Here is a 53,645-nt window from a genome sequence, read left to right as displayed (position 1 = left end):
CATGTAAAATAATGGGAACTAGGTCTACTTTAAGACCGGATTCTCTTTTTTTATCTTACATCAAGACCACAATGTAAAATTTTAACTAATAAGGGAGGGTGACCCATTGATGCAATGCCAATGGGACAGTCCCCCAACTCACTAACACTGCGTCGCGCTAAATTGGCAGCAAGGTGGGGGACTGTCCCCCCAATTTGCAAATTTAATCATAAATGGGGTCCGATTTTAATAAAATGTAAAAAACCTAGCATTCAAGCAGGGTCTGAGGTGAGCGTACTGTGGGGCTTTTCCGCTAAACATCGAAGATAACAACCGCGCTGCTTTGTATCTTTTTACATAGAATATTCCAGTCATTATTTTCTCAGCACCTATGTCTCATTTCACACCTTGGACTTACAACTCAGGGAGGCGAGTGGTGTGCATGACTACATCAAAGAGAGAACTATCAGGATTGGGAAGTACATTGTAGAAACCAGAAAGACGGTCAGAGTGATTGCAAAAGAGTTCGGGGTATCAAAAAGCACGGTCCATAAAGATTTAACGGAAAGACTGCCGGAGATCAACCCAGAGCTGGCTAATGAAGTGAAAACGATTTTGGATCACCATAAGGCTATCCGCCATCTCCGCGGTGGAGAAGCCACAAAATTAAAATACAGCGTCAGTACGACAGAAGCAGACACCCCCGCAGAACCAGTAAGCTAAATAGAAGATGCAGTAAACCCGGCTTACGCCCGCAATGGCGGAAGCCTTCTTTTTATTTCAGGTGATTTGGATAATTAATAAAAAAACTCCCCCAAAACAAAAGAGCCCTGACAAATTAATGTCTCTTCCGGTTGAAAGTCGCCCGCCTGTTACTTTTGACCTAAATGTATCCGACATATTGCCAAGTGATCAAATGCTTACTGCTGCTTCGACTTGTCAGTCTCTGTTTTACTGGTGTTCCGACTTCTTCAGCAGAATTTGGAAATTACCAAGATTTTTTTCGATTCCCGCTAACTAATTGAAAAGAATTGTGATAAAATATATCATTAGTAGCATTGTGTTCAGGGACGGATACGACGCATCAATATTACGCAGGGAGGATCAAGATTCATGTTTTCTAGGGACATTGGAATAGATCTTGGGACAGCGAACGTGTTAATCCACGTTAAAGGAAAAGGAATCGTACTAAATGAACCCTCGGTAGTTGCCATGGACCGCAACTCGGGAAAAGTGTTGGAAGTAGGAGATGCTGCGCGGCGCATGGTCGGACGAACCCCGGGCAACATTGAGGCTATTCGGCCGCTGAAGGATGGAGTCATTGCCGATTTTGATGTGACAGAAGCGATGTTGAGATACTTTATCAATAAAATAAATGCCCGCGGCTTTTTATCGAAGCCACGGATGCTGATTTGCTGCCCGACCAATATTACCAAGGTAGAGCAGAAGGCAATCAAAGAAGCTGCTGAAAAGTCCGGCGGTAAGAAAATATACTTAGAAGAAGAACCGAAAGTGGCAGCCATCGGAGCTGGTATGGATATTTTCCAGCCGAGCGGAAACATGGTTGTTGACATCGGCGGCGGAACGACGGATGTAGCTGTCCTTTCGATGGGTGATATTGTAACCGCCCAGTCGATTAAAATGGCCGGCGATAAGTTTGACCATGAAATCCTTAATTATGTGAAGAAAAAATATAAGCTGTTGATTGGTGAACGCACAGCGGAAGATATCAAAATCAATGTAGCCACAGTATTCCCCGGTGCCCGTGATGAAAGCATCGATATCCGCGGACGCGACATGGTGTCTGGACTTCCACGCACGATCACCATTCATTCAGCGGAAATTGAAGAGGCGCTGCGTGAATCAGTCTCTTTGATTGTACAGGCGGCCAAAACGGTGTTAGAACACACCCCGCCTGAGCTTTCGGCAGACATTATTGATCGCGGAGTCATCCTCACCGGAGGAGGCGCTTTGCTGCACGGATTCGATCAATTGCTTGCTGACCAGTTGAAAGTTCCTGTATTGCTGGCGGATGAACCGATGAACTGTGTGGCGAGAGGGACAGGTATCATGCTGGAAAACATCGACAAGGTCGATAAGAAAAGCATCGTGTAATGACCGTTTCCTACTGACGATGGTGCGAAAAATGTCTGGAAAAACAGATTTACGTATGATTTTGATACCCACTTTGAAAGTGGCATAACGAATAACATGCAGGCAGCGGCCAGCTGTTTGCTGAAAAAGGGGCAGGGATTTTGTTAAGAGGATATTATACCGCAGCTTCCGGAATGCTGGCACAACAGCGAAGGCAGGAAGCGTTGTCCAACAATATTGCCAATGCACAGACGCCTGGTTACAAGCAGGACCAGGCCACGTTGAAAGCATTTCCTGAGTTGTTGTTGCAGCGGATGGAAGAGCAGAACGTGCCGACAAGTCGTAACTTGAGCAGAGCGATGCCGACGACGATCGGGTCTATCAATTCAGGTGTCTATATACAGGAAACCATTCCGGATTTTAGCCAGGGTGATCTGCAAGAGACGGGCATCTCAACGGACATGGCGCTCGTAAATGGGAATCTGCCGGATGAAAACGGCGGCCTGTTCTTCACATTGCAAAATGGAGAAGGAGAAGAGCGATTGTCGCGGAATGGTAACTTTACCGTTGACGGGGATGGCTTTCTTGTTTCCAATCAAGGTTTTTATGTACTGGATCAAGCAGGCAATCCAATCCAGACCAACAACATGGAGTTTAATGTAACAGAGGAAGGGACCGTACAGATTGACGGGCAAAACATTCCTCTGGGAGTTGCCTATGCAGCGGATGCCAATTCTTTGATAAAGGAAGGCGAGAATGTCTTCCGGATGGATGAAGGAGCCGATCCGGCTGTCGATGCCAGAGCTGCAGCAGGTGTGACTTTTTCGGTGCAGCAGGGTGTATTGGAAGGCTCCAACGTGGATTCCTTGCGGTCGATGACGGATATGATGGAAGCTTACCGCTCGTTCGAAACCAATCAGAAGGTGTTAAAAGCATATGATTCTAGTATGGAAAAGGCCGTCAATGAAATCGGCCGAGTAAGATAAGGGGGATTGTCATGAGCAGAATCGGGATTCAGGCAGCGGTGACCATGGGACAGCTGCAAAATAAATTGGATTTGATCGGCAATAACCTGGCGAATACGAATACAAATGGTTATAAAAGCCGTCAGGCAAACTTTTCTTCCTTATTGTTTCAGCAAATCGACAACCTATCAGACCCGGCTAATGCAGAGGGTCGCTTGACGCCAGATGGATTGCGGATAGGCTCCGGAGCGAAGCTGGGTCATACCAATGCAGATTTGTCGGCCGGTTCCCTTCAGGAAACGGGAAGGGGGCTGGACGTGGCACTTCTTGATGACAATCAGCTTTTTCAAGTCCAAGTGACGGAAAATGGCGTGAGTGAAACCAGATTTACGCGTGCCGGTTCTTTTTATCTGAGTCCATTGGATAATGGGGAGGTCATGCTCACCAATCAGGATGGCAACCCGATCATGGGTGAAAACGGGCCGTTGTCTTTTGCCGATGGGTTTGAAGACATACAGATTACGGGTAATGGAATAATTGAAGTAACTCGGAACGGACAGACAGCAAGGGAAGGAAGACTTGCGGTTGTAGAAGCAGTACGGCCCCGCGTGTTAGAACCGACCGGGGATAACAGCTTCCGCCTCCCGGATTTGGACGCATTGAATTACCAGGAAGGGGAAATCATCCAGCAAGTCGGAGAAAATGATTTGCGAGTGAAAACCAGTGCCTTGGAAAATTCGAATGTCGATATATCCAAACAAATGAGTGATATGCTGTTAACGCAACGTTCTTACCAGTTCAATGCCAGGTCGATTTCCATGAGCGATCAAATGGCAGGACTGGTAAACCAACTGCGGTAATCCGATAAAATCCAGTCATCCTTTTTAGAAACCGCAGAAGATGAATAGTAAGGAGTCATCAAAGCCATGCAAACGAACAATCCTACAAAAGAAGTGAATCAGGGTCCAGCCAAGCGCAAGGAATTCAAACAGCAGACAAAGCAGCAAAGAAAGACTGCGGATCAGTCTCTGGAGAAGAAAGAAGAAGCTTCGGACCAAAAAAAAGAAAATAGAACATGGAAGCTACTAAAGGCAAGGCGCCGGATTTTTCCGATTTGGCTGCGACTGGTGGTCGTGTTTGTGCTGTGTGGGTTGGCATTGATTTGCGGATTGATGTTCGGCTATGGTGTATTAGGTGACGGAAAACCTACAGAAGCACTGGAAGTATCCACGTGGGAGCACATTATCAACATCGTGACAGGCAAACAAGAATAAAACTCGAAACCAGAGTTTGCGAATTTCGAATTGCTTACTTCCATATATAAAAAAGGTGATCACAGCTTTATAGCTTGATCACCTTTTTTTATGACACTCCGGGGACTGACCCCATACTCCCGAAAACAACGGTTACCCCCGTCTGAGGTCAGTCCCCGTTATCTAGGTTCGTCCGCGGATGAATTTTATAACTAGTACGATGACAGCGATCACCAATAGGATATGGATAATGCCGCCGACTACGTTAAAAATAAAGCCGAGCAGCCATATCGCAAGGATGATGCCCAATATGGTCCAAAGCATCTGGTTTACCTCCTCTTTAAGTTGTCCAACTGTAAAGCCTATTCCCTTCCTGCCATTTTCCTGAAACATTTGGTTTTCGCAGAAGAAATTGAATAAGACCAGCCAATCTATTCGTAGGTTTTCCGATTCAGCTGAAAAACATTCTGTTGATGCTTGGCGGAAAAGCTTGTTTTCTTTATACTTTAATAGTAGACAGGCAGGTGGCAGAAAGTCACTGTGATAACAGCAGGGTTGCTCTCTGCCGACAGATGAGAAAGGAGAAAGAGAACATTGGATATTAATGAAATCAAAGACATTATTCCGCATCGTTACCCATTCTTATTGGTGGATGAAGTAACCGAAATCGAAGAGGGAAAGCGAGTAGTCGGCAAAAAAAACGTGACCATCAATGAACCGTTTTTCCAGGGCCATTTCCCTGACTACCCTGTCATGCCAGGTGTATTGATTGTCGAAGCATTGGCGCAAGTCGGAGCAGTCGTGATCCTTAACAAGGAAGAGAACAAAGGAAAGATTGGGTTTTTGGCTGGACTTGATAAATGTCGCTTCAAACGCCAAGTAAAGCCAGGTGACCAATTACGACTCGAAGTGGAGATCATCAAGTTAAAAGGGCCGATCGGAAAAGGAAAAGCAATCGCGTCCGTAGATGGCGAAACAGCCTGCGAAGCAGAAATCATGTTCGCCATCAAATAAATACTAATACCGGGGACAGTCCCTCCTGCAGCAAGATCAAGCTTGTCGGCGCACCGGAGGGACTGTCCCCAATTTCATTATAGAGGCTGGTTTAACTTCCGGGACATGGGGATATAGTGTAACCATGAAAGAATTTAACGAATCATTGCGTCAGACCGATGCTTAAAAGTAAGACAACAAGGAGGAGTCTGAAACATGAACAGTCGTTTACTTTACAAACTGGGTGCACCCTTATTGGCGTTGTCGATTGTTTCTGCTTGCGGGAGTGGAGATGAAGAACAGCCTCCGCCGGAAGATGATCAGTCGCCCGACTCTCCCGTGGAAGAAAACAGTGACCAGCAAACCGGTGAAATCGAACAAGACAATGGTAATTCAGGCGACACTGACAGCCAGAGCGACCAAGGTACCGGTGATAATGGAACCGAAGGCGGGACAGGCGAACCGAACCGCGAAGGCAGTGATTCATCCGAAAATGAAGTAGAAAGTGAAGAAGACAGCGGTTCTAGTGATGACTCATCGATGGACGAAGATTCCACGAATGATGATTCCGATCAAGAAAATCAAGACCAATAAAACTCCCTCGAGGGACAGACCCCCAACGCTTGATAGTGGTAGCGCGATAGCGTATTACTGTGTTGGGGGTCTGTCCCCTCATTCATTTCCTTCCTTTATGCTTGTTTATTTTCCTTCCATGTATAATTTTCTATTTGGATGGCATTCTAGTGGTGAGTCTTTTTTCGGTATCTATCAGGAACAGATGCTGAATGGAAACTGGCTGCTCTCATTTGTTAAGAGGTTTCTTTAACTGACTTCCTCGTACAGTCAGGCTGCTTTCTCGTCTATAGGAAAACAAGCTTGTACATCCTTACAAAAACTTTAGAAACTTTTTTGAAAAAATGGGAAGGCTATATATGGAAGACAACATAAAGGAGGTTTTTACCTATGAAAAAACACTTGCTATTAAAGTTGGGGGCATCCATGCTGGCCTTGATGCTCATGGCTGCCTGCGGTAACGATGATAACGACAATCCACCGCCGGAAGATAATAATGATGCACCGGTGGAAGACGACGGCAATGATGAGGATGACATGAATCAAGGCGACAATAACATGGATGAGAACGACACCGATGAAGGCATCATCGATGAAGGTGATGACCAAGAGAACGGCAACCAGGATGATCAAGGGGATACAGATCAAGATTCCGGTGATCTGACCGACGAGAACAATGATGCCACCAATGAAGACACGATGAATGACGACGACAAAAATCAATAATCCATAAGCTCAGAATATCCTGTCACCACGAAACGGAGGCAGGATATTTTTCGTTCATTTAATATGCCGTGTAATTGTCACACTGGCCGATACGTGATATAGTAAAACACGACTGACTGGTCATTATGGGTATATTTTCTCGAATTTATAAAAACAATTGAAACCCAAACGGTAATCAAGCCGTATAATCACAGTGGGAAAAATTTTCAGTAACAGAACAGCCGGAGTATTCGACAAGAAGCACTTCGACTGCAAGATTTGACAAAAAAGCGTGAACTATAGAAAATATCGGCATAGTGTGCCGGAGATGGATCATACATATGGTCAGCAAATGGAGAGGAGAATGATCATGAAAAAATTCGCATTGCTGCTGCTGGCACTGATTGCCCTGGTACTGGCGGCTTGTTCTGAACAGGAATCGGATAACAGCGGGGAAGAAGAAAGCGTGACTCCCGTTGAAGTGGGGGAAGTAACAAAAGGGGATTTAACAGTGGATAAGCAATTTTATGGCAGGGTGACACCTGAGTCCACAGCACCTGTCCTTCCTCCCACAGCCGGTGAAGTAGATTCGCTGGAAGTGGAAAAAGGTGACAAGGTGGAAGAGGGTGATGTCATCGCCACCATCAAATCTGCGGAAGGGATGGGGAACGTCGACATCGAAGCGCCTGCAGACGGGGAGGTTACGTCGCTTGAAGCCAACGAAGGCGGAATGGTCTCCGGTTCCGAACCACTTGCCACGATCGTCGATTTGGACAATCTATTAGTAGAAGTGACCGTAACTGCAGAAGACCTGGAATTGTTTGAAGATAAAGACGAGGCGAAAGTGCAGTTTACCAGTTTGGACAAAGAATTGACTGCTACAATTGAATATGCCGCTTCGGTTCCAGACGATACCGGTTTGTACCCTGTCGAGTTGTCGTTCGAAAATGAAGACAATGATATCAAACCGGGTATGACTGCCGCAGTTCAATTGGCTGAAAAAGTGGTCAAGGATACGTTGCTTGTTCCAACTGCAGCTCTGGTGGATGACAGCGGGGAAGCGCTTATTTATACCGTGAAAGATGACCAGGCAACAGAAGTGCCTGTCGAAATAGTCGAAACCCAATCCGATCTGACAGCGATTGAAGCAGATGTAGCTGAAGGGGATACAGTGGTCGTCAAAGGACAGCTCACCTTAAGTGATGGCGGGCAAGTCAGCATCAAGAAGGAGGAGCAATAATCGTGAAGTTAGTAGATACTTCCGTCAAGCGTCCGGTTGGCGTGGTCATGATCGTCTTGGCTATCCTGGCGCTGGGCTTTGTTTCATTACGCAGTTTAGCAATCGATTTGTTTCCGAAAATTGACTTGCCGATTGCCGTAGTAGCGACCAGTTACCCGGATGCTGCTCCAGAGGAAGTCGAAAAGCAAGTCAGTCAGCCGCTCGAAGCTTCGCTCAGTTCGATAGAAGGGGTGGAAACAGTACAATCCCAATCCCAATCTGGTTCCTCCCTTGTTATCATCATGTTCTCGACCGGCACCAACCTGGACAACGCCCTGCTCGAAGTGCGTGAACAGGTCGATTCAGCCAAAGGAATGTTGCCGGACAGTGCGGACGATCCGTCCGTACTCCGCTTCAATCCTGATCAAATGCCGATCATGTGGGTTGGGCTGACAGGCGATAATCTGTCCCAACTGCAAAACGTGGCCGATGATCAAGTGGTCCCATACTTTGAACGGCAGGAAGGCGTAGCCTCGGTGACCGTCGAAGGCGGACAGACGAGAGAAATCCAGCTCGAACTCGATCAAGGAAAAATGGCACAATACGGCTTGAGCACGCAGGATATCTCGCAGGCACTCGGTGGGGTGAACCAATCCGGTTCAGCGGGAACCGTGCAAAAAGGCGATCAGGACCTGCAAGTACGGGTGAATGGGGACTTTGATTCGGTTGATGATATCCGGGAGACGATCATCCAGTCGCAGTCCGGCACCCAAGTACACGTAGAAGATATTGCTGAAGTAAAAGATACATTTGAAGAGTCGAACGGAACCACCATGGTCAATGGAAAGCAGGCGGCAGTCCTTTCCGTCATGAAAAAGACCGACGGTAACACCGTGGATGTTTCCGACAATGTCACGGCAGCAGTCGAGGACTTGAAAGAAGAGCTGCCGGAAGGCGTTTCGCTCGATGTCGTGATCGATACGTCGACATTCATCAAATCATCGATCAGTTCCGTGGTCCAAAATATGATTATCGGTGGGATCTTTTCCATTCTTGTCCTGTTGCTGTTCTTAAAGAGCATCCGGGCGACCATCGTCATCGGACTCTCTATTCCGATTGCGATCATCTCCACCTTTACCTTGCTTTACTTTACTGGTGAAACACTGAACGTCCTGACCATGGGCGGACTGGCGCTTGGCATCGGAATGATGGTCGACAGTTCGATCGTCATATTGGAAAATATCGTTTCCTATCGCCAGCGCGGCTTTTCGATGGTGGAAGCCGCCAAGAAGGGAGCATCGGAACTGGCTCCTGCTGTTATCGCCTCGACGACGACAACATTGGTCGTATTCTTGCCGATTGTCTTTGTTGAAGGCATTGCATCCAGCCTGTTCACGCCGTTCGCATTAACCGTTTCGTTTGCATTGATTGCATCGTTGGTTGTTTCCATCACTTTGATTCCGATGCTGTCATCCAAACTGCTGAGCAAAGCCATGCAAGACCATGGCCGGCGTTACTGGTTCGACCGCTTCCTGGATAAATTCAATAATGGCTATAAAGGCGTGCTTCGTAAAGTGCTGAAGTTCCGCAAAACGACTGTATTTGTGACCTTCCTGTGCATTGTCGGAAGCCTTGCTTTGATTCCGTTCATCGGCGCTGAATTCATGCCTGCATCCGATGAAGGACAAATCGAGATTGCACTGGAAACACCTACCGGCACTTCGACAGAAGAGACCGAAGAAATTGCAGCAGAAGTCAGTGAGAGATTGCAAAGTTATCAAGATGTACTAGATACAAGTTATTTGAGTATTGGCGGCGGCAACCAGATGATGGGCGGTGGTGGAGGAGGAAATCAAGCTTCTTATACCTTGCAGCTGGTTTCTTCTGAAGATCGCAGCCAAACGACCGATGAAGTGATCGCCGATATGCAAAAGGACATGGAAGATATCGTAGGTGCCGATATATCAGTAAATTCACTTGGCGGATCAGGGATGAGCACCGGTTCACCAATACAAATTCAGCTGACCGGACCTGAACATGAAGTACTGCGCGAACTGGCCGATCAAGTCGTTTCTGAAATCGGCGAAGTGGATGGAGTGCTGAATCCAACCTCCTCGATTTCCGATACACAGCCAGAGCTGAACGTAACGGTTGATCGGGAAGCTGCCGCTCAACAAGGCTTGACACACCAGCAAATCATGAGCCAGATTCAAATGGCCTTCACCGGTCAGGTGGTCATGAATTATCGGGAAAACGGGGACGATATGAACGTACGTCTGACCTTCCCGGAAGATCAACGCGGCACGATTGCCGACTTGCAAAATTTGAAGATTCAATCACCGCAAGGAACGATGATACCGTTGGATTCGGTAGCCGATTTTGAACAAATTCAAAGTCCTGCTACGTTGTCCAGGGAAAATCAGCAGCCGCAGGTCAACGTCTCCAGTGACATCTCGGGCCGGGATTTGGCCAGCGTCAGTGGCGATGTGGAAACGAAACTCGACCAGTTAAACTTCCCGGATGAATATTCCTATTCCATGGGTGGTGAAGTAGAGGATATGGCCGAGGCGTTTTCCGATTTGGCAGTGGCGCTTGTATTCTCGATTTTCCTTGTTTACGCCGTAATGGCAGTTCAGTTCGAGAACTTCCTGACACCGCTGGTTATCATGTTCTCGCTTCCGGCAACAGTCGTCGGTATCCTGCTCGGACTGTTCCTGACAGGCAAACCGTTGAGCATCACGGCGTTCATCGGAATCATCATGTTAGCAGGTATTGTCGTCAACAATGCCATCGTGCTGGTCGACTATATCAATATTCTTCGAGGACGGGGCATGTCCCGTTTCGATGCCATCCTCGAAGCAGGCGCCAGTAGAATGCGGCCGATTTTGATGACAACCTTGACGACGATTCTCGGAATGGTGCCATTGGCGCTCGGTTTAGGCGAAGGAGCTGAATCGCAGCAGCCGCTGGCCATCACGATCATTTTCGGTCTGGGAATCTCCAGCATTTTCACCCTGCTGCTGATCCCGGTTGTTTACACCTACTTTGACGGATTGTCGGGACGAATCGTCCGCTTGTTCCGTCGTGATAAAAAGCGGGAACAAAACGCTTAGCAAGTAAAAGACGTATGTGCCCACCCGGGTGCATGCGTTTTTTGCCTGCTTTTATATGTTTGGGCTGGTGCGTCTCGGTGAATAATTGAAATAGAGTGTAGTAAAATTGTAATATTATCGAACGTTTGATTCATATTAAAGATGAGAGAAATCAATTAAAGTAGGGATTCTATGGTTAACCTGACAGAGCTTGTCATTGCCTTTCTGATTTCACTGCTGGCTACTGCCTTGCTCGTTGTTCCTGTGAAAAAGCTCGCAGTCAAAATCGGAGCGATGGATAAGCCGGAGGCCAGAAAAATTCATAAAGTCGCGATTCCAAGACTGGGCGGCCTGGCCATTTTTTTAGGCACGGTTCTCGGCTTGCTGTATTTGCAGCCGGTTCACCGCCATATGTTCGAAATCGGTCTCGGGGCGATCATCGTCGTCATTCTCGGAATTCTTGATGATAAATTTCAGCTGGGCCCATTGTATAAATTGATCGGGCAAATCTCAGCTGCCGGCGTGTTGATATACGGCGGCCTGATCATCGAGCGGATCAATGTACCGCTTTTTGGATTAGTGGAACTTGGTAATTGGAGTTTTATCGTCACGTTGTTATGGATTGTGGGCATAACCAATGCCATCAACCTAATCGACGGGTTGGATGGACTGGCTTCCGGCGTGTCGGCAATTGCTTTGATCAGCGTGCTGATTATGGCGCTTGGTGATTACCGCGTGGTCGTTGTGTATTTTTGCGTCGTATTGATTGCCAGCAATATCGGTTTTCTCTATCATAATTTCTATCCGGCAAAAATCTATATGGGCGATACCGGATCGATGTTTCTCGGGTATTCCGTAGCCGTCATTTCCTTGCTTGGATTGTTCAAAAATGTGACATTGTTCAGTTTTATCATCCCGGTGATCGTTTTGGCGGTACCCATATTCGATACGTTGTTCGCCATAGTGCGAAGGTTGTACAACCATGAAAACATCATGCTTCCCGATAAAAAGCATATTCATTATCAATTGCTTGCCTCGGGATTCAGCCACCGGGCAACCGTGCTGATCATTTACGGTTTCAGCGCCGTATTCGGCATCCTCGGCATCATGTTCTCGAATGCATCGCTCACTTTTTCACTGGTCATTTCTTTCATTATTTTGCTGCTGCTTACTTTGATAGCGGAAATCGGCGCAGTGGAGAAAAGGAAAAAACCGTTGATCAACAGCATGCACAAGCTGGTAAAACGCACCAATGACCGTGGCTGAATATGAAGCAAAATTAACAAAAACCTAACAAACACGATTTTACAGAAAGAAAATAAAAGGCGTCCTTTTTTCAAACGAGAAAGGACGCCTTTTATTGTGGTTTTGTTGTTTGTAAACATTGTAAACGCGCGGGAAACCGCATGTTCAGGGGGATTGTGGCGATTCTATCGACGGGGTAGGATGAAGTCAACGGTCATGCATGGATTCGCATGCTGCCCAATATAAATAGAAGTAACCCCTGACAAAGGAGAGCGATCTGATGAATATGAATGAACAAGCGTCCCGAACTGCGGCATTACCTGGCAGCAAAAGAAAGAAGCAATTGGAGCATCCGTTGGTTGACTTCCTCTCCATTGGATACGGAAAGAAGCAAAAGGCGGTGAAACTGCCATGAATATAGCGGTCATTGGTACGGGTTACGTCGGTTTGGTCACAGGTGTTTGTTTAGCAGAAATCGGCCACTCGGTTACTTGTTTGGATATCGATGAAGAAAAAGTCAGTCTGTTGAACCACGGCAGGTCCCCGATTTTTGAAGAAGGGCTGGAAGATTTACTCGGAAAAAATCTCCGACGCGGCAGGCTGGAGTTTACTACCGATTATGAAGAAGGGCTGGCCGGGAAAGAGGTTGTCTACTTGGCTGTCGGAACACCGGAAACGGCTGACGGCTCAGCTGATTTGACTTTTATTGAAGCGGCTAGCAGAGCGATTGCCGGCCATTTGAAGCAGAATGCGGTGATTGTGACGAAAAGCACTGTTCCCGTGGGAACCAATCAATCTATCAAAAGAATGATAGAGGCAGAATTGGCCGAACCGGTTCAAATACGCATCGTTTCCAACCCGGAATTCCTCCGTCAAGGTACGGCAGTACAGGATACGTTTCACGGGGAGCGCATTGTGATAGGGTCTGATGATCCAATTGCACTGGAACTGCTGGAGGAAATCAACCGGCCGTTCCAGCTGCCAATCGTCAAAACGGATTTACGCAGCGCCGAAATGATCAAATATGCCTCCAATGCATTTTTGGCGGCTAAAATAAGCTTTATTAACGAAATGGCTCATTTGTGCGCCCATGTAGGAGCCAATGTCGATAACGTGGCAGAAGGAATGGGAATGGATTCGCGTATCGGCAGTAAGTTTCTCCAAGCGGGGCTCGGCTATGGCGGCTCTTGTTTTCCAAAGGACACCAATGCATTGATCGCGATGGGAAGAAGTCATGATTACCCGATGCCATTGCTTGGCAGTGTCCAGCATGTCAATGAGAATCAGCGGGAGTGGCTGGTGGAAATGATTCAAGCCCGTTTAGGAAGTCTTGAAGGCAAAACCATCGCTTTGCTTGGTCTGACATTCAAACCGAATACAGACGATATGCGGGAATCACCCGCCATACGGGTCGCAGAGAAACTGCAGGCTGCAGGCGCTATGCTTCGCGGGTATGACCCGGTTGCTGTCTCTCGAGCCAGACAACTGATGCCTGCCGAAATCATGTTGACCGACAATCTGCAGGAGGCTGTCCAAGCTGCAGACTGTGCCGTGATCGTCACCGATTGGAAGCAGATCAAGGATCTTCCGTTAACGGAATATGCCCGCCTGCTGGCCAGTCCGCTTCTGTTTGACGGCCGTAACTGCTTCGCCTTGAAAGATGCAGAAGCAAGTGAAATCGAGTACCATTCGATTGGACGGCCGACTGTCAACTCGTCTAGGGCGGTTACCTCTTTGGCAAGTCACTAGACCGTAGGATGACCGAAAAAAGGTATTCCATGCTAAACTGGAAATAACAATCATATGGAGGTGGAGCATGGACGGGGACGCTGTGTTTTGGGTTACAACTATCGGTGGATTATTGTCATTGGGCGCATGGGCTTGGTATTATGCAACACTTGGAAAAAGCGTTTCACAAGAAGAAAAAGAAGCCGGACGAGACCTAACGTACGAAATCAATCCATTCACCGGCTCTGCAAAACCATATAAGAAAAAGAAGCATTCCCAAGAATAAAGAGCCCAACCCGGCTCCTTTTTTTATCTTGCATATAGGCCATATTACCTACGGGGTCAGTCCCCATCTATCGCCGGGGACTGACCCCACAACCTGACCCCACACCTTAATAAATCTTCAACAAAACTTTACAGTAAACGTTTGATTACTTTGTTTAGTTTTCTTGAAATTTTGGTTAACTATCTAAAACGGCACAAGCGTGTCCCCCAACAGAGGGTAAGATGCGCACGATTCATCCTGAACGTTAAGGGAACCAGATTGGTTTACAATTATCAAAGCCGCGTTGACAAAGCCTCTATCTCCGTTTTTTATAAGATTCATAGAGTTAAAAAAAGGGGAGAGGGTGTTCGATTTTGTCGAAATACTTTGGAGACAAAACAAGCATAAAGAAAGCAGGCGGCTTTGTCCTGAGTTTGCTGTTTTTGTTTATGGCGGCCAGTCATTTGACTGCTGCCGAGGAAAACGGAATACCGGGAGGGGAAACCCAACTGGAATTTGAAGGAGGATTGACCGCTGAAGTAAACAACAACCAAACAACATCATCGATTAAAGTGGTGAGAAATGCCAAAGTGTTGTATAGCAACAAAGCCACTCTGGCGGCTATCGCCGATATTCAATTACTAACGGAGAATACCGATCACTACCTGATTATCGAATATCGATTGGATGGTACTGGCCAAGAGGTATATTTTGAAGTGCTCTCTGGTGGTCAAGAGTATCAAAAAGTTTTCACTTCTCCTACCTATCAACGGGCAGCCTTAGAGATGGAAGGTCAGGAGATAACGGTGAGCTACCCAGTATTCGAAAACAATGACATCATGACAGAGCCGACTGATATTCTCGACGATGTGTTTAAACTAGAACAAGGTAAAGTCAAAAAGCAAGCTAATGAGCAGCCTTCCGCTATGTCCAAAATCACAAGTCGATTTGCTATCCTGGCTTCCGTTGAGGAAAAATACAGTAACCCCTCCTACAGTGAAATCTCCCGCATCCTCACTGAAGAAGCGGTCAACGCCGGCATTCCTCCGGAGATCGTCAAAGCAACCGCCTACCAGGAAAGCGGTTGGCAACAGTATTGGCCAAAGGGTAATACGCCGGAATCCCATTATAGAAAAAACTGCCCGAATTGGGATGGCACCAATGTCAAACTGGGCTACGACTGCATCGGCATCGGAATCATGCAAGTATCAGACTATCGATTCATAGAAGATCCCGAAGAAAAGCAGCGCGAAATCAACAAGCTTTCTACCGATATCCGTTACAACATTCGAGAAGGGTTGAAAATTTTACAGCAGAAATGGAACTATGCCAATGCAGGATTAATACCGAAGATAAATGACCATGATAAATCAAAGCTGGAAAACTGGTATTTTGCCATTCTTGCGTATAATGGTTTGTCCTCGCGGAATGATCCGCTCACAAATCCGGCATCTGCTTATCAGGAAAAAATCTATCGACACATCAACGACTATGGTCTCTTAGAAGACTTGCCGCCATTTCCCACCTATTTATTGAACCCTAGGATTGATGGGATTCTGCGTTTCGGCGGGGAAACAATCCGTTATAAAGCGAGCCAGGTGACGACCAGGCAAAACTATTCGGTCAATCAACCAGTTTATGTTACGGCTGACAGGCTGACGTTGAGGGACAGTCCCTCCGGTTCGCAGATCGGTTCACTAAAGCGAGGAGAAAGGGTGACCATTACTGGTTCATTTCAATCTTCCAACAGTAACACCTCCCAGTTTGTCTGGTACCCGGTAAGGACAAGCAGCGGAAAAACCGGTTTTGCTGCGAGCAGTTACTTAAGCAGTTCGCCAAACACCCTTACCTATGCTTTGGAAGGAAGCCGGCGGTATGAAACGAGCGTCAGCATCGCCAACTTCGGCTGGCACTGGAACAATAGCCAAGGCGTTATACTGGGAAGGGGGGACTTGCCAATCGATGCATTGACTGGGAGCGTGTTGGCGGCAAAGTTTGCGTCCCCGTTATTGCTGACCACTCCAGGTACGCTGCAAGAGGTTACCTTGAAGGAAATCGACCGGCTTAATCCGGACCATTATGTTTCAGGATCCAGGCCCTACAAAATTTATTTACTTGGAGGTACTGCGGCAGTTTCTTTGAAAATAGAAAACAAATTGAAATCCCGCTATGGAAATGCCGAGATCATCCGGTTATCCGGAGCGACCCGATATGAAACAGCTGCCAATATTGCCGAAGTGACTGCCCGATCGAACACTGCCGATGAAATCTATCTCACGACAGGTGACGAAAAGTCTTCTGACGCACTATCCATTGCTTCTTATGCAGCAGAAAATCAAATTCCGATTCTGCTGACGGAAAAAAGCCGATTAAACAAACAAGTTTCTCAATTTATACAAGATAACAATATACGCAAAGCAACTATCATCGGTGGTACAAACGCTGTTTCTGCAGCCGTCGAGAAAACATTGCGGCAAAAGGTCAGTATAGTCGAACGGGTATCAGGCAAAACTAGATTTGAAACAAGTGTGGCAATCGCCGAAAAATATTATCCAAAACAGGCACTATCCAACGTTTTTTTTGCAAGGGGCTATGGCATGGCGGATTCCCTGTCCGGAACTGCCTTGGCTGCCCGGCAAAAGTCACCGCTGCTGTTGACGAACGAGAAGGAAGTGCCCGAAGTGCTTTCCGAATGGCTGAAAGGACTGCCCGGCGAACCGGTTTATTACTATTTGGGCGGAAACAGTGCGATTTCCCCCTCTGTCAGAAACAAGCTGGAAGGTCTGTTCCATTAACAAAGATTCACAGAATACTAAGTTAATATGAAGTACGTAAAGAGTGCGTTAAGAATCATGAATTTTCCTTTTTCTTTTGTTTAGGTTTGGTATATTTGAGGTGAATTACAGGCAGCACCGCCTCTGGCGGACTGTCCAAACACAAAACAGGAAGCAAACTGCGGGGTAATGAGGATGAAGTCGAAACTGGGAGCGGCCGGATTGTTGTTTTTGCTGATGACATTGCTATTGAAAATTTCAGGCCTGGTCCGCGACATGGTGATTGCCTATTACTTCGGAGACAGTTATCAGGCGGATGCATTCTTGGCTGCATTCATCATTCCGAACATGCTGTACCTGTTCATGACCAACGGAATGAAGAATACATTCGTCCCAAGCTATCTCGAGGCAGCTGCCAGTGGCAGGGAAAACAGCCACTTGTCCCATGTGTTCAAAGCAACAGCTATTGGAGGGACAGTCGCAGCGGTTCTCGGTATGCTGCTTTCCCCGTATTTGATTCCGTTTCTTTATGCCGAATTCAGCGGACAGGCGACAAGGGTTGCGGTCGGGGTATCCATTTGGCTTATGGGTGCCTTGGTGTTTGTTGGATTAAACGCTGTATTGGAGGCTTATCTGGATGCAAGACAGCGATTTTCCACATCAGCTGCCTCGCAAATCATCGTGATAGCCGCCATGATAACCAGCGCTTTTCTATTTGCGGAATCTGCCGGACCTAACGCACTGGCGGCCGGCTATTTTGCAGGTACGATTGTTTCTTTATTGTTCAAGCTGATTTTGGCTGTTCCCAAACAAGCAATCCGATGGAAAGAAAAAATCAATCCGGCGGAAATCAAACAATTTTATCAGTTGTTCCTGCCTGTGGCCTTGACCGTTATGGTGGGCCAAATCAACCTGGCAGTCGACAATATATTTGCCGGCTACTTTCCCGAAGGAACCGTGACCTATATCAACTATGCCAAAAACCTGGTCCATTTTCCGCAGGCGATTTTCGGAGTCACGATTGCGACCCTGGTTTTTCCGGCACTTGCTCAAGCACAGGCTGCAGGCAATCAGAAGCAATTCAAACAAACGATGACGCAGGGACTTAACCTGATGTACTTGCTCGTCCTTCCGGCGATCAGCGGGATGATGATCCTCATGCCGCAAATCATCGAGCTATTGTATGAGCGCGGTGCGTTTACGCATCAGGCTACCCTGGAGACAAGCCAGGCGGCCTACTACTATTTTGGTTCGGTACTTTTTTTCAGTTTGAATACGATGGTCAACAAAGGATTTTATTCGATAAAACAAGGCAAATTAATCATGAAAATCGGCGCCGTTTCCGTGGTGTTGAATCTATTATTCAATTATTTATTCACGAACATGCTGGGATTTATCGGTATCCCGCTCGCATCCTCGGTAGTCGGTTTGCTTTATGCGACCACAGGATTTGTTCTCTTCCTGAAGCATGTCAAGGGGCTTCCGTCAGGCATGTTGGCTGGAGAGTTTATCAAAATCACTGTCGCTACAGGAATCATGGCAGCTGTCATCATCCCGCTCAGCCGGTTGGTCACAGGTTGGCCCGTGTTGTTGCATATCATAATGGTTGCGGCTATCGGTGCGGGAATATTCCTAGGGGCCGCAGGGGTCCTGAAGACGCACTCCTTGCACTACCTAGCCGGAAGTCTGCGAAGTAAAACGAAGCAAAAGGAGACGTAACAGCGATGATGAAAGATACATTGTTAAAATCAGCGGAGCCGGTAGTCGTTCCGGTTACCAGGCTTTTAATGAAAAAACATTATCAAAACAGTCAAAAAACCGCAAGCGTGGTGCCGAATCAACACATCCTGGTATTAGCTCCTCATATGGACGATGAAACGATCGGACTCGGAGGGACGATACGTCGTCATGCCGATACCGGATCACAGGTTACCTGTTTGTTTATCACAGATGGAGGACGAAGTGTCAGCCGGCTTCCGGGAAAAGAACTGGCTGTCCTGCGGAAGGCGGAAATCAGCCAGGTTCAGCCGATTCTCGGAATCGATCAGGTTGTCTACTGTGATTTGCCGGATGGGCATGTCGGGAATCGGCCGGATTTGAGCGGCACGATTGCCGAACACATCAAACGTCTCCAGCCGGATATCATTTATTCCACGACGTTTGTCGATGCCCATCCGGACCATGTCGCGACAGCGGAAGCGTTGGCTGGTGCTCTCGAACAAGTAGACAGCATCGATCCGCTCATTCGTTTATATGAAATCAATTGCCCCTTTCCACCGGCAGCCATCAATTGTTTGATCGATATTTCGGAGACACTGCCGGCAAAACGCCGGGCGATCGGTGTATTTCAATCGCAAGCAATCGCGTTCGACGGCTTTCTGGAACTTAACAGGATGAAAGCCCACCTTGCCGAGAATGCTATTGATGCAGCCGAAGGATTCCTGCAGCTTTCCAGCAAGGAATTTCAGGAAATCATGCAGGCGATAAAAAACGAAAACTATGATTATCCCAAGCTGTTCAAACAGGCAAACCGCACGGTGACGCTGTTGTGGGCAATATATAAAAATCATCGGTTGAAGAAAAGGATTTACCAGCAACATTGGCCGTCACATCCCGGCACCCATCGATAGGAGAGGAGAATGTACCATGAACATCAGCATCAAACAAATCGGATTCGTACCGGCCGCCTTGCTTATTCTACTGGCCGCTATGATGCTCGACAACCTCATCGTGTCACTGGCCGTCATTGCAGCCTTTGTCACCTACAGCTATTTTCAGGAAAAAAACGCCTTGATTTTGCTGTTTGTTTATTTTCCGATCCGTCCCTTTCTGGTCGAATTCAACCCGATCCTGAAGCTTGTCGGAGATGCCGTGATTTTCATCCTGTTGGTAAAAACCATCCTGAAATACCGGCACGATTGGCGTTCACTTGTGAAGTTCCAATGGTTTGAACTCGCTTTTTTCGCCTTTTGTTTTATCGGCGCCGTTTCTGCGCTCGTGTCCGGCGTTTCGATTACGGCTTTGGTGTTGCAGCTGCGATCCTTCCTGTTGTTTTACCTTGTCTACTATGTCGTCAAGCGGATGGACATCACGAAACAGGATATCGCCCGGTTCCTTTGGGCGACCGTGATTCTGGCCGTGGTAATATGCCTGCACGGACTGGTGGAAAAGCTCTCTTTGCGCGGGTGGCTCCTTCCTCCGACATGGGAAAACATGCCGCTTTCCGCTATCAATCGGATTCGGATCTATGGATTGATCGGCAATCCTAACCTGCTCGCTTACTACTTGTCTTTTGCGTTCATTTTGACACTCTTTTTACGCACTTATTTGCGGGGCAAAATGGTATGGGTGGCCAACATGGCATTGGTTCTTTACATGGGTGTCTGGTTTCTTACCTATTCGCGCGGGACCTGGCTCGCCTTTACTGTCGGCCTGTTGATTTATATCGCGTTGACCAGGAACTGGCGAATCCTGAGGACGACTTTGATCACTCTGGCAGCCGGAATCATCTTCATCGGCGTCCCTGCCAATATGCTGGCGAGCACGATTGAAGCATCCGATTTCGGGCAAACCCAACGCAGCACGCAAAAACAGTACGACGAGCGCGACGGCGGTTTCTCCGACCGTATGCGGGAGACTTTCAACGAGGATGCCGTGGAGGGGAGCAAACGTGCAGGCCGTCTGTACATCATCGAAAAGGGTTGGACCATCTTCCAGGACAATCCGGTGATCGGGACAGGTTTTGCCACGTTTGGTGATTCGGCTACATTGAATGCCGGTTCACCGATTTATGAAGATTACAATATCGATCGTGAGTTTTATTCAGACAATCAGTACATCCAAGTCATCGTGCAGACCGGGATATTCGGCGTCATCGTGTTTGCCGTGTTTTTACTGAATATGCTTTACCTGTTGTGGAACAGACGAAGCGAGCTGAAGACAGCCACGGTACTGCTTGCCGTCTTGCTTGGCTCTTATGTTGCCGGACTGGTCTACAACATCTGGGAAAATGACTCGTTCACACTGTTTTACTTTGCGATGCTTGCGTATGTCATCAACCAGACACGCCACGTCCAGTCTGCAAGGAAGCTGGCAGCGGCGGCAGAATAGGAGGGGAGCAGATGCCGTTAAAAAATGTCCTTGTCTTGAGTACCATGTTTCCAGGGAAAAACAGTCCGACCTTTGGTATATTTGTCCGCAATCAGGTCGAAGCTTTAAGAAAACGAGGGTTGGACATCGATGTCGCAGCGATTACGGAGCCGGGTATGCGAAAACACCAACTGTTGAAAAAATACTCGGCCTGGATGATACGCATCGGCCTGATCAGTCTTCGCAAGGGAAAAGGCTATCAATTGATCCATGCCCACTATATTTTCCCGAGCGGATTGTTCGGCCTCTGGTTCAAAAAGCGGTTCGGAACCAAGTTGATTGTTACCTGCCATGGCGGCGATCTGGACAAAATGGCGAAAAAGGGGAAGTTCTTTTTTCAGCAGACAAAACGGATTTTGCAGCATGCGGACCATATCGTCGCAGTAGGGGAAACACTAAAACAGGAAATGCTTGACCGCTATCAAGTGGATGCCGGAAAAGTGACTGTGTTGAATATGGGAGTCAACCGGCAGATTTTCACGCCGGTTCCTAAACCACAAGCGAAACGAATGTTGGGTCTAGAGAAAGACAGGATACAACTGCTGTATGTCGGCAACCTGATTGAAGCGAAAGGGCTGATGGAGCTGTTGAGTGCCTACCAGCAGTTAAAACAAACGTTTGATCAATTGGAACTGCATCTCATTGGAGCAGCCAAGCAGCCAGAATTCCTGGAGAGAATCGAGGAGAAAATCGACAGGGAGGATATCCCGGATGTGACCATCCATGGTCCCAAAGGACAACAGGAGGTGGCGGACTGGATGGCGGCTTCCGACATCTTCATCATTCCTTCCCATATGGAAGGGTTCGGGTTGGTGGCACTGGAAGCCATGTCGTGCCATACCCCTGTCGTCGGCAGCAATGTCGGCGGTCTTGCCCATCTGCTCAAAGGTGGGGCCGGTATACTGGTGCAGCCAAAAGACCATGAATCACTGTACGATGGATTGGAGAAACTGATAACGAGCGAAAAGCTTCGTGATCAGCTTGTCATCAAGGGAGAAGAGAAAGCCCAGGAAAACGATCAGGATAAATTGTTGGATCAGCTTATTTCAATCTACCATCGATAGGAGCGAGACAGGATGAAACAGAAAAAATTGCTTCTCATTTCATCTATAGGCGGACATCTTACCCAGCTGCTACAGTTGGAAGGCTTGTTCAAAAACTACCAATACCATCTTGTAACCGAAAAGTCGGAGATCACCGAACAGTTGATGGAAAAATACCCGGTTTCCCTGCTGATGTACGGGGCACGGAATTATCCGATCCGCTATATCTACAAATTCACCTATAATACGATCAAATCCTTGTTCATCTTTCTCAAGCACCGTCCGGATATCATCATCACAACAGGAGCACACACAGCGGTGCCGATGTGTTATCTGGCAAAATTATTCCGGCGCAAAATCATCTTCATCGAGAGCTTTGCCAAATCAACCAGCCCCACCTTGTCCGGCCGGATGGTTTATCCGATTTCCGATTTGTTCATCGTGCAATGGGAATCGATGAAGGACATTTATCCGAAGGCAGTGTACGGGGGGTCAATCTATTGATACTAGTAGTTTTAGGCACGCACGAACTTCCTTTCACCCGCCTGCTTGATGAAGTGGACCGGCTCAAACAGGAAAATGTCATCCAAGAAGAGGTCATCGTCCAACACGGCCACACACCATATAAAAGCGGACGGATGACATTGAAACCGTTTGTCAGCTATGAAGAAATGGAAGCTTTATACGATGATGCCAGCCTGGTTATCACCCATGCAGGCACCGGTTCTGTCATTACTGGATTGAGAAAGGGGAAAAAGGTGATTGCCGCTCCCCGTCTGAAAAAGTACGGCGAACATAATGATGATCACCAGCTTCAGCTGGTGGAAGCATTCACTGCCCAAGGCCACATTTTAAGTTGGAATGACGGCAATCGACTCGAGGCTGTCATCCACCAGGCCAGCCATTTCGTTCCGAAACCTTTTCAATCGGGAAAGCAACGCCTGCAGGAAATCCTGACCGATTTTATCGATCATGCATGAGCACTTCAAAAGGGGAGGATAGCATGGCCATTCGTTTTTTTCAGCCGGGGGATCGAGAGGGAATCCAACAGCTGTACACCAAAGTGTTCGGGAAAGAGCGCTCGTTAGCAGGTTGGGAATGGAAATACGTTAACCATCCCAACCCGGTTAATCCATGGATTTTGGTTTTTGAAAAAAGCGACCGTATCGCCGGCCACATTGCCTTATGGGTAAGCGAAGTATATATTAAAGGTGAACTGCATCTGGCAGGATTGCGTGTCGATACGATGGTTGATCCAGACAACAGGGGGCAAGGAATATATCAGCAGTTGAATGAAGCGATGTTCACCGAAGCCAGAAAGTCGGGAATCAAGCTGCTATATGGTTTCCCTGCGCCGAAAGCGAGAGAATTGCTCCTTACCCGCACACCAGCAAAGGAAGCGGGTCCGGTGTCACGCTTTGTTTACATACAAAATCCCTTTACATTGGCTGCGGGGATGATAAAGCTTGCCAGCCTTGCGAAACCGCTGGGCAGTATTTATAAAAAATCAATCAGCAAACAAAGGAGACAGTCTTCTGTTCCATATCGACTGGAAACCGTCACAGCATGTGACGGGCGTTTCACTGATCTGGCCGACCGCCTGTCCGCAATCAGGCCGGTTGTGATCCGCCGGAGCGATAGGTACTTGAATTGGCGTTACCACCAGCATCCGGACAACACGTATCACATGGCATCACTTAGTCAGGGAGCAGAGTTGGCAGGCTATGTGGTTGTGAAAAAGGAAGTAAAGCAACTCAAACACGGCAGCGTGACTGTCGGGACGATTGTCGACTGGCTGGCAGTTGAGGACCAAAAGGCATGGCAAGAGTTATTGCAGGGTGCACTGCGCCTATTGGAAGATTGCGATGCTATACAAAGCTGGGCCTTGCCCGAAACCGCATCCGCGAATACACTCGCATCATTTGGCTTCAAGGTAAAGGACCACCCGATCACGCTTGTAGTTCATCCTTTAGGGACTGCCACAACAGGGAGCAGGCTGGATGACTGGTTTTTGCTTCAGGGAGATGTTGATTCATTCTAAGACAAAATTTTCATTAATAGTTAGAAACAAATGTAAATTTTTCGCGGGAAATGGTGTTTTTTATCTCGTATTGTGCTATATTAACTAAAGCAAAAAAATTACGAAACTATGAAACCTTTTTTTAATGACCTACGTCTTATTAGAAGATGAAAAGACCTAGAAAGATAGATAGGCTCGATATTCAGGAGGACCGACCATGGAATTTATAGCATTGCTATTGTGCTTTATTATATCGGTGGCGATAACACCATTGGTTAAAAAACTGGCCATCCGCATCGGTGCGGTCGACCAGCCGAATTACCGTAAAATTCATAGCAAATTAATGCCGCGGTTAGGCGGTTTGGCGATATTTATCAGTTTCCTTATCGGCTTTTACTTGTTTGACCCAGTCAGTCAGTATGACTGGTCGATTCTGGTAGGTGCCATTTTGATTACCACGATCGGTTTTCTTGATGACTTGTTCGAGTTGTCAGCCAAAGTGAAGTTTTCCGTTCAGCTGATCGCTGCAGGAATCGTCGTTTTCAATGGCGTACAAATCACTTTCATAAATTTGCCTTTCGGTGAGACACTGCAATTCGGCTACATGAGCATTCCAATCACCTTGATTTGGATTGTCGGCATTACGAATGCCATCAATTTGATTGACGGTTTGGATGGACTGTCAGCCGGTGTTTCGGCCATTGCTCTGATCACGATTTCCGGCTTGGCGATATCGCTCGGTGATACGTTCGTCGCTTTGATGGGATTGATGCTGCTTGGAAGCACGCTCGGATTTTTGGTTTACAACTTTCATCCGGCCAAAATATTCATGGGCGACACTGGCGCATTGTTTTTAGGCTACATGATCGGTGTGTTCTCGGTGCTTGGCTTTAAGAACGTAACGTTGTTCTCGTTGATTGTCCCGATTATCATTTTGGGCGTGCCGATTTTAGATACTTTCTTTGCGATTGTTCGCCGCATCATCCAAAACAAGCCCCTGTCCGCCCCGGATAAGCTGCATTTGCACCATTGTCTGTTGAAACTAGGCTTTGGCCATAAACAGACCGTTATCCTGATTTATGCGATGAGCGGATTGTTCAGCATCGCGGCCATCATCTTCACCAAATCGACCGTGTGGGGATCGACGATAACCCTGTTGGCACTGACGATACTGGTAGAGATTGTAGTTGAATTGACAGGCCTTATCAGTGAAAACTATCGCCCGATTCTGCGTTTGTTGGAAGGCGCCAAGGCGAAACGATAAACATAGAAAAGAGCTGCTTCATCAGCCGTTTAAAGGCTTGTGAAGCAGCTCTTTTTGTGTTCCTGCATATTAGAGCGTGGGGGAATTGTATTACGCTTTTCATGGCCAGTGGACAGCTTGCTGTAACCCCACAAAGGACTTCTATCCCGCAAGACTCTCCTGCACTCCCTTAGCAAGTCCTCTTTTATCCCGCTTAATGTCTCCCTGATCAATCATTCTTCCAGCTGTTCCGTTGATTTACAAAAACCATCCGTCCGTACCATAGGAACGACAACTAGTTTCCATGAGAAAACCGTGATAGGAGTACACTCCTATCACGGCGATTATTGTTCCGATACACGCTGTTGTTGCTCTTCCTCTCCGTAGAGGTACTGGACCAGGTTGGCGGCCGAATTTCCTCGCGAGTATTGGTTCCATTGAGCAGAAAAGCTACGCACTTTCTCCATATCAAAACGATTTTCTTTTATGATGTCAGAAATTTCGGTTGTCGTGGAAACAACCGGTCCTGGAATGTTTTGTTTATAGTCTTCCCAAAAACCGCGTGCTGTCTGGTATTCTGCCAAATCATAGCTGAAGAATATCATCGGTTTTTCCAATAACGCGAATTCAAAAGGAATGGAAGAGTAATCAGTGATTAAATAGTGACTGACCAACAACAAGTGATTGATATTTTCATAGTCTGTAACATCTACGACAAAATCATTGTACTTGTTATCCAGATTTGCCCTGATTGCCGGATGCAGACGCAAAAACAAGACGTACTCATCACCTAAGCTCTTGTAAAGCTGTTCAATATCCAAAGCGATATCGGCGGAATGAAGTTGGTTGTCACGGAAGGTAGGTGCATATAAAATCACCTGTTTCCCTGCGATAACCGGAAACCTTTGCTTTATCTCCTGCTCGATTTGCTTAGTGTGCGATTTATCAAAAAAGAAGTCCGTTCTTGGAACACCGGTCCGCAAAATTTGCTCGTTGTTCAGGCCAAAGCTTTTTCGAAAGATACCAGCCATTTTTTCTGAACCGACCACCACATAATGAAAGCGACGGTACACTTCCTGAAACCGCTGTTTGGCACGGTTGCTGCGTGTTTCAATCGAAGGATCTTTCAATCCGAATTGCTTGATGGCGCCCGCAGCATGCCAAAGCTGTACACAGGAAACTCCCGCTTTAAAATCGGTGACAGATAAAAATCCAAAGTAATTATCAACGAAAATCACTTTGGATGTGGCTAAATGGTAGATAGATTGTAAGAATTGCAGCAGGTGGGATGGACGAAAATGCTTGATTAAGACTTGAGAATCGTCCGCAAAGTCCCGCTTGCATCCTTCTGCTTTTAATACAATGATTTGCTCTTGACCAGAACGTTTCAGTTCATCCGCTACTGTGGCGATATTGTCCCCAAAGGAAGCGACCATGACGGTTTTTTCCTTGAGCGGGAACAACTTGAAGAAGTTGAAAAGCATCCTGAAGAGAAAGAGATAGCTGGATATCACCAGTTCTCTAGCCATTGTTTACTTTAAATAAATCCTTTTTGATTTTTGTAGTGGAAATGCCGACTGTGCGGGGCAGGTAAATGACTTCGCAATAATCTTTCAAAAAGTCGAATTTGCCTTCCCAGTCGTCACCCATTACAAAGATATCGATATCATGCTTTTGTACGTCGTCTATCTTTTGCTCCCAATCTTCTTCAGGAATGACTTCGTCCACATAGCGGATGGCTTCCAAAATCATTTTGCGGTTTTCGTAGCTGTGATATGCTTTTTTATTTTTAATCGCGTTGAATTCATCGGTCGAGATAGCAACAGTCAAGTGATCGCCAAGCTCTTTGGCACGGCGGAGTATATTGATATGGCCGTTATGAAGCAAGTCAAAGGTGCCATAAGTGATTACTTTTTTCATTTATTGAAACCTCCCTAAGGATTCAAATGCTACATAATATAATATTCATAGCATAAACTATACTATGGTTTTTACCCATAACAATATAAATTGTAAACGGTTTGTTAAGAATATACAAGAGGTAATAGTTTCTAATGTAAAGAAATTTGCTCATAAAAAAGAGGAACTTTATGGCAAGGCCATTAAAGTTCCTCGGCAAAGAGTTTATCTCTCAGAAATATACTCTCCGTTTGTACCTCCACTTACCCATCTAGTCGTATCTCCGTAATGTATCTTATACCATTCGTTACTTCTAACCAGATTTCCATTGCTGTCTGTCACACCCGCAATCAGAGTACCCTGACTTAGTCCTCCAACCGGTGAGCCAGTTGTAGATGGATCGGTTCTTACGTTAAGAGATGTAGCAGTTACTTCCAAAAGATTTTTCACATCTAGATAATCAGCATGAACCCATCCTTCTGTATTTCCGGCTTTGACATTATACCAGTTGCCACCGTTATAACCTAATACTGTCACTTTCGTGTTATCATCGAGAACACTAATGATTACGTCATCCCTCGACGAATTAGGTTGTGACCTAAAGTTAACACGAGTTGTTGTATAGCCGACTATATTGTCTGGATAGGAGATCAATGATCCATCAGGTTGATTTTTGAAAGAAGGAACATCAAAAATTAAAGAATAGTTGTTTAATAGCTTGTAAATATTATCCATCTTAGAAGTTTGCCCAATCGGCCACTGAACATGCGTGGCATATTGATGTGTTGCAGGATTATCCGGATTCCACTTCATTTTGTAAAGAGTGTTCTGGCCTCTGGCAATGTAGTTTTTAGCGATAAATTCGGCCCCGCCGATTATCGCTGCTTCAGGAGTAAACCAGCCTTTATCATATGCATACTGAGCGCCGCTTGAATCAGCGGAACCATCATACGCCGCTGTGCCATACATATTATAGACAGTCTTGCCATTTATTTTAACACCCTTTGCCAATGTGGATGTCCCATAACCGGTTTCATGCAATGCATGGGCAATAAGATAAACTTCATTAACATTATACTTCTCGCCTGCGTCTACAAATGCTTGTGCCGTTCCTTTTAGAGTCCCAGCATTGTTCAAGACTTTGTTGTTGACTTCATTCACGTCAATTCCAGTATTCTCTGAAAGGTTAAGGAATTGGTAGTATTCAGGTGAATCTTTACTAAAACTCGATGGATTGGCATAATACTCGACTTCACTTCTGCTTGCAGGAGTCTGCCCTGTTCCATCTGATTTAGGAGATCCTTGAGCCATTTGCATGTCTACCATGTAACTAAATGAATAATTGTAGGTAGTTGTTGTATAAGACTTTTCAATTCCATTAGATTGATTTTCCTTCGTTAAAGAGAAATCAATGTTTGCCTTACCGGCTGTTTCATTAAACTCTACTCGAATCGTATGGGAACCTTTCTTCAAGTTGAGCAGCTTGGAGTGGGTTTGCAAACCACCAGTATCATTCCATTTATCAATCTCTAACTGATTGTCTACATAGATGCGCACCCCGCCATTAACTAAGGCAATTAAGTTATGTTCTCCACCATCAACCTGTAGTTTGCGTTGGTAGACAGCTGAAAAAGTAGTGTTCGGCCGCATACCTGGAGCGGGTGACTTCGTATCTCCCCAATCAAATTCCAGCTTTGGAATTTGAGGATCGTATCCAACGAGTGTGCCAGTCCCGCTTAAATCGGAAGATGGGAACACTACACCATACCACCTATTGTCTCTAAGAAGGTTATCGAGCACAAATTCTAGATTGGCTTCTCCTGCAGTTTCTTTAAATTCCACTCTTATAGAGTGTTTGCCTTGAGATAAATAGACAGGCTGTTCGTAATGTTGCGTATTGCCTGTATCATTCCACTTGTCTATTTCCAGTTTGCCATCCACATAAATGCGAACCCCTCCGTTAGCAAGTGTCAGCAAATTATACCCACCCTGTTCTACGTCGATATTACGCTGATACACAGCAGAGAAGGTCCTATTGGGAGGAATCCCAGGTGCTGGTGATTTAGTATCTCCCCAATCAAAGTTCAAGTTTGGAATATGTGGGTCATAGCCAACTAGTGTACCTTTTCCGGAGAGATCATTGGTGGGAAATACAACCCCGTACCAGCGATTATCTCTAAGAAGATTATCCAAGACAAATTTCAAGTTAGCTTCTCCAGCAGTTTCTTTAAATTCTACCCGTATGGTATGCTTTCCCTTTGACAAATACACGGGCTGCTCCTTATGCTGAGAAGTTCCATCATCATTCCAGTTATCAATTTCAAGTTCACCGTCAATATAGACTCGCGTCCCTCCGTTAGCAACTGAAATGACGTTATGTCCGCCTTCGTCCACTGTAACATTGCGCTGATACACAGCAGAAAAAGTAGTATTTGGTCGGATGCCGGGGGCTGGTGATTTATCATTGCCCCAGTCAAAGTCTAAATTTTGAATTTGCGGATCATAGCCAACCAAAGTTCCCTTGCCGGATAAATCATCAGATGGAAAAACAACCCCATACCAACGGTTATCTCTTAAGAGATTATCCAATACAAACTGTATATTCGCCTTGCCGGCCGTTTCCTTGAATTCGACTCGGATCGTATGTTTTCCTTTTGAGAGATAGACTGGCTTTTCTATATGCTGGGTTGTCCCATCATCATTCCAGTTATCAATTTGAAGTTCACCATCGATATACACCCTCATTCCACCGTTAGCCAACGAAATGATATTGTGAGCTCCCTCTTCGACAGTGACATTCCTTTGATATACAGCGGAAAATGTCGTGTTAGGTCGGATACCATCGGCTGGGGATTTAACATCTCCCCAATCAAAGTTAAGATCATGGATTTGTGGACTATAACCTACCAGGGAACCGTTTCCGGTAAGGTTGTTAGAAGGGAAGACAACCCCATACCAACGGTTATCTCTCAATAAATTATCAAGAGAGAACTTGATATTAGCTTCGCCACGGGTCTCGTTGAATTCTATTCGGATATCATGCTGTCCTTTTGTTAAGTACAACGGTTTCTCGTAATGTTCATCGACACCCGAATCATTCCACTCGTCTATTTCTAACTTTCCATCCACATACACGCGAATGCCGCCGTTGGCTATGACAATCAAATTATGGCCACCTTGATCAGTGTACAAACTTTTCTCGTACCTTGCTGAAAAAGCCGTGTTTGGCTTAATACCAGTAGCAGGAGACTCAGTATTGCCCCAATCAAAGTTGATTTCTTCTATGGAAGGTACTTCGACTGGAACACCACCGAAGTTCGATGAGGGATAAATTTCTCCCTTCCAACTATTAGACTCAGCCTCTACATTATCAACAAAGAAACATATACCAATCCCCAAAGAGAACATCAGAAGCCAGAGTAGCTTTATATTAAATTTTTCAAACAAAGTAAAAATACTCCCCCTTAAAAAATCTATAATAATTAAAATTACATACTTTATTATCGTAGATTTATAGGGAAATGTTAAGACTAAATTTGATAAATTTTGCAAAAATGAATAATTTGCTCTAGCAATTGTGAAAAAAATTTGTCATTTAGTGTAAACTCAACAAGAAAAGGGAAGTTATAGGAAAAAACTATTTATAATCAGGTTTGATACTCGTAAGGATGGTTAAAAATAGTTCAATAAGGGAGTATATTCGATTGTGGTTAAAAACTAACACTTGGTGAAGAGTGTAATATGTGGTACATTATTTAAGAAATGTGTCGATTTGCGCATGGAATCATAAAAATTAACAAATGATAATTAAAACTTCAGAGGTGAATTGAAATTGAGAAAAATAAAAAAGGCAATAATACCTGCTGCTGGCTTAGGAACAAGGTTCCTCCCGGCTACCAAAGCAATGCCTAAAGAAATGCTTCCCATAGTAGATCAGCCCACTATTCAATATATTGTTGAAGAGGCAATTGAATCAGGAATTGAAGATATAATTATAGTGACAGGAAAAGGAAAACGATCAATAGAAGATCACTTTGATAATGCATTTGAACTAGAAGAAAATTTGGCTAACAAAGAAAAGTATGAATTATTGGAAAAGGTCCGCCAACCTTCTAAGGTAGATATCCATTATATTCGACAAAAAGAGCCAAAAGGCTTAGGGCATGCAATTTGGTGTGCTAGAAAATTTATCGGGGATGAACCGTTTGCCGTTTTACTAGGAGACGATATTGTCCAAGCTGATACTCCTTGTTTGAAGCAATTGATAAATTTGTTTGAAGAAGTCGATTCCTCGATTATTGGAGTGCAGCAAGTTCCGGAAAATGAAACTCATCGTTACGGAATCATCGATCCCGTTAAACAAGATGGCAGAGTATATGAAGTCAGTAATTTTATTGAAAAGCCAAAAGAAAATGCCCCTTCTAATGTAGCTATAATGGGGCGTTATGTCTTGACGCCTGAAATCTTTGATTACTTAGCATCTCAAGAAAAAGGATCAGGAGGAGAGATACAGTTAACTGATGCAATCCAAAAATTGAACCGAAGTCAAAAAGTTTATGCTCTTGATTTTGAAGGAACTAGGCACGATGTGGGAGAAAAACTTGGCTTTATAAAGACTACAATAGAAGTCGCCTTAACTAGAGAGGACTTAAAGGAAGAAATGGTTGAGTATCTGCGTAGTCTTCTGAACTCTGAGCTGCTGTTAAAAAAGTAGCTTAAAATTAGCAAAAGGGGATATTCCTACATTAGTTATAAGCATAACCTCATACAAAATGGTTATGCTTTTTTAATGTATAATAATAAAATGCATATAAGAAAGCGTGATAAGGTGAATACAGTTAATAATTCTCCAGTATATATATCAATTACCTCCTTTTCTGTTGATAAAAATAAATGGAAATTTGAAATGAGAGTTTCCTCTCGCACGATTTTCTCTTTGAAAGGTATCATTCTTAAACGCAGGAATGACGAAAATTCCGAAATCAACATTTTGTATAATTCGTCTATGGATAGACATGGGGACACCAATGTAAAGTTTGAAGTAGCTCCTGATTCTTTGGAAATTGATAATCACTATTGGGATTTTTATTTGGATATCCAACAGAGTGGAAGAGCCGTCAGGAAAAGAATAAAGAATCCTGGTTACTTCGTTATAAAGAAAATAAATAAAAAAAAATACTCTGGCCATCACGAAAAAGAAGATATTATTTACCCTTATATCACTGTGAAAAAGGGTTTGAGTATTTGCAAACGGAGAGCAACGGAGTATGATTCCAATAAGTATTATAGAAGAGAAAAAATCGGCGTAATTCTATACTATCTATTTAAATGGTACTGGGATAAGAAGCAAATATGGATCACTTATGAAAAATTCAGTATGACAGCCCAGGATAATTCTTATTATTTTTTTAGGTATTGTAAAGAGAACAAATTGAAAAAAAACATTTATTATATTATAAAAAAGGGTTCTCAAGATTCGTTGAATCTTCAAGACTTTAAAAGGAATGTAATAGATTTTATGAGTGTCAAGCATATTATTTTTCTATATGCTAGTAAGTTTATTATTTCTTCCGAGTCGCGGGCCCATGCATACATTTGGAAAGAAAACAGAGGGTTGATAAGAAGGAAGATTCTGGATAAAAAACATGTTTTTCTACAGCACGGGGTATTAGGGTTGAAAAAAGTCGACAATTTATTTAAAAAGGGTAATACGAATGATACCGATTTATTTTTTGTTTCTTCAGATAGAGAGAAAGAAATCTTAAAAACAAATTTTGGATATACGGATGACGAAATAGAAGTTAGTGGCCTATCTAGGTGGGATTATTTAGAAAATTCAAAAAGAGAGAAGAACAGCATATTGGTAATGCCTACTTGGAGAGATTGGTTGGACGGGGTTCCAGAGGAAGATTTTATAAAAACTGACTTTTATCACAATTACCAGGAACTTATTAATTCTCCCATGATTACAGACTTATTAAGCAAGTATAATATAAAGCTTTATTTTTGCATGCACCCTAGGTTACACAGTTATATTAATTGTTTTAACAGTAATAGCTCAAAGATAAGTTTTATGAAATTCGGCGATGTGAGAATAAATGACTTGATCATGAAGTCTTCATTATTAATCACAGACTATTCTAGTGTTGCATGGGATATGTATTATTTGAAAAAACCAATTGTGTTTTACCATGCGGATTTTAACAATCATAGATTGCCTGGTAGTTACTTGAATTTTCCGGATGAATTGTTTGGAGATATATGTTTTAATATTAATTGTTTGTCAAAAAAATTGGAGGATTATATCAAGAGCAATTTTGAAGAAAAAAAAGTATACCAGAACAAAAGAGAAGGATACTTTAATTACGTCGATAAGAAAAATAGTTTAAGAATATATAATGGAATTGTTAAGCATCAGCACAGGCTTATAAATGATAGCTTAATGGTTATAATAAAAAATAGTGATTTAGTAAAAGCTATTAGATTGAATATATATAGATGGAAAAATAGTATTAGAAAATAAAGGGTGATAAGAGTGAAGGTGGATTTAAAACTTCAGAATATAGAAAAAACATCTTCTAAGTCAGTAATGATAACCTTTCTAATGAATGCAGAAAGGGACCCCAATTTCATTTTTAGAAATGTCAGGGGTCTTTCAATTCAAAAAACTCTTACAGGAGATGTTAATTTCCTTTCAGGAAACTTCACCATTCATGATAATACCATTCACTGTGAAGTATCCGCTGAGAAATTTAGAAAACTGGCTAACGAAGGTAGTACTTGGAAATTTGTCTTTCCTGTACAACTAGATGAGGATATAGTGCATTTGAAAGTAGAAAATAATTTACAAAAAGATGCGACAATTTTTTTGAATAGCAATAGAGATAACTCTGTGAATTTAATGCAGGTAAAAGCAAGTGATAAGTTGGGAGTTATTCTACTTTCAAAGAAGAGCCCTTTTTCTTTCTATATGAATGTTCAAGAGATAAAAAGAGAGACTGGCTATTATAAATTTAAAGGAATGTTATCACCTTCTATTCAAGATAGTCCGGTCGCGATAATTGGTTTCTATGCAAAGCATGAAATTAGTGATGAAATAATCAATTTGAACGATTTTAATGTACAGTATGAAGAAAATACGATCGAGTTATGCTTAGACCTCTACGAAAACGTTTTTTATGAAGGAAACTGGAGCTTTTTTTGTACTGTAAAGCACGGCGAAGAAGTGTTTTATTGTAAACTAAATGGAATGGAAAGTGCATGTAATGTGAACTCTTATCAATTCGATAAGGGGAAAGTGTATTTTTATCAGTTAGAAGTCAGAAAAAATCAATTGCAACTTATCTCTAAAAAAGGATTTCAACAAAAAGTAACACATCTGAAGCAATTGGAAGTATATAATAATAAACTTTATATAGAAGGTTATATCAATTGTTTAGTTGGTGTCCCAGAAACTCCATCCGTTAAAGAGTTAATTTTTGTGAACCGTGATTCTAAGGTCGAAGTATCTTTCCCAATTCTTACAAATGATATTGAGGACCAATACTTTTTATCGAAGGAAATCAGTTTGAAACAAGAGAGTTTTTTTGAAGAAAAAGGTATTTGGGATGTTTTCATAAGTGTGGAATTAAACAATGTTACTGGAAGAGAAAAGTTCAGCTTAGCTGATCATGTGGATTCCAATACAAACCATTTCTTTCTCCCCGCTACTGTACACAACAGCGAAAATATAATAAGAAGGTTGCGTCCTTATATTACTGCTGATAATAATTTGGCTATATTAGTAAGAAATGGAGTTTTGCAAGGGGATGTCTCCCGAATTGATTATAATGAGGACAAGTTAGAAATTAGAGGGACGTTGGATGTTCAGGATGTTAACTATGAATTAAGAAATGTTTATCTGGAAAACTCCGAAGGAAATGTTCTTTTATGCCAGAATGAGTTTACGGAAAACATAGACGGAAGCATTGATTTCAAAAGCGAGTTCGACTGGGCCACTTACAATTCGGTGGAAATGGGAGAGACAAACTTTCAATATATGGTTGAAATAGTAGTGGATCAAAATTTGACTTTTTCTTTTCCTCTTGCCTCCAATATGGACGACATTCGTGAAAAGGCAAAAGCAATGGTATATCCACCGCTAACAAAAATGATTTCAGGGTATCCGCTAAGAATATATCCTTATTATAATGACGGAAATGAATTATGCGTATCGGTTACAAGTGAATTGGATGCTAGTTGCTCTCAACTAGAGGCAAAAAGAAACAGCATTAAATTGGTAACATCTATAGAAACAAACTTAAGTAAGGATATACAAATTAATAGTGCTTCTTTATTGTTATATGATTTTAATAATGATAAAGCAGTGGAACTTCCCAGCAGTAGGATAAGTGATGAGGGATTAATTAGCATTAACCTTGATGCTGATTTTATCATGAAGAATAATATGCTATATGAGGGAGCTTGGGATCCTTACTTAATCTTAGATATAAACGGTTTTCAAATTACTACCAAGATATACGGAAAAGAAAAGAATTTGATTAGTAAAAACGCAACTTACAAAACTAATGCAAGAAAAGCATATAACGGTTTATATTATTCTTTATTTTTTGACAGAAAAACGGGCAAACTTCTGTTCGAAACCAGGAAATTATTTGCTGATGAAAGGAAAAGCCAAAAACTAAAAAGTTTCCTCGCCCGGTTTGTTGCCAAAACCATAAAAAAGTTTATAAATAAACCTATTTGGCTAGTAGGAGAAAATTTAGGAGAGGTAGCTCAGGACAACGGCTTTGCGTTTTTTGAATACTGTATGCGAAATGACGTGCAAGAAACAGTATATTATGTTAGTAAAAAAGATAATAAAAACAAGAGTAATCTAGAGCCTTATTCCTCTTCTATTTTAAGATATGACACTTTTAAACATTATGTAATGTATCACTTGACCGATTATTTAATTGTCAGTCATGGAATAAGGGATGTCATACCGAGTCTTTTCCATAGAAGAATGGGAAAGAATCCAAAAAAAGTAATTTATTTACAACATGGAATTATTGCTATGAAAAGGTTGAACTTTAATAGTAAGTCTTATAATAGCAAAATCAAAAAGTTTGTAGTTTCTTCTTCATTCGAAAGAAACTTGCTTATCAATGAAATGAATTTTAAGCCCAAACAGTTAATGGTTACAGGGTTAGCAAGATTTGACTCTTTAATAGATAAAAGTCGCGAAAGAAAAAATAAAGAAATAGTAATAATACCCACTTGGAGAGAGTGGCTGGTAGATTCAAGATCCGAATTCTTGGCTTCTGATTTTTATAAACATTACTATGAGTTATTACATGATCCTTCTCTACATTCAATTCTGGAGAAGTATAATTTAACTTTAAAGTTTTTCCCTCATATAGAAATTCAGAAAAAGTATAGAGAGGACTTTGTATCCTCTCATGATCGAGTTAAAGTTGTAAACTTAGGAGAAGAAAACATACGCGACCTCATACAAAATAGTTCGCTTATGATCACTGACTATTCCAGCGTTATTTTTGATTTTAATTATTTGGAAAAACCAATTATTTTTTATCAGTTTGACCTTAACGATTATCTTAGATACAGAGGCTCGTATATAGATTTGCGAGAGGAATTAATCGGAGAAGCGGCCTATAAAAAAGAAGAGGTAATTAATTTGATCGAAAAGTATGCTGGGGAAAATTTCCGATACAACGAAGATTATGCAACTGCTTCAAGAAAGTTTTACAATTTTGATGACCGCAATAATTCGCGTAGGATTTATAAGGAAGTAAAGAAATTATATAGCGGGGGTGACATATAAATGAAAATCTCATTTTTAGTTTACAATATTTATGGAATGGGCGGGACCGTCAGAACTGTAGTTAATACTGCGAATCACTTTGCTGCAGAAGGTTATGAAGTCGAGATAATAAGCGTTAGAAGAACGAGAAGACGTCCTATGTTTAATTTGGATAAGCGAATTAACATCAACTTTCTATTCGATGCCAGGAGAGGTATGTTATTCGGAAAAAATACCCCGCTATATCAAAAAATAATCAAGAGAGTTTTGTTGAAAATACCGAGCCTGTTTATTCATAAGTCTGAAGACCTGTATCACATGTTTAATTTCTTCGTGGACTTGAAAATAATAGCGGCACTAAAAAAGGTGAAAAGGGGTGTATTAATTACGACGATACCCTCTTTCAATGTTCTTTCTTCAATTTTCGTAAGCAATAATGTCATTAAGGTGGGGCAAGAGCATAAATATTTTGAAGGACATTCCAAAGGCTTGCAAAAAAGAATTGTAAAAACATATAAAAACCTGGATGCATTAACATGTTTAACTGATTCAGAAATTGATGACTTTGATAATCATTTAAATACCAGTAGGGTAGATTTATACAAAATAGAAAATGCTACAGAGCTTCCTGTAGAGTCGGCGCCTCTCGATAATAAAGTCGTTATAGCAGCAGGAAGGTATGTTCCTCAAAAAGGGTTTGATTTATTAATACCTGCATTTTCCAAAGTGATGGAAAAGTACCCGGATTGGAAATTGAAGATTTTCGGCTCAGGTGAAGGAGAAAAGGAACTTCGAGATTTGATATTTGAACATAAAGCCTATAACAATATTTTTCTCATGCCTAAAACCGATGATATAATAGGTGAAATGCTAAAGTCTTCTATGTATGTACTGAGCTCAAGATATGAACCATTCGGAATGGTGATTATTGAGGCGATGTCTGTGGGGGTTCCTTGTGTCAGTTTTGCCTGCTCGGGGCCAAAAGAGATCATCAAGGATAGAGAAGATGGAATTTTGGTGGAAGAAGGAAACATAGAAGATTTAGCAAACTCTATGGTTAAGTTAATTGAAACTAGTGAATTAAGAAAAGAGTACGGTAGGAATGCAAAGAAGAATGTAGAGAGATATTCTTTTAACGTTATTGGAGAGAAGTGGGAAAAACTACTGAAGGAACAAACGTCAAAGAAAGAAAAGGGAAAAGAAAAAAGAGAAGTTGTTCCATTAAAGGATTAATGTATAGTAAAACACCTATCCAGATAGGTGTTTTATTTGAAAGAAACGAGATGAAATCCCCCTTTGTATAAAAAGATAATCTAGGGTAAAATATGTTTAGCTGTAAAAAGGGCTTTATGCCCTTTTCCAGTTTTTAATAACCAAGTGAGAGGTTAATATTATGCTCAGCGTGTTTAAAAAGATTGTTGTAAGAGTTAGACGGAGCGGCTTAGTTTCAAGAATATATAAGTTTGCTTTTTTACTTGCCGGCAAGCTGCCTGTGAAAAAAAACTTAATAATGTTTGAGAGTTTCTCAGGCAAGCAATATAGCGACAATCCACGAGCAATTTACGAATATATGGTTGATAATGATTTTCAGTCTGAATATGAATTACTGTGGAGTATAGACAAAAGGTCTTTAGATAAGTTTAAAGGGCAAGACTTACAATTAGTTAAACGGTTTTCTTTGAAATGGCTACTTTCGATGGCTCGTGCGAGATACTGGATTGTGAATAGCAGGCTACCTTTGTGGATTCCTAAGCCAAAACATACTAGTTATCTTCAAACCTGGCATGGAACACCTTTAAAAAAACTAGGTGCTGACATAAATGAGGTCCATATGCCTGGAACCACTACAGAAAAGTACAGGCTGAATTTTCTTCATGAAGCTAAAAAGTGGGATTATTTGGTTTCACCCAATGCATATTCAACTAATATTTTTCGAAGAGCTTTTGGTTTTAACAATATTATATTGGAAGTCGGCTATCCAAGAAATGATTTCCTTATCAAGCACAATAACACTCAAGATATACAGTCGATCAAAGAGAGATTAAAACTGCCAAAGGATAAAAAGATTATATTGTATGCACCTACTTGGAGAGATAATGACTTTTATGAAAGAGGGAAATATAAATTCCAATTGAACATGGATTTGGAAAAAATGAAAAAAGAAATAGGTGATGAATACATCATTCTATTAAGAATGCACTATCTTGTTGCTGAAAACCTTGAATTAGAACACTTCAAAGGTTTTGTATATGACTTTTCCAATTATCAAGACATTCGTGAGTTATACTTGATATCGGATATGTTGATAACCGATTACTCTTCTGTTTTCTTTGATTACGGAATCTTAAAAAGGCCCATATTGTTTTTTGTGTATGATTTGGATGAATACAGAGATACACTTCGTGGTTTTTATTTTGATTTAGAAAGTGAGGCCCCTGGTGTATTAGTAAAAGATACGGAGAGCATTATAAAGGAAATATTAAATATTCAAAGAAACAATTTCAAGGTCGACTCTTCGTTTGAAAATTTTTATAACAAGTTTTGTTACCTGGAAAGTGGAAATTCCTCAAGACAAGTGGTTGATCAGATTATAACTGAAAGCGAATAAATTTGAGTTATACCATTTGTGAGATGAAAGGAACGCTTATATGAACGCTGCATGGAAAGTTATACTAGAACAATTTAAATATTTTTATCTTGTGAGAAGATTATCTATGTATGAGCTGAAGGTCTCTAACAATAATAATTATTTAGGGATGGCATGGGAAATAATTAATCCCTTAATCCAAATAGGCATTTACTGGTTTGTGTTTGGGTATGGTATGAGGGAAAGAAGTAACATTAACGAAGGGGACTTACAAGTTCCATTCGTACTTTGGTTGGTGGCAGGTATTGTTGTATGGTTTTTCTTTTACCAATCGACCATACAAGGATCTAAATCCATTTATTCTAGACTGAAAATCCTGTCCAAAATGAATTTTCCGATGAGTGTAATTCCAAATTATGTAATTTTTTCTAAATTCTACGTCCACGTGATTATGTCAGTAATTACAATTGTGATTTTTCAATTATCAGGATACCCTATAAATATATACTATTTGCAGTTTATATATTTTATTCTTGCTACTTTTTGCTTTATGTATTCACTGGCATTGATTACTTCAACACTTTCCACCTTGGTGAGAGATGTGCACATGTTCTTACAGGCAACGTTACGTATGTTGTTGTACTTGTCACCTATTTTATGGACAATGGAAAGTTTGCCGGAAGAATTACAATTTGTAATGAAAATCAATCCTTTATACTATTTGATTGAAGGTTATAGGGCCGGATTTTTTGGGACAGGATGGTACTTATTTGATCATTGGCAATACACCATATATTTTTGGTTATTAACGGTTGTCCTTTTCTTTATTGGCTCTAATCTTCATATGAAATTCAGAAGACACTTTATTGATTTTCTTTAAAAAGAAGGGATTATTATGGATAAGTCTATTATAGTCAAAAATGTGACGAAAAAATATAAGTTATTTAATAAGACCTCAGAGAGAATTCTGGATCTAATTTCTCCTAAGAGTTATGGAGAAGATTTTTATGCGCTTAGAAATGTTAATTTCGAAGCTGTTAAAGGAGATGTAGTAGGTTTTGTAGGTATAAATGGTTCGGGGAAATCAACCCTTTCCAATATCATTGCTGGCATTGTACCTGAAACGTCAGGCTCGGTTAAGCTAAATGGACAGGCATCACTAATAGCAGTCTCATCAGGATTAAAAGGTGAACTAAGTGGTAGAGATAACATTGAACTGAAATGCTTAATGCTCGGTTTTACAAAAAAAGAAATAAAAGAGATGGAACCTCATATTATTGAGTTTGCAGAATTAGAACATTTTATAGACCAACCGGTTAAATCCTATTCAAGCGGTATGAAATCCCGTTTAGGCTTTTCAATATCAGTTACTATAGATCCCGATATATTAATTATTGATGAGGCTTTGTCTGTTGGAGATAAGGCATTTGCCGAGAAAAGTCTTCAAAAAATGAAAGAATTTAAAGAACAAGGCAAAACAATGATTTTTGTGAGTCATTCAATTGGTCAAATGAAGGATTTCTGTGAAAAAATTTTATGGTTAGAATATGGTACAGTCAGAGAATATGGATCCGTGGACGAAGTTTTGCCTAATTATGAAAACTTCCTGAAAAAATTCAAAAAAATGTCCAAGGAAGAGAAGAATGAATATCGGGAAAGTGTTTTAAAAAGAAATGAAAACTTGGTGAACGCATAAAATATTCTTAGTGGCACTTGAGGATATGATACTGCTTTCTATAAATCAGAAAGGATAAATTTAATGGCTAAGAGCAAAATGGTGGAACCTATATTGTGTAGTATAAGTTCGAAACAAAACCGCCTTACACTCATGATTTCTGTACGGGAAGATATAATACCGGTTAATTTTTTTATTAAGGGAAGGCACAAGGAATCCGTAAGGAAAACTATTAACTCAACATTTCGTTATACAGCTGACAGGATGAATTTCTTTGAAATTATAATCACAGATGAATTACTAAGCTTTATAGATGATGTGATTATGGATATTAGTATGTCCTATGCTCCAAGTAGAGAGGTGCTAAAAGAGGCAAGGATTAAAAGTAACCACTCTACAATAGAATTCAATGTAATAAACCGAAGTAATGACCAAATAGTTCAGCCATATACAACAAAAAAAGGGAATTTATCCTTTCGATATTTAGAGCAAAAATTAAGTGGCAAGTTTGAAGAAGTGAAAATGGATAAAAACGGGAAACTTTTCTTTCGAGGGTATTTTATGCTGCCTGAATCTTTTGTCGATGAGAGTACGGTGAAATTATCGGCCATTGATAAGCGGACAGAAATCACTATTCCTATTACAATATCTACTGTTGATAAAAATAAAAACATTTTTGAAATGAATGGGCAATACGATATTTTAGAGCATCTACAAGATGATGAGAAGGATAAAAGTTTTAAATTTTATATAGAAGCAGAAAAGAAATTTGGAGAAGAAACTGAGAAATTAGTTAGTGCTCGATTAAAGTCCAGCATTCCTGGAAATAAATTTCCTTATCAAACCACCTTAAAATTTCAACATAAAAGAAAGAAAGTCATATGCACAGTAACCGCAGAATCTAAATTCCTCCGTATAAATGTAAAAAAGCCAAACAGGATTAAAGCAACTATTAAACAGTTTAAAAGAAAATGGTATAGGTTTAAGCGAGGAAAGTCCTTAAGAACAATTTATAAGTCACTATTTGTTTTAACTGGAAAAATGCCTGCTGCTAAAAATGTCATTATTTTTGAAAGCTTTGCAGGTAAGCAATATAGTGATAATCCTAGAGCAATATATGAATTCTTAAAAGAGAATGACTACGATTTCAAAATGTATTGGAGTTTTGATCGTAATAATATGAAAAAATTTGAAAGCAATGAGAATATAAAGGCAATTAGAAGGTTTTCAATTAAGTGGTTGATATTAATGAGCCGTGCAAAATACTGGGTGATTAATAGTAGACTGCCATTATGGTTGCCAAAACCAAAACATACAATATACCTTCAAACATGGCATGGAACCCCCTTGAAGAAGTTGGGTACTGATATTGAAGAAGTTCATATGCCTGGTACTACTACAGAAAAGTACAAAAGAAATTTTGTCACTGCGGCTAGCAAGTGGGACATTCTAGTGTCACCTAATAACTACTCAACAGAGATATTTAAGCGAGCTTTTGACTATAAGAATGCAATTATTGAAACGGGTTATCCAAGAAATGATTACCTTACTAGAAACAACAATAAAGAGAAAATAAGATACTTGAAAGAGAAACTGAATTTGCCATTAAATAAAAAAATTATGCTTTATGCTCCAACATGGAGGGATAATAACTTTTATTCTAAAGGGAAGTATAAATTTGATTTACAGTTGGATTTGGAGCGTTTAAGAGAAGAGTTCGAAGATGAATATATCATACTGCTGAGGATGCACTATTTAGTGGCAGAAAACCTTCAAATAAGTCAATATGAAAATTTCGTTTATGACTTATCGAAGTATGACGATATTAGAGATCTTTATATCATATCTGATTTACTTATTACCGACTATTCTTCTGTTTTCTTTGATTATTCGGTGTTGAAGAGACCAATATTTTTCTTTGTCTTTGATATAGAACAGTATAGGGATAACCTACGGGGTTTTTATTTAGATTTTAAAAATAGTGCTCCGGGCCCTTTCAGTAAAACAACATATGAATTGATTAAAGATATAAAAAACAACAATGAAGTAAATGGGAAAAAATTCAGGAACTTTTATAACGAATTTTGCTATCTTGAAGATGGGAATGCTTCGGAGCGAGTAGTTAAACACTTGTTTGAGTAGATAGGTAAGTGTTAATTTGTACCGATCTAAAGGGGCAACCTAAAGTGGAAAGAAATAAGTCAATAGATTTTTTTAAAGCAATTGCAGTGTTTTGTGTCATTTGCATCCACACTAAACCTTTTGAAAATTATCAATCTATGTACCTAAATGGTGCATATATCCAATTTGTTATAGATAGTCTTGCGAGATTTGCAGTACCTTACTTTTTCGCCGTCTCAGGTTATCTTATTGGAGAAAAACTAAAAACAAGTCAAAAAAAACAGTTCAACCAATATACTTTTAACTACTTGTTGAAAGTTGTGAAAATCTACTTTTCTTGGGTTTTCGTTTTTATCGCTTATGACCTTATCATGGTTGTTGTTAATTCAAGTATAAGTAAGGAAGACTTGATTTTAAATTTGAATAAGTATCTAGATTCAGATAGTTTTTTGAATGTATTTTATGTGGGTTTAAATTATTGGTCAACTTATCATCTTTGGTATTTAATTGCTTTGGTTTGGTCTGTCATCATTATAAGTATATTTATAAAAATACGAAGAGTGAAGTTGCTACTAGTAATCAGCTTTCTATTAAATATAGTAGGATTGTCAGGTCAGTCATATTCATGGCTATTTGACTTCCCGTTAGAAACTCGTGATGCCGTATTCTTCGGATTATTTTATGTTACACTAGGTTTTTGTTTTTCGGCAGTATTCAAGTATGAGATTAGGAAATTAAAAGTGAAATATTTAGCTTATTTAACTATCCTTTTTTCTCTTCTCCAATTAGGAGAGAGGGCGCTTCTCGTATTTTACTTTGATGCTCCCTGGGGAAATTATTTTATTTTCACGCTCCCTGTTACTATTACAATTTTAATAATAGCACTACAAAACTCGTTAAAAGTAACTGGTGGAATGACAACAACTCTTGGAATGAGTACACTGGGTATATATGTCATCCATCCATTAGTGATTGAAAATATTGATTTTTTGCTGAAGCTTTTTCACTGGGAATATTTAACCTCCACTTTAGCTTGGAATATTTTTTACACACCGTTTGTTTTATTTACATCCTTTTATATGTATCGGTTACTACAATTGCTCAAAATCAAATTCAATTGATATTTAAAAGACCAAGAAGCAGTTAACTAGAGTGACCCAATAATATGAGACAGGAAAAAACACCCCCAGAGTCGTATAAAAGTATTTATCGACATTTGGAGGTGTTTTTGTTATGGGAAAGAAGATGGTTTATCCTGAAGAAATCAAGAGAGAAGTTATACGCTTAAAGCTTTCTGGAGAACTCACGAACAAGGAGATTATGGAGAGGTTTGGCATTAAAAATGAGACACAGATCAAAATCTGGACGAAATGGTTTAGGAATGGAGAGGAACACAGGTTGGCTCAACCAATTGGAAAACAATATGCTTTTGGAAAAGGGCCTGATGATGATAGTGAAATAAATCAGTTAAGGAAAAAAGTGAAGTATTATGAAATGCGAGAGGAATTGTCGGGAAAGTACCAAGAAATCGAAAGGAAGTGGTTCCAGAAGTATTCGTTGAAGTCGTAGAAGCTTATAAAGAGAAATACACGATCACCACTATTTGTGAATGCTTCAAGATTCCAAGGTCAACTTATTATCGTTGGAAGGAGAGGATTTCAGCTGCGTTGCCCCTTCTCCATCAATTAGTTATAGGTATTTGTCAAAGTCTTTCATTTAGGGTGGGCCATCGAAACGTAAGAGGTATTCTCAAAAATGATCACAAAATGATGGTGAACCGAAAGACAGTACAAAAAATCATGCAAAAGTATAACCTTCAATGCCAAGTGAAAGTGAAAAGAAAGGTTTACATGGCTGGTGAAAGCAAGTTTGTGGTACCAAACCTTCTCAAACAGGATTTTAAGACGGACCGACCTAATCAAAAATGGGTTACAGATATCACTTACTTGCCTTATGGGGAAAAGATGCTTTATTTATCAACCATAATGGACTTGTATAATAACGAAATCATGGCCTATAAAGTTAGTGACACCCAAGATGTTAAGCTTGTGTTAGATACATTAGAAACTGCTTGTAAAGGAAGAGAAACTCATGAAGTTATTCTGCATAGTGACCAGGGTGCTCAGTACACCTCTTATGCTTTTCAGGAACTAGCTAAAGAAAAAGGCATTACCACAAGCATGTCCCGAAAAGGAAATTGCTTTGATAATGCCGTAATCGAATCCTTCCATTCCTCGCTAAAGTCGGAAGAATTCAACACTCAAAATAGAGTGCTCCTTACAAACTCTATTGTACTAGAAAAAGTAGAATCTTACATGTATTATTACAACTACATACGACCGTTTTCAAAATTAAACTGCCACAGTCCTGTAGAATTCAGGACTATGGCAGCATAGGTGTTTTTTCTTGTCCCGTTTTACTGGGTCAGTTCAGTTAACTGTCTTGGTCTTTTATTTGTGGTGGATTTATTGGATAGTCATATGCTTGATTATTTATCAATTCGCTATCTAAGGGGTCTTCTAAACATTCTTCCATTTCTGGAGTGAACGGGACTACAGGATCTTTGGCAAAAAAGTGGAAGACTTCTTTTAACACTGTTTTCCCCCCTTGTCACATCATGTTTGAATGTATTATTCCCTCTTTGGAATATTATATTCAAAAACTCATCACTTATTCATTGACAACCACCATTCTATTCATTGATATTCCTTCATGTAAAAGTATTATTACGGAAATTTAGAAGTTATAGCACCATGAGGCTGAAATGTATATTATAATAGATATTTGAGAGTTTATTTATCGAAAGGTTGTTAATTGTGTCGAAACTATATAAATATGTGTCTATTATGGATATACCTTTCACCAATTTAACCCAAGAACAATTGCTGGAAAAACATCTTTATCCAAGATTACAACATCAGGAGAAGTCCTATATTGTCACAGCCAATCCTGAAATAGTGATGATGGCAAAAGAGAATAATGAATACAAGCATATAGTAAGACAAGCCGATTTTATTATCCCGGATGGTACAGGGATAGTCATGGCATCTAAATTAATCAATCAGCCTATTCAAGAACGGGTGACTGGTTTTGATTTAATGACCCATCTGATTGGATATGCTGAGGACCAGCAATTGAGCTGTTTCTTCTTAGGTGCATCGGAAGAAGTCAATGTAAAAATGGTTGAAAGGATCAAAACACTACACCCATACTTGCGCATAGCCGGCAAGCACCATGGCTTCTTTGACTTAGATGATAAAAATATTGTAACAGAAGTACAGAAAAGCCAACCGGATTTGATCTTTGTTGCTTTAGGATCTCCAAGGCAGGAACAATGGATTACGAAGCACTACCAGCAATTTACGAAAGGATTGTTTATGGGAGTAGGGGGCAGCTTTGATGTCATTGCTGGAGAAGTGAAGCGAGCTCCCAAGCTTTGGATTAAACTTCATTTGGAATGGTTGTATCGGACAATCAAACAGCCTTTTCGCTGGAAAAGAATTTTAAAAGTATTTGAATTTATGCTTCGTATATTAGTAAAACGTTATTAAGAGTGGGTATATATATAAAAGGCCGGCAAACGCCGGCCTTTTATATATAATTGATTTCCTGATAGATACGTTTGCAGTTTTCTTGGTCCACTTGAGAAAAAATCAAGTATTTTTTCTCTGAGACAGACGAATGCTCCTTGAAGTTGTGAGCTATATAGTGCTCAATAGCATCTACCATTTGTTCCTCAGTGTGACAGATATCACCAAGGAAGGTTTCTTCGATAGGTCGGAGGATGCCGTCCCGGAAAAACGAATCTACATCAAAGTGATAAAAAATGACGGGCTTCGCCATAAAATTGAAATCGAAAGATACAGATGAGAAATCAGTGATCATTAATTTGTTTTCCATGATTAGTTCCTGAACATTTTTCTGTCCCAGTTTCAACACATTGATGCGATCGCAGGCAAGGCCGCTGAAATGTTCAATAAACTGCTGCATGCGATAATGCGGGTAAAGGTTCAAGGTGACATCGTATTTCTCTAATAAATCACGAAGGCGTTCATTGTTCAACAAATTGTTGTATCGACAGAAATACTCAGACTCCAAAAAGTCTTCCTCTGTTTTTAACCATTCCCGCCAGGTTGGTATCACGAGAATCGAGCGTTCTTCATGGTGCTCGGTCAGCAAGTTGTCAAAACGGGAAAGACCAGTGATTTTCACTTCTCTGTCCTTATATCCCATTTTATTCATGACCAGTTTCTTTTCCGGTTCCGAGCTGACACATACCATGTGAAACGGGTATTTGTAGTATTTGCGATGGTACTCAACATTCTTTCTGCCTAACACGCCATGCTGCAGGAAAACTCGTTTTCCTTTTTTAAATGATCGCAATTCTGCTCCTTTGGCCGGTAAGAAGTAATCTGGATCGTGAGAACCGACAAAGGAAGAGGCAAGGGCGGCCATACGTAAGTGTTCCGCTGAGCCGTTATAAAGTACGTTTCCCAAATCTGCAATATTTTTAATATCCTCTGAATCACGGTCAATTACATAGTAAACCTCTTTTTCCGGATGATGCAGTCGGCAGTACCGAAAGAAATGGTAACCGGTATCCTGGGCGGTATCCGGTCGTTCCCCAACCAGCCAAATATTCCGGTGCCGATTCCGAAAACGATCGATATACTGACCGTACTTCAAGTAGTGCAGCTTTTCTTCAGAGAAAGAAATAGTTTCTATTTTTAGATTCCCTCGAGGTGTGTAGGTCAAGTAATTCCTTATATAATTACCGTCGTATGGGACGGTGTTCTGTCTTAGAATTTCATCTTTATAGTAAGTGTATTGTTGTGAACCTAACTTTCTTTCTCGGACAATGCCGTTGTAATGAAGTTCAACAAATAAATCATAAATTTCTTTGTCTTCGGTTTTTAGGTGAGTATATATCCGTTCAAGCGGAACACTGATATCAAATCCTGCAAACCGATAATCGTATCGTCTGGAATGGAGTCGGTTCACTTTTTTTGAAAGTAATGGTATCTTTATTTCCTCTTCCGTTTCCCGCTCCCGGATAATAAGAAAGCGCTCGATTGCGTTAGGATGATCGAATTTGACTGTATCTAGATAGGCATACCCTTTTAATTGCAAGTGACCATCTTTGAGATTGAATCGCTGCAAATCCCGCTGAACAGTCAGCTCGGTTAGCGACACAGACAGATGGTTCTTAACAGTCGGGTAGTAAAATGCCTGGTAAATGGTAGAATCCTGGAACTGTATCCGCGACTCGTATGCAATGGTTTTAGATTGGACGCGTAGGCGAAACAGATGCTTTTCTCCATATATTTTTAATTGTAAATAGGCATCCCAGCGAATACTCTCGATATCTTCAAATGGAATAATGTCCCGATAGTTGAACGGGAATTCAAATAAAACACCTTCTGATGCAGGATCGTTACGGACATCTATCGGGAAATAATGAAATTCATCTGTATTCCGCTGGCGCAAAGCAATTTGCATGTCAGCATCGTTTTCGTGTTTGTTCAACAAATAACTTCTTAGACTGCCACTCAGATGCACAGTCCAATCGTCTACCAGAGAACTTTCCAGCCTCCGGATCCGGATGAAGGCCATTCGGCTTCTGGAAGACAAAGAGCCTTTTTTTGTCATGTAGGTGCGTAACTCTCTGGATTCTTTATCCGTTTGATAATAGAGTGGGTCCTGGTAAGCAAGGACTTTGCTGTTTTTGACTTTTATCCTGAATTTCTGACCGCTTGCCAAAAGAAAATAGTAATCCCAAGTCCCTTTAGGATAGTCCTTTCCGGAAAAGGTCACCATTGCTTCCCATCTACCATCATCCAGCCAGCTTATCGGCCGGTAATAATGAAAAGTAGAGTCCCTTTTTTGTATTAACAGCTGGATATGCTGCTTGTCCTCATGAAAAAAGTCTGCCCAGCCTTCTATCTTCAAACTGCTTTGCAGAGTGGTCACTTGATCGACGAAGTTAGGGACCTGGTATAGTTGATTGTCCAGAATGGTATCCTTCGCCTGCAGGCTGACATTTCCGTTTATAGTGACATAAGGTTCGATAATTAAGTTTCCCTCAATTTTTTTATTGGTAAAACTATATATTTCTTTGCGGAAAGACTGGGAAGGAGGTAGACGATACAACTTATTTTCCTTCGCTAAATACAAAGCCCACTTTCCTGTCCTGGAAAAGTCGGGGAGTTCTTCCAGTGCAATAGAAGCGTCCATTCGATGCTCATAGCTATCATTTAAAAAATGGATGAGAGGAAAGTAATATTCCTTCTGCTCTTCATCCATGCTTCTTAAAAGCAAAACTGCCCTTGAATAGTTTTGTTTCTTTTTATTGCGATTTGTCAATTCTATTTTTAATTGATTTTCCTCAAAGTAGAGGGAAGCAATGCGGAAAGGATGAGAACGCAATTTTTTAATTTTGTATTTTGTTTTACTGTAAATGAGCCGTATTCCTGTATGTAGCTTTTTTAACTTTGCCATCATTAAAATTTCCTTTCTGTTTACTCCGAATACCGTTCATCCCTGAACTATTTTTTTATATTATATTCGTGATAAGTTCCGATGATATGTCGCAATACAAAAAGGAAAAAGAACTATTTTATCGGTAAAAAAAGTAAAAAAACCGCGGGTAAGCAATTTTGCTTACCCGCGGTCAGTGAATTAGTAAGTTGATCCTGTATCAGAATCGTCATACTGATTATTTTGTCCATCCTGGTTTGGATCAGAATAGGAGTCTGTCCCACTTTGAGAAGGATTGTTGGTTGATTGATCGGATTCGTCTTGATAACTCTCATTTCCATTCACATCATCACCAGGATGATCCGTGCTTTCCAAATCAAGATGTTCACGAAGTTCCATACGCTTATTCGCCAAATCGGTTTCATCTAATTGGTAATAATAGATGCCGTCGATCATAGAATCGGAACCTTCAAGATTGAGGGTTTCTACATCAAGACTTCCACTAGTTCCATAAGAAATGAAACTTTTCATTTCGCTGAAACGCATGTTGGTTGTCATGTTATCGCCAACTGCTTCCATCATATCATCATACTTCGTTATCGATCCTATGTTGGCTGCTTTCTTGATTACTGCTTTAATAATTTCCTGTTGCCGTTTACCGCGCTCAATATCGTTATCCTGCTTTCTGGTCCTAGCCAAAGCCAGTGCTTCTTCACCGTTTAAATTTTGCTCGCCAGGGTAAAGGTGTATGGCATTCGCTGTATCGTTAGAATCTTGCTCCGTCATTTCATAAGGCACATCGACATTAATACCGTTTAAGGCATTTACTACGTCGATGAAGGCTTCAAAATCCATTTTTACGTAGTAGTCTACCGGAATATCCAGGAGTCCTTCTACCGCTTCGATGGAGGCTTTCGGGCCGCCGTATGCGTGGGCGTGATTGATTTTCGTGTTATACCCCACTTCCGGAATGTACACATAGGAGTCACGCGGGATGCTTAACAGCTTGACGCTTTTTTCATCCTTGTTAAGTGTGGCAAGCATCAATGCGTCAGAGCGCGAGCTTCCCTCATTGTCCCGTTTGTTGCTTTCATCTACCCCGATGAACAAAACTGAAACATTGTCGACGTCGGGATCCACTACTTTCTCGCGAAGCTCCGATTTGTCTCTTCCGTCATCTTCATAGGAATCTGTTACTACCTCGTCCGCTTTATTGTACAGATAGGCGCCGTATGCTGTTGTTGCTCCTAACAAAACCAAAATGGGTATTAATATAAATAAAAGGCGTCTCCGCTTCTTTACTTTTCGTTTTCGAATCCTTCTTCTCTGTGCGTTATTTTCCATTAAACAATCTCCTTATTTTTAGAGCTAACATAAATAAACACTAATTTATATTTTACTACTAATTCCGACACTAGTAAATTGAATTTTTATGTAAATAGTGTGTAATAGTAAAATCAATTAGAGTAAGGCAGTCACCAGGAAAGCCTTCTGGCTATAATACTGCTAAATTGGCAGAGTCGTAGAGAATCAGCAACGATGGTTTGATTACAAAATTTAATGAAATAGACAGCACCTATCTTTCAACTTCCGGCGATTATGGAAGTGAAAGGAGGTGAGTGGTATGGCTGACATGCAAAAGGTGGATTCCCGGTTGCAGCTGGTCTTTCAAGACGGTGTAGACGGGGAAAGCGGAGAGCCGATTCTGAAAAACAAAACCTTCAACAACGTAAAAACAGCGGTGACTGCAGACCAGTTGCTTGTTGTTTCGACAGCACTGGCGGATTTGCAGCAACGTGAACTCTATTCAATTAAGCGAAACGACAGCTCGCTTATTATTGAATAGGTAGGGCGGACGCGCAGTAATGTTCCGATTTTCTCAATAGAGGGAGGAGGTGGAGACATGAAGAAGCTGGAGCTTAAATTCTTGAATGAAGAGGACAAAACCGTGACGATATCCCTTGATCAGCCGGTGGAACCCGCTGACCCGGCCGCTGTCAATGCAGCCATGGATGAAATCATCAATCAAAACACGTTCTTTTCTTCCGGCGGTGACCTCGTCAGCAAAAAAAGTGCCCGAATAGTCGAGCGAAACGTCGAAGAAATCGAATTATAATCAACAAGCAAAGGGGGCGGTCATCGACCGCCCCTTCAATTTCGGGGACAGACCCCGATTTGGGGTCTGTCCCCTGGAGCGGCCGATCTGACTAGCAACACAACTTGAAGCTTGATGCAGCGCGATTTAGTCGGGGAAGGGTCAGTCCCTCTCGATGACATATCCCGGGGAAAGTCCGAATTTGGGGTCTGTCCCCTAAACCAAGGAGAGGAGGAGGAAGCGTGGAGACGTGGTTATCTTTGGCGACGGATGTCGGTTTTCCGGCAGCAGTGACGTTTTACTTGCTTCACCGTATCGAAGGAAAGCTGAATACGTTGATCGAGTCAATCCATGCCTTGCCAGGAAAACTAAAATAAAATTATTCCTACCCTCAAAACCGTCGGTCATTACTTACTATAACCGGCGGTTCTCCAACCTATCATTCAATCTCTGTAATTCAGAAGTGACGAGAATATCCGGGGCACCCTGATTTTGTAGTCGCGTGAAGTGTTTTGATTGTGTAATACAGACGTGGTTGGCCAATTTATCTCAAAACCTGACCTATCCAGTTCCTATTTTAATGGTAGGATAAAATTTACAAACCTATATTGTTTGCCCTTTCTGTCCAATATCCTATATTCTAGATAAAAGAGACCAATTAATTAAGGTGGTATTCCTTTGAAACACGAATTGGAGTATATTGGGAATAAAGTAGTCAATATGCATCAAGAGTTAGCGGAAAAACTTGAAAGGGCTATGGATGATGATTATACGAACAGTCTAGTAAATTCGGGAATGCCTATCGAGGATCGTACGGAATTCCGAGCAGAGCTGATTAAGTATTTGGGCGAATCCTTATATAAGGAATCCGAAACCATGTTGCCTTCAGTGGAAGATTGGGCCAGGCGCGTTTCCGATTTTACAATTCGCTACAATGTGAAGTTGAGTGATGCTTTACGGGCAGTTTCCTTTTACCGAAGGGTGATATGGGATGCGGTCACCAGGGAGTTGGAAAGTCGGCAGTTTGCACCGATTACCATGTTGGATGTATCCAAGATCATTGATCCATTGCTGGACAAAGTGAGTGCGGTGATTGGAAATGTTTACGAGGAACATAACGACCGTCTTATGAAGGTTGCCTATAGTGCCTTGGAAGAGTTGTCTGTTCCAGTGGTTCCAGTCGCCCCAGGAATCGCTGCCGTGCCAATTGTCGGAGAAATCGATACCCATCGTGCACAGCTTATAACAGAGATTGTGTTAAAGGAAGGGACGGATCTCGAACTTGACTTTGTCATATTGGATATATCGGGTGTCCCGATGATCGATACCATGGTATCCGATCAAATCTTTCAAATTTTAAAAGCGCTCAGTTTGATTGGCATCAAGGCGATCATTACCGGCATTCGTCCAGAGGTTGCGCAGACAATCGGCAATCTCGGCCTTGACTACAAAGGGGTGACAACAAGGGCGACATTGCAACAAGCGTTAGCCGAATTAGGGTTCAAACAAGTGACATCTCCTGAAAACTAAAACATCAACGCAAAAAGGGACTGTCCCATTTATGGGGACAGTCCCTTTTTGGCGTTTTGGATTTTTGGAAGGCTTAGGAGGGACTGACCCTCTTAAGCCTCCATTTTCGTTTTGAAACA

44 protein-coding genes and 1 pseudogene are annotated in these 53,645 nt (G+C 41.8%); 38 read left to right on the top strand and 7 right to left on the bottom strand.

The window, feature by feature from the left end; genetic code table 11:
* The first annotated feature begins 417 nt into the window (after positions 1-417).
* The 5 genes from spoIIID (at position 418) to ABVF09_RS15355 (ending at position 4,312) form a co-directional block, all read left to right on the top strand.
* Positions 418-702 (top strand): sporulation transcriptional regulator SpoIIID, encoded by a 285-nt coding sequence (gene spoIIID / locus ABVF09_RS15375; RefSeq protein WP_026570749.1) that lies wholly within the window; start codon positions 418-420, stop codon positions 700-702.
* Between the two features lie 390 nt (positions 703-1,092).
* Positions 1,093-2,094, top strand: coding sequence for a rod shape-determining protein (gene mreB, locus ABVF09_RS15370; protein ID WP_026570748.1), 1,002 nt, complete (start codon positions 1,093-1,095; stop codon positions 2,092-2,094).
* A gap of 140 nt (positions 2,095-2,234) precedes the next feature.
* Positions 2,235-3,059: a flagellar hook-basal body protein gene (locus ABVF09_RS15365; protein WP_026570747.1), complete on the top strand. Its 825-nt coding sequence runs from the start codon at positions 2,235-2,237 to the stop codon at positions 3,057-3,059.
* 11 nt (positions 3,060-3,070) lie between these two features.
* Positions 3,071-3,898 carry a flagellar hook-basal body protein gene (locus ABVF09_RS15360; protein WP_026570746.1) on the top strand — a complete coding sequence of 276 codons (828 nt, stop codon included), beginning with the start codon at positions 3,071-3,073 and terminating at the stop codon, positions 3,896-3,898.
* Between the two features lie 66 nt (positions 3,899-3,964).
* Complete coding sequence (locus ABVF09_RS15355) at positions 3,965-4,312, top strand: DNA-directed RNA polymerase subunit beta (RefSeq protein WP_371069591.1); 348 nt, start codon at positions 3,965-3,967, stop codon at positions 4,310-4,312.
* A 162-nt stretch (positions 4,313-4,474) separates the two neighbouring features.
* Here ABVF09_RS15355 and ABVF09_RS15350 read toward each other — a convergent pair whose 3' ends face one another.
* Positions 4,475-4,615: a lmo0937 family membrane protein gene (locus tag ABVF09_RS15350; protein WP_152525554.1), complete on the bottom strand. Its 141-nt coding sequence runs from the start codon at positions 4,613-4,615 to the stop codon at positions 4,475-4,477.
* A 270-nt stretch (positions 4,616-4,885) separates the two neighbouring features.
* Between ABVF09_RS15350 and fabZ the strand changes: the two genes are divergently transcribed.
* The 18 genes from fabZ to ABVF09_RS15260 all read left to right on the top strand — a co-directional run bounded on the left by fabZ (position 4,886) and on the right by ABVF09_RS15260 (position 25,361).
* On the top strand, positions 4,886-5,305 hold the full coding sequence (gene fabZ / locus ABVF09_RS15345; protein WP_026570744.1) for a 3-hydroxyacyl-ACP dehydratase FabZ: 420 nt from the start codon (positions 4,886-4,888) through the stop codon (positions 5,303-5,305).
* Between the two features lie 195 nt (positions 5,306-5,500).
* Positions 5,501-5,878: a hypothetical protein gene (locus ABVF09_RS15340; protein ID WP_026570743.1), complete on the top strand. Its 378-nt coding sequence runs from the start codon at positions 5,501-5,503 to the stop codon at positions 5,876-5,878.
* Positions 5,879-6,247: 369 nt separating this feature from the next.
* Positions 6,248-6,583: a hypothetical protein gene (locus tag ABVF09_RS15335; protein WP_371069590.1), complete on the top strand. Its 336-nt coding sequence runs from the start codon at positions 6,248-6,250 to the stop codon at positions 6,581-6,583.
* A 349-nt stretch (positions 6,584-6,932) separates the two neighbouring features.
* Positions 6,933-7,802: an efflux RND transporter periplasmic adaptor subunit gene (locus ABVF09_RS15330; protein WP_371069589.1), complete on the top strand. Its 870-nt coding sequence runs from the start codon at positions 6,933-6,935 to the stop codon at positions 7,800-7,802.
* A 2-nt stretch (positions 7,803-7,804) separates the two neighbouring features.
* On the top strand, positions 7,805-10,894 hold the full coding sequence (locus ABVF09_RS15325) for an efflux RND transporter permease subunit (protein WP_371069588.1): 3,090 nt from the start codon (positions 7,805-7,807) through the stop codon (positions 10,892-10,894).
* Positions 10,895-11,065: 171 nt separating this feature from the next.
* Entirely contained in the window at positions 11,066-12,139 is a 1,074-nt protein-coding gene (locus tag ABVF09_RS15320; RefSeq protein WP_371069587.1) for a glycosyltransferase family 4 protein, read from the top strand.
* Between the two features lie 259 nt (positions 12,140-12,398).
* A complete protein-coding gene (locus tag ABVF09_RS15315) occupies positions 12,399-12,533 on the top strand; it encodes a hypothetical protein (protein WP_268744595.1) in 135 nt (44 codons plus the stop codon).
* Entirely contained in the window at positions 12,530-13,867 is a 1,338-nt protein-coding gene (locus ABVF09_RS15310) for a UDP-glucose dehydrogenase family protein (protein ID WP_371069586.1), read from the top strand. Before ABVF09_RS15315 ends, ABVF09_RS15310 begins: the two co-directional genes overlap by 4 nt.
* Positions 13,868-13,934: 67 nt before the next feature.
* Positions 13,935-14,132: a hypothetical protein gene (locus tag ABVF09_RS15305; protein ID WP_371069585.1), complete on the top strand. Its 198-nt coding sequence runs from the start codon at positions 13,935-13,937 to the stop codon at positions 14,130-14,132.
* A 353-nt stretch (positions 14,133-14,485) separates the two neighbouring features.
* Entirely contained in the window at positions 14,486-16,906 is a 2,421-nt protein-coding gene (locus ABVF09_RS15300; RefSeq protein WP_371069584.1) for a cell wall-binding repeat-containing protein, read from the top strand.
* Between the two features lie 174 nt (positions 16,907-17,080).
* Positions 17,081-18,604 (top strand): murein biosynthesis integral membrane protein MurJ, encoded by a 1,524-nt coding sequence (gene murJ, locus ABVF09_RS15295; protein ID WP_371069583.1) that lies wholly within the window; start codon positions 17,081-17,083, stop codon positions 18,602-18,604.
* A gap of 5 nt (positions 18,605-18,609) precedes the next feature.
* Entirely contained in the window at positions 18,610-19,515 is a 906-nt protein-coding gene (locus ABVF09_RS15290) for a PIG-L deacetylase family protein (RefSeq protein ID WP_153463455.1), read from the top strand.
* A 16-nt stretch (positions 19,516-19,531) separates the two neighbouring features.
* Entirely contained in the window at positions 19,532-20,995 is a 1,464-nt protein-coding gene (locus ABVF09_RS15285) for an O-antigen ligase family protein (protein ID WP_051382146.1), read from the top strand.
* A gap of 11 nt (positions 20,996-21,006) precedes the next feature.
* Positions 21,007-22,098: a glycosyltransferase gene (locus ABVF09_RS15280; protein WP_371069582.1), complete on the top strand. Its 1,092-nt coding sequence runs from the start codon at positions 21,007-21,009 to the stop codon at positions 22,096-22,098.
* 12 nt (positions 22,099-22,110) lie between these two features.
* Entirely contained in the window at positions 22,111-22,581 is a 471-nt protein-coding gene (pssD, locus tag ABVF09_RS15275) for a PssD/Cps14F family polysaccharide biosynthesis glycosyltransferase (RefSeq protein WP_026570734.1), read from the top strand.
* Complete coding sequence (pssE, locus tag ABVF09_RS15270) at positions 22,578-23,057, top strand: PssE/Cps14G family polysaccharide biosynthesis glycosyltransferase (protein WP_371069581.1); 480 nt, start codon at positions 22,578-22,580, stop codon at positions 23,055-23,057. Before pssD ends, pssE begins: the two co-directional genes overlap by 4 nt.
* 23 nt (positions 23,058-23,080) lie before the next feature.
* Positions 23,081-24,118, top strand: coding sequence for a GNAT family N-acetyltransferase (locus ABVF09_RS15265; protein WP_371069580.1), 1,038 nt, complete (start codon positions 23,081-23,083; stop codon positions 24,116-24,118).
* A 196-nt stretch (positions 24,119-24,314) separates the two neighbouring features.
* Complete coding sequence (locus ABVF09_RS15260; RefSeq protein WP_371069579.1) at positions 24,315-25,361, top strand: glycosyltransferase family 4 protein; 1,047 nt, start codon at positions 24,315-24,317, stop codon at positions 25,359-25,361.
* 323 nt (positions 25,362-25,684) lie between these two features.
* Here the strand turns inward: ABVF09_RS15260 and ABVF09_RS15255 are convergent, their stop codons facing one another.
* From ABVF09_RS15255 to ABVF09_RS15245, 3 genes are all read right to left on the bottom strand, one after another.
* Entirely contained in the window at positions 25,685-26,824 is a 1,140-nt protein-coding gene (locus tag ABVF09_RS15255; RefSeq protein WP_371069595.1) for a CDP-glycerol glycerophosphotransferase family protein, read from the bottom strand.
* A gap of 37 nt (positions 26,825-26,861) precedes the next feature.
* Positions 26,862-27,260 carry a glycerol-3-phosphate cytidylyltransferase gene (gene tagD, locus ABVF09_RS15250; protein ID WP_026570729.1) on the bottom strand — a complete coding sequence of 133 codons (399 nt, stop codon included), beginning with the start codon at positions 27,258-27,260 and terminating at the stop codon, positions 26,862-26,864.
* A 204-nt stretch (positions 27,261-27,464) separates the two neighbouring features.
* A complete protein-coding gene (locus ABVF09_RS15245; RefSeq protein ID WP_371069578.1) occupies positions 27,465-30,686 on the bottom strand; it encodes a PA14 domain-containing protein in 3,222 nt (1,073 codons plus the stop codon).
* 385 nt (positions 30,687-31,071) lie between these two features.
* Between ABVF09_RS15245 and galU the strand changes: the two genes are divergently transcribed.
* From galU to ABVF09_RS15195, 10 genes and pseudogenes are all read left to right on the top strand, one after another.
* Complete coding sequence (galU, locus tag ABVF09_RS15240; RefSeq protein WP_371069577.1) at positions 31,072-31,953, top strand: UTP--glucose-1-phosphate uridylyltransferase GalU; 882 nt, start codon at positions 31,072-31,074, stop codon at positions 31,951-31,953.
* Between the two features lie 114 nt (positions 31,954-32,067).
* Positions 32,068-33,762 (top strand): CDP-glycerol glycerophosphotransferase family protein, encoded by a 1,695-nt coding sequence (locus ABVF09_RS15235; RefSeq protein WP_371069576.1) that lies wholly within the window; start codon positions 32,068-32,070, stop codon positions 33,760-33,762.
* 12 nt (positions 33,763-33,774) lie between these two features.
* Positions 33,775-37,062, top strand: coding sequence for a CDP-glycerol glycerophosphotransferase family protein (locus ABVF09_RS15230; RefSeq protein ID WP_371069575.1), 3,288 nt, complete (start codon positions 33,775-33,777; stop codon positions 37,060-37,062).
* Entirely contained in the window at positions 37,063-38,274 is a 1,212-nt protein-coding gene (locus tag ABVF09_RS15225) for a glycosyltransferase family 4 protein (RefSeq protein ID WP_026570727.1), read from the top strand.
* A 160-nt stretch (positions 38,275-38,434) separates the two neighbouring features.
* Positions 38,435-39,649, top strand: a pseudogene (locus tag ABVF09_RS15220) (CDP-glycerol glycerophosphotransferase family protein); the annotation flags it as partial.
* A gap of 40 nt (positions 39,650-39,689) precedes the next feature.
* Complete coding sequence (locus tag ABVF09_RS15215) at positions 39,690-40,508, top strand: ABC transporter permease (protein ID WP_026570726.1); 819 nt, start codon at positions 39,690-39,692, stop codon at positions 40,506-40,508.
* A gap of 15 nt (positions 40,509-40,523) precedes the next feature.
* Entirely contained in the window at positions 40,524-41,324 is an 801-nt protein-coding gene (gene tagH, locus ABVF09_RS15210) for a teichoic acids export ABC transporter ATP-binding subunit TagH (RefSeq protein WP_371069574.1), read from the top strand.
* 63 nt (positions 41,325-41,387) lie between these two features.
* Entirely contained in the window at positions 41,388-43,445 is a 2,058-nt protein-coding gene (locus ABVF09_RS15205; protein ID WP_371069573.1) for a CDP-glycerol glycerophosphotransferase family protein, read from the top strand.
* 44 nt (positions 43,446-43,489) lie between these two features.
* Positions 43,490-44,545, top strand: a complete 1,056-nt coding sequence (locus tag ABVF09_RS15200) for an acyltransferase family protein (RefSeq protein WP_371069572.1) — start codon at positions 43,490-43,492, stop codon at positions 44,543-44,545.
* Between the two features lie 112 nt (positions 44,546-44,657).
* A protein-coding gene (locus tag ABVF09_RS15195; protein ID WP_371069571.1) for an IS3 family transposase occupies positions 44,658-45,820 on the top strand; the annotation gives its coding sequence in 2 pieces (ribosomal slippage) (positions 44,658-44,934 and positions 44,934-45,820; 1,164 coding nt in all).
* A 37-nt stretch (positions 45,821-45,857) separates the two neighbouring features.
* Here ABVF09_RS15195 and ABVF09_RS15190 read toward each other — a convergent pair.
* The gene (locus tag ABVF09_RS15190; RefSeq protein ID WP_155911875.1) at positions 45,858-46,019 is read right to left on the bottom strand and encodes a hypothetical protein; all 162 of its coding nucleotides are present in this window, start codon (positions 46,017-46,019) and stop codon (positions 45,858-45,860) included.
* A 221-nt stretch (positions 46,020-46,240) separates the two neighbouring features.
* Between ABVF09_RS15190 and ABVF09_RS15185 the strand changes: the two genes are divergently transcribed.
* Positions 46,241-46,975, top strand: a complete 735-nt coding sequence (locus ABVF09_RS15185) for a WecB/TagA/CpsF family glycosyltransferase (protein ID WP_321172276.1) — start codon at positions 46,241-46,243, stop codon at positions 46,973-46,975.
* Positions 46,976-47,015: 40 nt separating this feature from the next.
* On the opposite strand, the gene ABVF09_RS15180 is transcribed toward ABVF09_RS15185, so the two are convergent.
* Both ABVF09_RS15180 and ABVF09_RS15175 read right to left on the bottom strand, forming a co-directional pair.
* Positions 47,016-49,922, bottom strand: a complete 2,907-nt coding sequence (locus ABVF09_RS15180) for a CDP-glycerol glycerophosphotransferase family protein (protein ID WP_371069570.1) — start codon at positions 49,920-49,922, stop codon at positions 47,016-47,018.
* A gap of 180 nt (positions 49,923-50,102) precedes the next feature.
* Positions 50,103-51,245, bottom strand: coding sequence for an LCP family protein (locus tag ABVF09_RS15175; RefSeq protein WP_371069569.1), 1,143 nt, complete (start codon positions 51,243-51,245; stop codon positions 50,103-50,105).
* 280 nt (positions 51,246-51,525) lie between these two features.
* Here ABVF09_RS15175 and ABVF09_RS15170 point away from each other — a divergent pair, with 280 nt between their 5' ends.
* From ABVF09_RS15170 to ABVF09_RS15155, 4 genes are all read left to right on the top strand, one after another.
* The gene (locus tag ABVF09_RS15170; protein ID WP_026771854.1) at positions 51,526-51,747 is read left to right on the top strand and encodes a DUF1659 domain-containing protein; all 222 of its coding nucleotides are present in this window, start codon (positions 51,526-51,528) and stop codon (positions 51,745-51,747) included.
* Positions 51,748-51,804: 57 nt separating this feature from the next.
* Positions 51,805-52,017, top strand: coding sequence for a DUF2922 domain-containing protein (locus tag ABVF09_RS15165; protein ID WP_026570722.1), 213 nt, complete (start codon positions 51,805-51,807; stop codon positions 52,015-52,017).
* A gap of 221 nt (positions 52,018-52,238) precedes the next feature.
* Positions 52,239-52,373, top strand: a complete 135-nt coding sequence (locus ABVF09_RS15160) for a YvrJ family protein (RefSeq protein ID WP_081704599.1) — start codon at positions 52,239-52,241, stop codon at positions 52,371-52,373.
* Between the two features lie 301 nt (positions 52,374-52,674).
* Positions 52,675-53,526 carry an STAS domain-containing protein gene (locus ABVF09_RS15155; RefSeq protein ID WP_153463433.1) on the top strand — a complete coding sequence of 284 codons (852 nt, stop codon included), beginning with the start codon at positions 52,675-52,677 and terminating at the stop codon, positions 53,524-53,526.
* Positions 53,527-53,645 lie beyond the last annotated feature (119 nt).

This window comes from Sediminibacillus sp. JSM 1682029, assembly GCF_041366435.1.
Classification (GTDB): domain Bacteria; phylum Bacillota; class Bacilli; order Bacillales; family Amphibacillaceae; genus Sediminibacillus; species Sediminibacillus terrae.
Note: the sequence above shows the minus strand (reverse complement) of the source record. Positions and strands in the feature narration are given on the sequence as shown.

What these genes read in the sequence shown, in the direction of transcription:
- mreB (WP_026570748.1), top strand. Translation starts at nt 1,093, where the DNA reads ATGTTTTCTAGGGACATTGGAATAGATCTTGGGACAGCGAACGTGTTA.
- ABVF09_RS15360 (WP_026570746.1), top strand. Translation starts at nt 3,071, where the DNA reads ATGAGCAGAATCGGGATTCAGGCAGCGGTGACCATGGGACAGCTGCAA.
- ABVF09_RS15355 (WP_371069591.1), top strand. Translation starts at nt 3,965, where the DNA reads ATGCAAACGAACAATCCTACAAAAGAAGTGAATCAGGGTCCAGCCAAG.
- ABVF09_RS15350 (WP_152525554.1), bottom strand. Translation starts at nt 4,615, where the DNA reads ATGCTTTGGACCATATTGGGCATCATCCTTGCGATATGGCTGCTCGGC.
- ABVF09_RS15340 (WP_026570743.1), top strand. Translation starts at nt 5,501, where the DNA reads ATGAACAGTCGTTTACTTTACAAACTGGGTGCACCCTTATTGGCGTTG.
- ABVF09_RS15335 (WP_371069590.1), top strand. Translation starts at nt 6,248, where the DNA reads ATGAAAAAACACTTGCTATTAAAGTTGGGGGCATCCATGCTGGCCTTG.
- ABVF09_RS15330 (WP_371069589.1), top strand. Translation starts at nt 6,933, where the DNA reads ATGAAAAAATTCGCATTGCTGCTGCTGGCACTGATTGCCCTGGTACTG.
- ABVF09_RS15320 (WP_371069587.1), top strand. Translation starts at nt 11,066, where the DNA reads ATGGTTAACCTGACAGAGCTTGTCATTGCCTTTCTGATTTCACTGCTG.
- ABVF09_RS15315 (WP_268744595.1), top strand. Translation starts at nt 12,399, where the DNA reads ATGAATATGAATGAACAAGCGTCCCGAACTGCGGCATTACCTGGCAGC.
- ABVF09_RS15310 (WP_371069586.1), top strand. Translation starts at nt 12,530, where the DNA reads ATGAATATAGCGGTCATTGGTACGGGTTACGTCGGTTTGGTCACAGGT.
- ABVF09_RS15305 (WP_371069585.1), top strand. Translation starts at nt 13,935, where the DNA reads ATGGACGGGGACGCTGTGTTTTGGGTTACAACTATCGGTGGATTATTG.
- murJ (WP_371069583.1), top strand. Translation starts at nt 17,081, where the DNA reads ATGAAGTCGAAACTGGGAGCGGCCGGATTGTTGTTTTTGCTGATGACA.
- ABVF09_RS15290 (WP_153463455.1), top strand. Translation starts at nt 18,610, where the DNA reads ATGATGAAAGATACATTGTTAAAATCAGCGGAGCCGGTAGTCGTTCCG.
- ABVF09_RS15285 (WP_051382146.1), top strand. Translation starts at nt 19,532, where the DNA reads ATGAACATCAGCATCAAACAAATCGGATTCGTACCGGCCGCCTTGCTT.
- ABVF09_RS15280 (WP_371069582.1), top strand. Translation starts at nt 21,007, where the DNA reads ATGCCGTTAAAAAATGTCCTTGTCTTGAGTACCATGTTTCCAGGGAAA.
- pssD (WP_026570734.1), top strand. Translation starts at nt 22,111, where the DNA reads ATGAAACAGAAAAAATTGCTTCTCATTTCATCTATAGGCGGACATCTT.
- ABVF09_RS15265 (WP_371069580.1), top strand. Translation starts at nt 23,081, where the DNA reads ATGGCCATTCGTTTTTTTCAGCCGGGGGATCGAGAGGGAATCCAACAG.
- ABVF09_RS15260 (WP_371069579.1), top strand. Translation starts at nt 24,315, where the DNA reads ATGGAATTTATAGCATTGCTATTGTGCTTTATTATATCGGTGGCGATA.
- ABVF09_RS15255 (WP_371069595.1), bottom strand. Translation starts at nt 26,824, where the DNA reads ATGCTTTTCAACTTCTTCAAGTTGTTCCCGCTCAAGGAAAAAACCGTC.
- tagD (WP_026570729.1), bottom strand. Translation starts at nt 27,260, where the DNA reads ATGAAAAAAGTAATCACTTATGGCACCTTTGACTTGCTTCATAACGGC.
- ABVF09_RS15225 (WP_026570727.1), top strand. Translation starts at nt 37,063, where the DNA reads ATGAAAATCTCATTTTTAGTTTACAATATTTATGGAATGGGCGGGACC.
- ABVF09_RS15215 (WP_026570726.1), top strand. Translation starts at nt 39,690, where the DNA reads ATGAACGCTGCATGGAAAGTTATACTAGAACAATTTAAATATTTTTAT.
- tagH (WP_371069574.1), top strand. Translation starts at nt 40,524, where the DNA reads ATGGATAAGTCTATTATAGTCAAAAATGTGACGAAAAAATATAAGTTA.
- ABVF09_RS15205 (WP_371069573.1), top strand. Translation starts at nt 41,388, where the DNA reads ATGGCTAAGAGCAAAATGGTGGAACCTATATTGTGTAGTATAAGTTCG.
- ABVF09_RS15180 (WP_371069570.1), bottom strand. Translation starts at nt 49,922, where the DNA reads ATGGCAAAGTTAAAAAAGCTACATACAGGAATACGGCTCATTTACAGT.
- ABVF09_RS15175 (WP_371069569.1), bottom strand. Translation starts at nt 51,245, where the DNA reads ATGGAAAATAACGCACAGAGAAGAAGGATTCGAAAACGAAAAGTAAAG.
- ABVF09_RS15170 (WP_026771854.1), top strand. Translation starts at nt 51,526, where the DNA reads ATGGCTGACATGCAAAAGGTGGATTCCCGGTTGCAGCTGGTCTTTCAA.
- ABVF09_RS15165 (WP_026570722.1), top strand. Translation starts at nt 51,805, where the DNA reads ATGAAGAAGCTGGAGCTTAAATTCTTGAATGAAGAGGACAAAACCGTG.